Raw genomic sequence first — 57,671 nt, 5'->3', positions numbered from 1 at the left:
ATCAATATTGTGTATGTGTCATTTTTTACGATCAGGATGATCCTGACGCTGAAAGGGCAGCGATATCTTGCTGCTGGGCTTAGTACGATTGAAGTCGTTATTTATGTGGTCGGGCTTGGATTGGTCCTCGAAAATTTGAATGAGATACAGAATCTGATTGCATATGCTGTGGGGTATGGAATCGGGGTCATTGTCGGTATGAAGATTGAAGAAAAGCTTGCGCTTGGTTATATTACGATCAATGTGATTACGAAAGAGTATGACTCGGACCTGCCAAAGGCTTTGCGTGAAAAGGGATACGGTGTGACCGATTGGGCTGCGCATGGCCTTGAGGGTGACCGGATGGCGATGCAGATCCTGACGCCAAGGAAGTATGAGCTGAAGCTGTATGAGACGATTAAGGAACTGGATCCGAAGGCCTTTATTATTGCATATGAACCAAAAGCAATTCACGGTGGTTTCTGGGTTAAAACGGTACGAAAAGGAAGGTTGTTTTCATGAGCAAGGATAGTAAAAAGAAACGGATGTATGAAGTCGGTGAAAATGAATCGATTGATGATTGCCTCAATAGAATGAAGAAGGAAGGCTATGCACCTGTCCGCAGGATGGAAAAGCCAATCTTCAAGGAAGTCGAGAAAAACGGAGCAGTAGAATACGAGCCAGCTGGAAGGCAGATTTTGTTTGAAGCAAAACCAGTTGAGTAAGTTAGTGGTTGGATTGGTTTAGTAGAGTGACGCATTAACGCACCGGGGGTCTGACCCCCGGTGCGTTAATGTGTTAAAGCCGAACGATATGTGTTTTTAATCTTTAAATGTTCGATTATTAATTGACAAGAATCTGAAATGCTTGTTAATATGGAGTTGTTGATAGCGAATAGTTTTTCCCTCGTATAATAATGGGGATATGGCCCATGAGTCTCTACCCGGCTGCCGTAAATTGCCGGACTATGAGGGGAAGTAGTTTTTGAAGTGAAGGGATAGGGATCTTATTCTAATGAGTAGGGATTTCTTTGCGCATGCACCCGGACGGACTACTTTCTCTTCTGTATGTAGAGAGAGTAATCTATCCGGGTTTTTTGTTTTGATACTCCACACAGGGAGGTTAGACTTATGAGTGCATCTGTTGCGGTCATTATGGGGAGCAAATCGGATTGGGAAACGATGAAGCATGCTTGTGACATTCTTGATCAATTAGAGATTTCATACATAAAGAAAGTTGTTTCGGCCCATCGTACGCCAGACTTGATGTTTGAGTTTGCGGAGGGTGCAAGGAATGCAGGGATTAAGGTGATTATCGCAGGAGCAGGCGGGGCAGCGCATCTGCCTGGGATGGTTGCGGCAAAGACGACATTGCCGGTTATCGGTGTGCCGGTACAGTCGAGGGCGCTGAATGGCCTTGACTCACTGCTGTCGATCGTCCAGATGCCGGGCGGTGTTCCGGTGGCTACTGTTGCTATTGGAAAAGCAGGGGCGACGAATGCCGGGCTTCTGGCGGCCCAGATGCTTGGCGCTTATGATCATCAGGTTGCTGAAAGGCTTGAGAGATTAAGGGAAGAAACCAAAATGTCAGTGATGGAAAGCAGTGATGAGCTTGTCTAAATTAATTTTACCAGGACAGACGATCGGCATTATCGGCGGGGGCCAGCTTGGCAAGATGATGGCCCTTTCGGCAAAAGCGATGGGCTTCCGGGTGGCTGTGCTTGATCCTACAGAGGATTGCCCGTGCGGCCAGGTAGTAGATCAGCAGATTGTCGGCGGCTACGATGATCTTGAAAAAATCGAACAGCTATCGAAAGTCAGTGATGTCATCACCTATGAGTTTGAAAATATCGACGCAGATGCGCTCGGATGGCTTGATAAAAATGCCTATGTACCTCAGGGAACTGAATTGCTGAGGATTACTCAGGACAGGATAGAAGAGAAGCAGCATATCCAGGAAGCTGGTGTACGGGTGGCACCGTATGCGGTCGTGACCGAAACGGAGGACGTAGCTGATGGAATCAAAAAGCTTGGCATGCCGGCAGTCCTTAAAACAGCTCGCGGCGGCTATGACGGCAAGGGGCAGCTTGTCATAAGAGCGGCAGAGGACATCGCGATTGCTGAGACGCTGGTCAGCCAGGGCCGATGTGTGCTTGAACAATGGATCGAGTTTGAAAAAGAAATTTCGGTAATCATCACACGCAGCACGACAGGAGAGACCGTTGTTTTTCCGGTGGCAGAAAATGTTCATCAGGACAATATCCTTCACCAGACGATCGTGCCAGCGCGCATCAGTCAGCATGCTGAGGAAAAAGCGATTGTGGCTGCAAAACAAATTGCATCCTCGCTTAATTTAGTTGGAACACTAGCCGTTGAGATGTTCTTAACAAAAGATGATGAAATTTATATAAATGAACTGGCACCGAGGCCGCATAATTCAGGCCATTACAGTATTGAAGCGTGTGAAACTTCTCAGTTCGAGCAGCATGTAAGGGCAGTGTGCGGATGGCCGCTGGGCAGCACAGAACTATTGAAGCCTGCGGTTATGGTCAATATCCTTGGCGAGCACCAGCAGCCATTGCTTGAAAGGATTTCCGATTTGAAGGATTGGAAAATTCATTTATACGGCAAAAAGGAAGCAAAATACAAACGCAAAATGGGGCATGTGACCCTTTTACGGGAAACAGTTGAGAAAGCGCTGGAAGAAGCGGAGCAAAGCGGAATCTGGGAAGGCGCGGCAGAAATGATCGGAGGACATAGAAAATGATAGATCGTTATACAAGACCGGAAATGGGAGCAATTTGGACGGAGGAGAATCGCTTTAAGGCGTGGCTTGAGGTTGAGATCCTTGCTTGTGAAGCATGGGCTGAGCTTGGCGAGATTCCTAAGGAGGATGTGCAAAAGCTCCGTGAAAATGCCTCTTTCGATATTGACCGGATTAAAGAGATTGAGGAAGAGACACGCCATGATGTCGTTGCTTTTACAAGAGCGGTGTCTGAGACATTGGGCGAAGAGCGTAAATGGGTTCACTACGGCCTGACTTCTACAGATGTTGTCGATACAGCCTTGTCCTATGTGTTGAAGCAAGCGAATCAGATCATTCAAAAGGATCTTGAGAATTTCATTGAGATTTTAGCAAATAAAGCGAAGGAACATAAATACACCGTCATGATGGGACGCACGCACGGTGTCCATGCTGAGCCGACGACGTTTGGCCTGAAGCTGGCGCTTTGGCTGGAGGAAATGCGACGCAACCTGGAGCGCTTCAAAATGGCTGCTCGTGATGTTGAGTTCGGCAAGATTTCCGGCGCGGTTGGAACATATGCCAATATCGACCCATTCGTTGAAGCCTATGTTTGTGAAAAGCTGGGGCTTCAGCCTGCACCGATTTCAACGCAGACGCTGCAGCGTGACCGCCATGCTTTTTACATGTCGTCACTTGCATTGATTGCGACTTCGATTGAAAAATTCGCGGTTGAGATTCGCGGACTGCAGAAGAGTGAAACGCGTGAAGTTGAGGAGTTTTTTGCGAAGGGGCAGAAGGGTTCATCAGCAATGCCTCACAAGCGCAACCCGATTGGTTCTGAAAATATGACGGGGATGGCAAGGGTCATCCGCGGCTATATGGCAACAGCGTACGAAAACGTGCCGCTATGGCATGAGCGCGATATTTCGCATTCTTCGGCGGAGAGAATCATTCTTCCGGATGCGACGATTGCCTTGAATTATATGCTGAACCGCTTTGGCAACATCGTGAAGAACTTGACGGTGTATCCAGAAAATATGAAGCGCAACATGGACCGCACACTTGGGTTGATTTATTCCCAGCGCGTGCTTCTTGCTCTGATCGATAAGGGCATGTCACGCGAGGAAGCGTATGACACTGTCCAGCCTCGTGCGATGGAAGCATGGGAAAAACAAGTGCAGTTCCGCAACCTGATTGAAAATGATGAGAAAATCGCCGGGCTGTTAAATGAAGCGGAAATCGATGATTGCTTTGATTATAACTACCATATCAAGCATGTGGATATGATTTTTGAAAGACTTGGGCTTTAATACGGACGGGCAAGAGATTCTTGCCCTTCTTTTAAATGTTAAGAAAAGTGTAGAAGTTTAACTTCGAGAATTGTCCAGTTCCAGCGCCTAGCCCCTCGAGTACCTTCGGTCCTTCCGATGAAGTCAAAGAACGACTTCTTCGTTCGGCCGTCCGACGGACAGGAAGTCCTAGTGCCGACGTTGCCACAGGAAGTGGCGAATTTAGTCGGCCAGCGCTTGTCGGGGCTGACCAAGGCGCTTACACTTTTCGAAGTGACTGAAGATTGCTAATTATCTCAATCGGAGGCGTTGAAATGGTAGAGCAGGCATTGTTGTATGAGGGGAAAGCGAAGCGGATTTATGCGACTGAAGATGCTGGAGTAGTAAGAGTACAGTATAAGGATTCCGCAACAGCTTTCAATGGCGGGAAGAAGGCTGAGATTGTCGGCAAGGGCCGGCTGAATAATGAGATTACGAGTCTAATATTCTCGAAGCTTAGTGAAGCGGGGATTCCATCTCATTTTATAAAAAAAATCTCAGAGAACGAGCAGCTTGTGAAGCGAGTGACGATCATTCCGCTTGAAGTCGTGGTAAGGAATTTCGCTGCAGGCAGCTTTTCGAAGCGGCTTGGGGTGGAGGAAGGCAAAAAGCTTTCAAGGCCGATTGTTGAGTTTTATCTGAAGGATGATTCGCTTGGAGATCCTTTGATTACGGATGAGCATGTGGATGTGCTGGAGCTGGCTTCAGATAAGGAAGTTTCACAGCTAAAGGACGCTGCCTTGAAAATCAATGAGGTGCTGGGGAGATTTTTCACAGAAATTGGTGTGACGCTGATTGACTTTAAGCTTGAGTTCGGCAAGGATGCTGACGGTAATATCCTGCTGGCAGATGAGATTTCACCTGACACATGCAGGCTTTGGGATATGGAAACGCAGCAAAAGCTTGACAAAGATGTATTCCGCCGCGATTTAGGGAATTTGACAGATGCTTATGAAACCATTTTAACGAGATTGGGAGGACAACTGCATGTATAAAGTAAAGGTGTTTGTGACGTTAAGGGAAAGTGTTTTGGATCCACAGGGGACGGCTGTTAAAAATGCACTGGCGACACATGGTTACGAAGGCATACAGGATGTCCGCATCGGCAAGTATATGGAGCTTACTCTGGATGAGAGCGTGAAGGATGTTGACGCAGCGGTGAAGGAAATGTGCGAGCGCCTGCTGGCAAATACGGTGATCGAGGATTACAGGTATGAGGTCGAGGAGGTCGTTGCACAGTGAAATTTGCGGTGATCGTATTTCCGGGTTCGAACTGTGACATCGACATGTACCATGCGGCAAAGGATGAGCTTGGAGAAGAGGCAGAGTATGTATGGCATGACGCGGAAAGTCTGGAAGGCTATGATGCAGTGCTTTTGCCTGGCGGCTTTTCTTACGGAGATTACTTAAGATCTGGCGCGATTGCGCAATTCAGCAATGTCATGAAAGAGGTCGTGAAGGCAGCTGAAGCTGGAAAGCCTGTGCTTGGCGTCTGCAACGGATTTCAGATTTTGCTGGAGGCAGGGCTTCTTCCAGGGGCGATGCGCCGCAACGACAGCCTTAAATTCATCTGCAAACAGGTCGAGCTTAAGGTCGAAAACAATGAAACAATGTTCTCGACAGGCTATGAAAAAGGCGAGGTCATCACGATTCCGGTTGCGCACGGTGAAGGCAACTACTATTGCGATGAAAAAACACTGGCCGATTTGAAGGCAAACAATCAAATCGTGTTCACATACCATGGCGAAAATCCGAATGGAAGCCTTGGAAATATTGCAGGTATCATCAACGAGCAGGGAAATGTCCTCGGGATGATGCCGCATCCGGAGCGCGCAGTCGATGAGCTGCTTGGCGGCGCGGACGGCTTGAAGCTTTTCAAATCGATCGTCAAACAATGGAGGGAAGCAAATGCGGTTAATGCTTGAACCAAGTCCACAGCAAATTAAAGACGAAAAAATCTATCAGCAAATGGGGCTTTCAGACAGCGAGTTTGCTTCTGTTGAAAAAATTCTTGGGCGCCTGCCTAACTACACAGAGACCGGCTTGTTCTCGGTTATGTGGTCAGAGCATTGCAGCTACAAGAACTCTAAGCCTGTCCTGAAAAAGTTCCCTGTCACGGGTGAGCGTGTTTTACAAGGACCGGGCGAGGGAGCTGGGATTGTTGATATCGGCGATGGCCAGGCGGTCGTTTTTAAAATCGAAAGCCATAACCATCCTTCAGCGATCGAGCCTTACCAGGGTGCGGCTACAGGTGTCGGCGGAATCATCCGCGACGTTTTTTCAATGGGAGCAAGGCCAATTGCATTGCTGAATTCTCTCCGCTTTGGCGAGCTTGAATCGCCGCGCGTGAAATATTTGTTTGAACAGGTGGTTGCTGGGATTGCCGGCTACGGAAACTGCATCGGCATTCCGACTGTTGGCGGCGAGGTCCAATTTGACGGTGCTTATGAAGGAAATCCGCTTGTGAACGCGATGTGCGTCGGGCTGATCAATCATGAGGATATCAAGAAGGGCCAGGCGCATGGGGTCGGCAATACAGTGATGTATGTCGGCGCGAAGACTGGCCGTGACGGGATTCATGGTGCGACCTTCGCTTCTGAGGAACTGAATGAGTCGTCTGAAGAGAAGCGTCCAGCTGTCCAGGTCGGCGATCCGTTCATGGAAAAATTGCTGCTTGAAGCTTGTCTTGAGCTTGTGAAAAATGATGCGCTTGTCGGCATCCAGGACATGGGTGCGGCTGGTTTGACCAGCTCATCTGCTGAAATGGCGAGCAAGGCTGGCTCGGGAATTGAGATGAATCTTGACCTTGTGCCGCAGCGTGAAACAGGGATGACTGCTTATGAAATGATGCTGTCTGAATCTCAGGAGCGCATGCTGATTGTCGTTGAAAAAGGGCGTGAGCAGGAAATCATCGATCTTTTTTCAAAATATGAGCTTGAAGCAGTCGCGATTGGCCGGGTGACGGACGACAAGATGCTCCGCCTTTTACATAAAGGTGAAGTGGTGGCGGATGTTCCTGCCGATGCGCTTGCTGAAGAAGCTCCTGTTTATTACAAGCCTTCAAGTGAACCAACTTATTTCCGTGAGTTCCAGTCGATGAAAAATGAGATTCCTAACGTTGAAGACTATGAAGCTACTTTGCTGGATTTGCTTCAGCAGCCGACGATTGCAAGCAAAGAGTGGGTCTACGACCAGTATGATCATATGGTGCGCACGAGCACAGTTGTTTCACCAGGTTCGGATGCGGCTGTCGTGAGAATCCGCGGAACCGAAAAGGGACTGGCGATGACGACGGACTGCAACTCCCGCTATATCTATCTTGATCCGGAGACAGGCGGTAAGATCGCTGTCGCTGAAGCCGCCCGTAATATCGTTTGTTCAGGCGGTGAACCCCTTGCGATCACGGATTGCCTGAACTTCGGGAACCCTGAGAAGCCGGAAATCTTCTGGCAGTTTGAAAAAGCGGTCGATGGCATGAGTGACGCGTGCCGGAAGCTTGGAACGCCTGTCATTGGCGGGAATGTCAGCCTTTATAACGAAACAAATGGAACAGCTGTCTACCCGACGCCGGTTGTCGGCATGGTCGGTCTGGTTGAAAATTTGAAGCATGTAACGACGCAGCATTTTAAAAATGCTGGCGATTTGATTTATCTATTGGGTGAAACGAAGGATGAGTTTGGCGGCAGCGAGCTGCAGAAGCTTGTCCATGGCCAAATTTTCGGCAAGGCGCCTGAGCTTGATTTAGAAGTAGAAGCGAGCTATCAGGGACAAATTTTAGCGGCGATCAAAAATGGTCTTGTCGCATCAGCGCATGATGTCGCTGAAGGCGGCGTGGCGGTTGCGCTGGCTGAATCCGTGATCGGCAGCAAAGGCTTGGGAGCTGAGGTTGAGCTTGAGGGTGCTGTTGTATCGGCATTGTTCAGCGAATCGCAATCCAGGTTTATTTTATCAGTAAAACCAGAGAACCAAATCGAGTTTGAAAGCTTAACAGATGCAGTTCTGATTGGAAAAGTCGTTGAAATGCCAGTTTTAAAGATTGATGTAAACGGAGAGAACGTCATCAATCATGATGCAGTTGGGCTGAAGAAGGCCTGGAAAGGAGCCATCCCATGCTTGCTGAACTAAAAGGCTTGAATGAGGAATGCGGCATTTTTGGAATTTGGGGACATCCCGAGGCAGCGCAAATCACGTATTACGGACTTCACAGCCTGCAGCACCGCGGCCAGGAAGGTACGGGGATTGTGGTTACGGATGGCCAGCAGCTGAAGGGGAAAAAAGGCGAAGGTCTTGTAACCGAGATTTTTACTGCAGACGCGATGGAGGAGCTCCAGGGCGTTGGCGCGATCGGCCATGTCCGTTATGCGACAGCGGGAGGCGGCGGCTATGAGAATGTCCAGCCGCTCCTGTTCCAATCGCAAAGCGGCGGGCTGGCACTTGCCCACAATGGCAATCTGGTAAATGCCGATGCTCTGCGCAATCAGCTTGAGGCACAGGGCAGCATTTTTCAGACGACCTCTGATACAGAGGTGCTTGCCCATTTAATCAAGCGCGGCGGCTTCAGCCAGATCAAGGACCGAGTCATGAATGCACTGCCGATGCTGAAGGGCGCCTATGCGTTTTTGATCATGACCGAAACGGAATTGATGGTCGCGCTCGATCCGCATGGCCTTCGTCCGCTTTCTTTAGGGAAGCTTGGCGATGCGTATGTCGTAGCTTCAGAGACTTGTGCATTTGATATTGTCGGTGCTGAGTTTGTCAGGGACGTTTTGCCTGGGGAACTGCTGATCATCAATGAAGACGGCATCCATTCAGAGATTTACTCGATGAATTCAACGACTGCCATCTGTACGATGGAATATATTTATTTTTCCCGCCCGGACAGCAACATCCATGGAATCAACGTCCATACTGCCAGGAAAAATCTTGGCAAGCAGCTGGCGCTTGAAGTGCCAATTGAAGCGGATGTTGTTACAGGTGTTCCGGATTCAAGTATCTCAGCGGCAATTGGGTATGCAGAAGAATCAGGCATTCCGTATGAAATGGGCTTGATCAAGAACCGTTATGTCGGACGTACATTTATCCAGCCATCCCAGTCACTGAGGGAGCAGGGGGTAAAAATGAAGCTGTCACCGGTTCGCGGCGTTGTCGAAGGAAAGCGTGTCATCATGGTCGACGATTCGATCGTGCGCGGGACGACAAGCCGCAGGATTGTCAACATGCTAAAAGAAGCGGGCGCCACCGAAGTCCATGTCGTCATCAGTTCGCCGCCGATTCAGAATCCATGCTTTTATGGAATCGATACTTCGACGCGTGAGGAATTGATTGCGGCTGAGAATTCAGTTGAGGAAATCCGGGAGTTGATAGGCGCAGACTCGCTTACTTTTTTAAGTGTCGGGGGTATGCTTGAGGCAATCGGCCGCAATGAACCAGGCGAAACGCGCGGGCAGTGTCTGGCTTGTTTTACAGGGAAGTATCCGACGGAGATTTATCCTGCGGCGACACCTGCCGGGCAGAAGTGCTGATATTTTTCCAAATATAGGATGACGGCGTGATCATGCGGGAGTTTTGGGAGAATACCACCCCTTTTCGGGAGATTATGAAGTAGTTTCGGGCAATTAAGACTGTACTTCGGGAGATTATGAACAAAGATTGGGAGATTGCACCCGCGGATGGTACTAATACATTCATCATGAGTGGAAGTACACTGTGAGAAGGTGTGAATCAACCCAATCAGAGTGTAATTACACTCAGTGAAGATGCGAAATAGGCTAATTGGTTAACTATAGTGCACGAATAAGGAAGTTTTATATGAAAAAACAGCCAAATCGGAGGTAGTGAACATGGCAAACGCGTATAAGCAGGCTGGTGTGGATATTGAGGCCGGGTATGAGGCGGTTGAGCGGATCAAAAAGCATGTGAAGCGGACAGTAAGGCCGGGCGTGATGGGGGCGCTGGGCGGTTTCGGCGGGATGTTCGACCTTTCCAGCCACGGGCTGAAGGAGCCGGTGCTGATTTCAGGTACGGACGGCGTGGGCACGAAGCTTATGCTCGCCTTTATGATGGACCGGCATGATACAATTGGCATCGATGCGGTCGCAATGTGTGTGAACGACATCGTCGTCCAGGGGGCGGAGCCTTTATATTTCCTTGACTACATCGCATGCGGCAAGGCAGTGCCTGAAAAAATCGAGGCGATTGTCAAAGGGATTGCAGATGGCTGCGAGCAGGCCGGGTGCGCGCTCGTCGGCGGAGAAACAGCGGAAATGCCAGGCATGTACTCCCCAGAAGAATACGATTTGGCTGGTTTTGCGGTTGGTGCCTGTGAGAAGTCCGAAATCATTACCGGTTCCGGGATTAAAGCTGGTGATGTTCTGATTGGCCTGGCGTCGAGCGGGATTCACAGCAATGGCTACTCGCTTGTTCGCAAGATTTTCCTTGAGCAGGCAGGCATGGAGCTTGACCACTTTATTGAAGTGTTTGGCTGCACACTTGGCGAAGAGCTTTTGAAGCCAACCCGGATTTATGTAAAATCAGTGCTGGCTGCGATGAAGCAATTTGAAATCAAGGGGCTGGCGCACATCACCGGAGGCGGTTTTATCGAAAACATTCCGAGGATGCTTCCTGAAGGCCTGGGTGCCGATATTGAGGAAGGCAGCTGGGAGATTCCGCAGGTGTTTACTATGCTCGAATCCTTAGGAGACCTTAAGCGCGAGGATATGTACAATATTTTTAACATGGGCATTGGCATGGTCGCTGCTGTTGCACCAGAGATTGCTCCTGATGTTCTGCGCTTGTTCAATGAGAACGGGGAAAAGGCAGTTATGATTGGCACTGTTACGGATCAGGAAGGCATCAGGGTTCGGATGCCTGGTGAATTGGCATGATGCACGTGCCAGATAAGTGCTTTTTTACAGGAGGACGGCTATGAAAAAAATCGCAGTGTTTGCATCGGGGAGCGGAAGCAATTTTCAGGCGATTGCCGTGGCTGTCCAGAATGGCACTCTGAATGCAGAAATCAGCTTGCTAGTATGCGATAAGCCAGGGGCGTTCGTGGTTGACCGTGCTGAAATGATCGGGATTCCGTCGCTTGTCCTCAGCCCAAAGGAATTCCCTTCAAAGGAAGCATATGAGGCGAAGATTTTACAAAAACTAACCAGTCTTGATGTGGAGCTTGTCGTGTTGGCAGGCTACATGAGGCTGATTGGATCGACTTTGCTCCAAGCTTTTGAAGGCAGGATCGTGAACATCCATCCTTCGTTATTGCCAGCGTTTCCTGGCAAGGACGCGATCGGCCAGGCGCTGGCAGCGGGAGTGGAAGAAACGGGTGTGACGATTCACTTTGTCGATGAGGGAATGGACACAGGTCCGATCATTGCGAGTGACGCTGTAACGATTGCGGCCGATGAAACAAGAGAATCACTTCAGAAGAAAATACAGCGGATTGAACACAGCCTGTATCCAGAGGTCCTGGAAAGGCTGCTGAACGGAAAAGAGGAGGCATTACAATGGGAAAAAAGCGTGCACTGATCAGTGTTTCAGATAAAAATGGGATTGTTGGGCTAGCGAGGGAGCTTGTTGAGCTGGGGTTTGAGATTGTCTCAACCGGCGGCACGAAAAAAGCGCTGCAGGACGGCGGAGTACCTGTAATCGGAATCAGCGATGTTACAGGTTTTCCAGAAATTCTCGAAGGCCGCGTGAAGACGCTGCACCCTAAAATCCATGGCGGTTTGCTTGCGAAGTACAGCGACCCTTCTCATCAGGAACAGCTTTCTGAAAATGAAATCGAGAAAATCGAGCTTGTGTGCATAAACCTTTATCCTTTTAAAGAAACGATTTCAAAGACTGGCGTGACGCCTGAGGACGCGATTGAAAATATCGATATCGGCGGACCGGCGATGCTGCGGGCTTCGGCTAAAAACCATCAATACATAACCGTTCTTGTCGATCCTGCGGATTATCAGCAGGTAATCGAGGAATACAAGAGCAGCAACCAAACGACGCTTGAAACGCGCCGCAGACTGGCGGCAAAGGTTTTTCGCCACACAGCTGCCTATGATGCGCTGATTGCGGAATACATGACGGATCTGGCAGGCGAGGAACAGCCGGAAAAACTGACGGTCACATACGAACTGAAGCAAAATCTTCGCTATGGAGAGAATCCGCACCAGAAGGCGGCATTTTACCAGAAGCCGCTTGGCTCGGCATTTTCAGTTGCGGCTGCTGAGCAGCTCCACGGCAAAGAGCTTTCCTATAACAATATCAATGATGCAAATGCGGCATTGCAGATCGTGAAGGAGTTTTCCGAGCCGGCAGCAGTTGCGGTCAAGCATATGAATCCATGCGGAGTCGGAACTGGCAAGGACATTTTTGATGCGTTCGGCAAAGCATTCGAAGCGGATCCAGTTTCGATTTTTGGCGGAATCATCGCTTTGAATCGCGAGGTCGATGGCGAAACAGCGCGCAAGCTGTATGAGATTTTCCTTGAAATCATCATCGCTCCTTCTTTTAGCGAGGAAGCTTTGGAGATTTTAACGGCAAAGAAGAATCTTCGATTGTTAAAAGTGCCATTTGGCGGCGAGCAGAACAAGGAGAATGCGCTGACTTCAATCGAGGGCGGATTGCTTGTTCAGGAGCAGGATGCGTTCGGATTTGAAGATGCGGAAATCTCTGTGCCGACAAAGCGTGAGCCGACAGAAGCTGAGTGGGAAGCGTTGAAGCTGGGCTGGAAGGTCGTCAAGCATGTGAAATCAAATGCGATTGTCGTATGCGGCAAGGATTCTACTTTAGGGATTGGCGCCGGCCAGATGAATCGTGTAGGTGCGGCTAAAATTGCTCTTGAGCAGGCTGGCGGGAAAGCCGAGGGTGCAGCACTGGCATCAGATGCATTCTTCCCGATGGACGATACCGTTGAAGCAGCGGCAAAAGCAGGCATTACCGCGATTATCCAGCCAGGCGGATCTGTACGTGATGCGGATTCGATCAAAAAGGCAGATGAATACGGAATTGCGATGGTGTTCACTGGGGTAAGGCATTTTAGGCATTAAGGTTAGTGGTTCGGAAAATAGCTGGTGGACACTGTCAAAAAGGCCTACTGGTGAAATATCCGAAGTTACTGGTGAAAAAATGAATGTTACTGGTGAAATAAATGCACTTACTGGTGAAAAAATGACTTCTACTGGTGAAAAATGAATTCACCTCATAAAAAGGCTATCTGGATTGCTGCTAAAACATAACAAACAGCTTCAATTTAGATAAAAGGACCATATAAAGTTCAATTTCAATCCGAAAAATCAGAATAAGGTATCTTAAAACGGAGGTGCGGGGAATGAAGGTTCTTGTGGTTGGCAGAGGCGGCCGGGAGCATGCGATTTGCCGGAAGGTCAGCGAGAGTCCGCTGGTGACGGAGGTGTTTGCAGCGCCAGGAAATCCTGGGATGGAGGACTGCGCATCACTTGTGGACATCAATGAAAATCAGCTGGATGAGCTTGTTGTTTTTGCAAAGCAGAACGAAATCGGCCTGACGATCATCGGGCCTGAGGTTCCGCTGCTGGCAGGGCTCGCAGACCGTTTTGAAGATGAAGGCCTTAAGGTTTTTGGCCCGAAGAAAGCAGCAGCTATTATTGAGGGCAGCAAGTCGTTCGCAAAGGATCTGATGAAAAAATACGGCATCCCGACTGCGGAATATGAAACTTTCACGGACTATGCTGATGCAAAAGCCTATCTTGACAGAATTGGCGCACCGATCGTCATCAAAGCGGACGGACTTGCGGCGGGCAAAGGTGTGGTCGTTGCCATGACCCAGCAGGAGGCGGAAGCTGCCCTGCAGGATATGCTGCTGAACAGCAAGTTTGGCGAGGCTTCAGCCAGCGTGGTCATGGAGCAATTTTTGACAGGGGAAGAGTTTTCGCTGATGGCATTTGTGAACGGGGAAAATGTGATTCCACTTGAGATCGTGCAGGACCATAAGCGCGCCTTTGATGGTGACAAGGGTCCGAACACTGGCGGCATGGGGGCTTATTCCCCTGTACCGCATATTCGCAGCAAGACCGTTGCTGAAGCGGTGGAAAAAGTGCTGAAGCCGGCAGCGGCCGCGATGACTGCGGAGGGACGCAGTTTTACAGGTATCCTTTATGCCGGTATGATTGAAACACAGGAAGGTCCTAAGGTAATTGAGTTTAACGCGCGTTTTGGTGATCCTGAGACGCAAGTGATTTTACCGAGGATGAAGTCTGATTTGGTGCAGGTCATGCTTGAGGTACTGGAAGGCCAATTTCCAGATATCGAGTGGCATGAGGAAGCGGTACTGGGCGTGGTTGTGGCGGCTAAAGGCTATCCTGAAGAGTACGTGAAAGGGGCAGTGCTGAAAGGGCTTGATAACCTTGAACAGGTTTTCCATGCAGGCACAGCGAAGAACGAGCAGGGTGAGTTTGTGACAAACGGGGGCCGAGTGCTTCTCGTAGGTGCAAAAGCGGCATCATTAAAAGAAGCACAGCAAAAGGTTTATGCTGAGCTTGAAAAGCTGGAATGCCCCGAGACCTTTTACCGCAAGGACATCGGCAGCAGAGCGATTGGGCATGTGTCTGTTTAGCGTCAATATGCTATAAAAAAGAAAGCCGAATCAGCGTGCGCGTCTTTTATTTGTATAAACAAGCAGCAGGGCAATGATGCTGCCTACAAGGGCAATCCATACGAAGCTGACATCCAGCAGGTATTCCCAGAACATAGTATCATCTCCTTTTTGAGAGAGCCCCCAGCACAAGTTGGGGGCTCCTTGTATTTAGTAGTCCTCACGATATCAGCTTGGGTTATAAGGAATCCAGCCCTCGCTGTCACCGTTAGCGGCGTTCTTTTCTTCCATCATATCCTGGCCTTTTTCATAAGCCGCAGTAAGCGGGCAGTAGCGGACAATACCCTCTCCGACCTTCATCGCGCCAAGCATGGCCATGAAGATGTATGAATCCTTCCACGGACGCTTGACCATTTTGGAGGTTGACCATGCAAGAACCGTCAATCCAATTGTGATCCTGACAAGTGCGTTAATGATTCCAATATTCGGGCGGACATTCATTTACAAATCGCTCCTTTACGAAGAATTTACAGTTAATTTGTAATTCTTTAGTGCGTTAAACGACGAAATATGTTACCATTAGAACCAATAATGTAAGGGCTTTCTTTTGCTGAAAAGCAAGTTTACTTTTAAATCTTAACAACTGACTTTTATATAGAAAGAAAAGGGGAACATGGTATGGAACAACGTTATCGATGGAAAAACAGACAATTGCGCAACCATGCTGCTGTTGTGGACGGCACCCTTTCACCGACGATCTTGCTGACGAATGCAACTTATTTGAACCAGACGTTCCGTAAATGGATGACGGCGAATATCTGGATCTACAAGGACCGGATTGTTTATGTTGGTGATAATCTGCCTGAAAATACAAAGCAGTGTGAAATAGTGGATTGCACCGGGCTTAAGCTGGTGCCGGGCTATATTGAACCTCATGCCCATCCGTTTCAACTTTATAATCCCCATTCTTTTGCTGCCTATGCATCACAGACGGGGACGACGACGATGATCAGCGACAATATGGTGCTGGCTTTACAATTAGGTAAAAAGAAAGCGTTTTCTTTTATAAATGAACTGAATGATAACCCGGTGACGATGTACTGGTGGTGCCGGTTTGATGCTCAGACGGAAATCCAGCATGAGGAGGATGTTTTCTCCAATGGAAATGTCAGGTCATGGCTGGAGCATGAGAATGTCGTGCAGGGCGGGGAGCTGACATGCTGGCCGAAGCTGATGAACGGGGACGATATGATCCTTCACTGGATGCAGGAGACGAAGCGCCTTCATAAGAAAATAGAAGGACATTTCCCAGGCGCTTCTGAAAAAACGCTCGCAAAGATGATGCTGTTTGGCGCGGATTGCGACCATGAGGCAATGACCGGTGAGGAAGTCAGGAGAAGGCTGCTGCAGGGATATATGGTCAGCTTGAGGCATTCGTCAATCAGGCCGGACCTGCCGAAGCTGCTGGATGAAATCCATGAGCTTGATATCGCGGTATATGACCGCTTCATGATGACCACCGATGGGGCATCGACGGCGTTTTATGAAAAAGGCGTAATCGATGAGCTGATCAGGATCGCTCTGGAAAAAGGAGTGCCGGTAATCGATGCGTACAATATGGCGACCATCAATGTTGCCCGCTATTATAATTTCGAGCATCTTCACGGAAATATTGTGACAGGCCGGGTTGCGAACATCAATTTCCTACAGGATGAGCGTGAGCCAACGCCGGTTTCCGTACTGGCAAAAGGACAGTGGGTCAAGCGCGATGGCAATGCAATCGATGCTGCCGCGGAAATCGACTGGAACCAGATGGGCTTCGATCCGTTGAAGATTGACTGGGAGCTGACAATGGATGACCTGCAGTTCTCCATGCCATTCGGAATAAAGATGGAGAATGCGGTGATTACAAAGCCATACTCGATTTCAATCGATGTGTCAGGCGATCAGCTGCCGGCGAATCATGATGAGTGCTTTTTCATGCTGATTGACCGGAATGGTGAGTGGCGGATCAATACCCTGCTAAAGGGCTTTGCCACGGATTTGCAGGGGCTTGCAAGCTCCTTCTCGAATACTGGGGACATCATCCTGATCGGGAAAAGCAAGCAGGATATGATGGCCGCTTTTAACAGGATGAAGGAGATCGGCGGGGGCATCGTTGCCTGTGAGGATGGTGCTGTTGTCGGTGAGATTCCGCTAAGGCTGCAAGGGATTATGTCGAGCCATCCAGTCGGGGAATTGATGGCCGAGGAAAAACAGCTGCTTGAATATTTACGGGAAAAAGGATATAAGTTTGCAGACCCGATTTATTCGCTGCTTTTCTTCTCGTCAACGCATTTGCCATACATCCGGATTACGCAGCAGGGCATCTATGACGTCATGAAAAAAACGATACTCTTTCCAACGATAATGCGTTAAAATATAAAAGTGCATCTAGACATAAACAGCCATGAGGAACTGGGAGTTCACAGGGGTGGCGAGAATGATAAAAAAGTGGATCGTTGCAACGGCAGCCGTAATGATCCTGGCAGCCGGGTGCAGCAGTAAAGAGACAGAGACAAAGAAGGATGCAGCCAAACCACAGAAAGAGAAAGAAGTGGAAGAGGTTGTAAAAGAGGCTGAAGAGCTTCCATACCAATTCCCGCTGACGGGGATTGGAACGAAAGACGAACCTGCGGGCAGAGCGATTGCCGTGGTCGTAAATAACCATCCGAAAGCAAGGCCGCAGTCGGGTCTGAATGAAGCCGATCTTATCTATGAAGTTTTGGCTGAAGGGGAAGTAACCAGGCTGATCGCGATTTACCAGAGTGAAAAGCCTGAAAAGGTGGGGCCAATCCGAAGCGCCCGGGATTATTTCATCAATTTGGCATCAGGGTATGACAGCTTTTTTGTCGCCCATGGGTACAGTCCTGACGCAAAGGAAATGCTCGACCGCGGGGACATCGACAACATCAATGGCATTCAATATGACGGCTCCTTGTTTAAAAGGGCAAGCTTCCGCAAGGCTCCGCACAATTCATATATTACCTATGATAATATGCTGAAGGGTGCAGAGAAGCGAGGATATGAGATGGATCAGGCGCCGGAGTCAGCAGCTTTTTTAAGCAAAGAGGAATTCGATGCTTTGGATGGTATGGCTGCTGAGGATATAATGGTATCCTATGGAACGCCGTCGTTTGATTTAATCTATGAATACGATGGAGAAGCAGGAAAATACCATCGCTTTTCCGGCAAGGAAGAAACAGCTGACCTTGATACTAAGGAACCTGTGCTGATCGACAATCTGCTTGTGGTGCAGATGGATCATGCCATCATTGATTCGGCAGGCCGCAGGGCAGTCAATCTTACCTCCGGTGGCAAGGGGTTTCTTTTTCAAAGAGGCAAAGTCAATGAGATACAATGGAAAAATGAAGCTGGCAGAATCATCCCTTATAAGGATGGGGTAAAAGCTGGTTTCGTTCCCGGGAAGACATGGATCAACATTGTCCCAGCAATCAGCGATGTCTCATTCGACTCACAGCAATAAGGCGAAAAAATTTGAGGATATAAGGGGTAGAATATATGCAACTTGATAAATTAAGAGGTAAAGAATTAGATCAGCTTTTCAAAGCGATTTTGTCGCTGAAGGATTTAGATGAAGCATATCGCTTTTTCGACGACCTTGCGACAGTGAACGAAATCCAATCGCTGGCACAGCGCCTTGAGGTTGCACGCATGCTGCGCGAAGGCAAGACATACCATAAAATCGAAACGGAAACAGGTGCGAGCACTGCGACGATTTCGAGGGTTAAGCGCTGCCTGAATTACGGCAACGACGCTTATGAATTGGCTTTGGACCGGCTGAAGGAAATGGAAGAGCAGGAAGCGAAGGAAGAAGTATAAGCTAGAAGAGTGAAGGATGAGGGCCGTTAAAAGGTTCTCGTCCTTTTTAATTTGAACTGGGTGACTGTGATTTTAGGGACTGCAATCTGAATAAATTTTTCCGGGTAAGAAGAAACTAAAGGTAAATTTAGGATAAGGGGTATAGCATGTCATCTCTAAAACCAATCCATTTTGATTCATCCAAAATGAATCCCACCGAAAAATTTACTTCTGTCGAAATGGCAAAGCTATGGGCGACGTACATGGGAAACAGCATGTCTTCCACGATCCTGAGGTATTTCCTCCGGAATGTAAAAGATGAAGATATAAAAACATTGCTTGAAAATGCCCTGCATCTGACAGAGGATTTCATGGCAACCATTAAAGTGTTTTTAGAGGGAGAAAATTTCCCGATTCCTCATGGCTTCAATGAGAAGGACGTGAACCTCAGCGCTCCAAGACTGTTTGAAGATGAATTTTACGTGCATTATTTGAAATATGCCGCCAAGGCCGGGATGAGCATTTATGCAATTGCGATTCCGCTCGTGATGAGACTGGATGTCAGGGAGTTTTTTGTGAAATGCCTAACGGCAACTGAGGAGCTTTTGGCGCAAATCAATGGGCTTCTGATGGACAAAGGGTTTATCATCAAACCACCGGTGCTGCCAGTTCCTGAAAAGGTTGACTTCGTTGAGCGGAAGTCTTACTTCAATGGAATTGGAGGGAAACTCCGCCCGCTCCATGCCCTGGAAGTCACTCATCTTTATGACAATATCGAAAACAATGTTACCAGCAAGGCGTTGCTGATGGGCTTCAGCCAGGTAGTCAAATCGGAGCAAATCCGTGAGTTTTTTATCAGGGGAGTCGAGATGACGGATAAAATGGTGGATCAGCTAAAGGAGAAACTTCATCAGCAAAATTTGCCTTCACCTGCTTTGTTGGATCATTTGGTGACCAGTTCCACGACAGCGCCATTTTCGGATAAAATCATGCTTGTCCATAAAGCTGATATGTTCTCGATGAAGGTCAGGTCATTCGGGAACTCAATGGCTGTTAATGGACGGAAGGATATCGGTCTTTTATATGGAAAAGTGTTGATGAAAGTGGGGCTGTACGCGGAAGATGCTGCCGACCTGCTTATCGAGAACGGCTGGCTTGAACAGCCTCCGCAGGCAGCAAACCGGAGAGAGCTGACTTCGGAATAGCGGTGGGGTTCAAGCGGGATGTTATGCCGGAAGCCGCCTTGAAAATGAACCATATTTATTTTAACTTGGAGCTTGCCTTTTGCAAGCTCTTTTTGTGCTTTCTTTGGCTGGGAAGCGATCGTGCCCGCTGATTCCGCAGGGTGGATTGTAAGGCGAAAACAGCTCATGATCAATCAAGCTGGAAATTGTCCTTTTAACCTGATGTTTCCTTTTTGTCTGGGATGAACAAATGCTATAATGGTGGAATGGAAATATAGAATGGGGGCAATTCAAGGATGTACGATGTTCGCGAGTGGAAACATGTGTTTAAACTCGACCCTAATAAAGAGATTACTGATGAAGAACTTGATAGAATCTGCGAGTCTGGAACCGACGCGATCATGGTAGGAGGGACGGATGGAGTCACTCTTGAAGGAGTCCTTGATTTAATGTCCCGAGTCCGCCGTTATACGGTTCCTTGCATTCTTGAGGTTTCTACTATAGATTCGATTACACCAGGCTTCGATTTTTACTATATTCCGACTGTGCTGAACAGCGGCAATCCGCAATGGATCACCGGCCTGCACCATGATGCGGTGAAGGAGTACGGCGATCTGATGGATTGGGACGAGGTCAAGATGGAGGGCTATTGCATCCTGAATCCCGAATGCAAGGCTGCCCAGCTGACAGAAGCGAAGACAGACCTTGATATTGAAGATGTCAGGGCCTATGCGATGATGGCAGAGAAGATGTTCAGCCTGCCAATTTTCTATTTAGAATATAGCGGCACCTACGGTGATCCCGAGGTCGTCAAAGCGGCAAAAAGTGTCCTCGATCAAACCGTGCTCTTCTACGGCGGAGGAATTGAGACCGCAGACCAGGCAGCCGAAATGGCCAAGCTTGCCGATGTCATTGTAGTCGGAAACGTCGTCTACAGCAACCTCGAAGAAGCAATAAAAACAGTAGCCGCCGCCACCGCTTCATCACATTAAAGCGGTGGGGGTCAGACCCCCGGTACGGTGATGCGGTGAAGTGGTGGGGGTCAGACCCCCGGCGCGGTGGCGCGTTAATTTGTGTGATTGTATACGTTGTGTATTTAGGATAAAATAATAAGAACAAATGTTTGTATGGTGGTGAGGAGTTTATGCAATTTTTAACGGATAAGTTATTGAATGGTTTGAATCCCGAGCAGCAGAAGGCTGTCAAGACATTGGACGGCCCGCTGCTATTGATGGCTGGTGCGGGCAGCGGCAAGACAAGAGTATTGACGCACAGGATTGCATATTTAATGGTGGAAAAGGGGATAAACCCTTATAACATCCTGGCGATCACGTTCACGAATAAAGCAGCGCGGGAGATGCGCGAGAGGATCCAGAAGATGATGGGCGGTGCAGCCGACGACATCTGGATTTCGACTTTCCACTCCATGTGTGTGCGCATTCTGCGCAGAGACATTGACCGCCTCGGCTTTAACCGCAATTTCACGATTCTTGATTCGACTGACCAGCAATCTGTCATTAAATCAATCCTTAAGGACAAGAATATGGATCCTAAGAAATTCGATCCGCGTGCGATCCTCGGGACAATCAGCTCGGCTAAAAACGAACTGATCACACCGGAGGAGTATGCGAAAACAGCTGGCGACTATTTCTCGCAGAAGGTCAGCGATGTGTATGAGGAGTACCAGCGCAGACTGCGCAAAAACAATGCGCTTGATTTCGATGACTTGATCATGACAACGATCAACTTGTTCATCCGTGTGCCTGAGGTGCTTGAATACTATCAGCGCAAATTCCAGTATATCCATGTCGATGAGTATCAGGATACGAACAGAGCACAGTATATGCTTGTAAAATTGCTGGCGCAGCGCTTCCAGAACCTTTGCGTCGTCGGTGATTCCGACCAGTCGATCTATCGCTGGCGCGGAGCTGACATCGCAAACATCCTTTCATTTGAAAAGGATTATCCAAAAGCGAATGTCATTTTGCTTGAGCAAAACTATCGCTCAACAAAGAAGATTCTATTAGCGGCGAACATGGTCATCCAGAACAACATGAACCGAAAGCCGAAAAATCTCTGGACAGAAAATTCCGAGGGCAATAAAATCATGTATTACCGCGCTGACAGCGAGCAGGGTGAAGCACAGTTCGTCATCGGTAAAATCCAGGAGCTCATCAGGAACGGCCGCAAGCTGTCCGATATCGCGATCCTTTACCGTACGAACGCTCAGTCCCGTGTAATCGAGGAATCGTTCCTGAAGTCCAACATCGAATACTCAATTGTCGGCGGCATCAAGTTCTATGACAGGAAGGAAATCAAGGATATCCTTGCTTACCTCCGCCTGATTTCGAATCCGGATGATGACATCAGCTTGACGAGGGTCATCAACGTACCGAAGCGCGCGATTGGTTCTACTTCAATTGATAAAATCGCCAACTTCGCCACTATGCATGATATGTCCATGTTCCAGGCGCTTGAAGCAATCGAGATGATTGGACTCAGCCCGAAAGCCGAAAAGGCAGCAATCGAGTTCCGCAACCTGATCCGCAACTACACTCAGCAGCAGGAATACTTGTCTGTAACTGAGCTTGTAGAGGAAGTCCTTGATAAAACTGGCTACCGAGACATGCTAAAGGCGGAAAAATCGATTGAATCACAGAGCCGGCTTGAGAACTTGGATGAATTTTTAACCGTAACAAACAGCTTTGAAGAAAGCAGTGAAGATAAATCTCTGGTCGCATTCCTGACAGACCTTGCGCTTGTAGCGGACATCGACCGCCTTGATGATGATGGCCAGAAGAAAACTGATTTTGTCACACTGATGACACTTCACTCAGCTAAGGGCCTTGAGTTCCCTGTTGTCTTCCTGATCGGTATGGAAGAGGGAGTATTCCCGCACAGCCGTTCATTAATGGAAGAAGCTGAGATGGAGGAGGAGCGCCGGCTGGCGTACGTGGGAATCACGCGTGCCGAGGAAGAGCTCTTCATCACGAATGCACAAATGCGTACCTTATTTGGGCGCACGAATATGAACCCTGAATCAAGGTTCATCAAGGAAATTCCGGCTGAATTGGTCGAGGATGCCGCTCCGAAACCGAAGAGAACTTCACCAGTAAGCAGCGCCAGACCAGCGGCAAGACCGATGATGCCACAGCGCGGTGCAGTTACGCGGCCTGTTGCGGCCTCAAGCGGAGGAGAAGACATCAGCTGGAAGGTTGGCGACAAAGCCCAGCATGGCAAGTGGGGAACAGGCACAGTCGTCAGCGTAAAAGGCGCCGGCGAAGGTTTGGAGCTTGACATCGCGTTCCCAAGCCCGACAGGCATCAAGCGCCTGCTGGCAAAATTCGCGCCGATTCAGAAGGTGTAATAATATCATTTTTACAAATTAAATTACTGTCTAGCTCCAGCGCCTAGCCCCTCGAGTCGCTTGTCTAGTTTCGCCTCCTAGAAACTCCGAAACTTCAACTCGGCCCGCAGAAGCAAAAAGCGCTTCTTTGTCGGAGTCTCCAGTTTCTGCGTTTCTGGGCAGTCGGCTATACATTTCGATTTCGGTCCTGCCAATGAAGTCAAAGAACGACTTCAATGTCAGGCCCTCCGACGGACACGATGTCCTAGTGCCGACGTTGCCACAGGACGTGGCGGTTTTAGTCGGCCAGCGACTTTCGGGGTTGACCAAGGCGCCCTGAGCTTTTCGGTTAGAAAGGGCTGGATTTATGGATTTTCAGAGCGCTGAGAAAAAAGCCAAGGATTTGCAAAATCTGCTTAATCAATATGGATACGAATATTATGTTCTTGACCAGCCATCGGTTCCTGATGCGGAATACGACCGCCTGTTAAGGGAACTGATTGAAATCGAGGAGCAATATCCGGAATTGCAGACTCCTGATTCGCCAACGCTTCGTGTCGGCGGCGAGATTTTGACGATGTTCAATAAGGTGCAGCATGCCACGCCGATGCTGAGCCTTGGCAATGCCTTTGATGATCAGGATCTGCGTGATTTTGACCGCAGGGTGCGCCAGGGTGTTGGTGACAATGTTGCTTATGTGTGCGAGCTGAAAATCGATGGACTGGCTGTTTCGCTCATTTATGAAGATGGCATGTTTGTCCGCGGTGCTACCCGCGGGGATGGAACGACAGGTGAGGATATTACGTCTAATTTAAGGACGATCCGCTCACTGCCGATCCGCCTGAAGGATCCTGTCTCGCTTGAGGTCCGCGGTGAAGCGTTCATGCCGAAGAAGTCCTTTGAAAAGCTGAACAAGGCCAGGCTGGAAAAAGAAGAAGAGCCATTCGCAAATCCACGCAATGCGGCAGCAGGCTCCCTTCGCCAGCTTGATCCAAAAATCGCGGCATCGCGAAGTCTTGATGTGTTCCTTTATGGAATTGCCGATGTAGGCAATACCGGGATTGAATCCCATAGTGAGGGCCTCGATTATCTTGAGAAACTTGGCTTCAAGACGAATAAAGAACGCAGAAAAGTGGCCGATATCGAGGGTGTCATCGAATATGTGAACAGCTGGGTTGAAAAACGCCCAAATCTTCCTTATGACATCGACGGCATCGTCATCAAGGTTGATTCTTTTGATCAGCAGGCCGAACTTGGCACTACAGCAAAGAGCCCGCGCTGGGCAATTGCCTACAAGTTCCCGGCTGAAGAAGTCGTCACAACCTTGAAGGATATCGAATTAAGTGTCGGACGGACAGGTGTCGTTACGCCAACTGCCATCCTGGAACCTGTTCAGGTTGCCGGTACAACGGTTGGAAGAGCGTCTCTCCACAATGAAGACCTCATTCGTGAAAAAGATATTAAAATCGGTGATAAAGTCGTCGTGAAAAAAGCCGGTGACATTATTCCGGAAGTCGTCAACGTACTTGTAGAGCAAAGGACAGGCGAGGAAGTCGAATTCCATATGCCGACCCATTGCCCAGAGTGCGAAAGCGAGCTGGTCAGGATTGAAGGGGAAGTAGCTCTTCGCTGCATCAACCCTAAGTGTCCGGCTCAAATCAGGGAGGGCCTGATCCATTTCGTTTCCCGCGATGCGATGAACATTGACGGCCTTGGCGAACGAGTGGTAAGCCAGCTTTTTGCTGAACAGCTGATCAAGGATGTGGCTGATATTTACAAGCTGACTCGCGAGCAGCTGCTGGCGCTGGAGCGTATGGGTGAAAAATCCGTCAATAACCTGCTGTCAGCGATCGAAGCTTCCAAATCCAATTCGCTTGAGAAGCTGTTGTTTGGCCTTGGCATCCGCCTTGTTGGTGCGAAAGCGGCCAAGACGCTAGCCCAGGAATTCGAAACAATGGACCAGCTTATGCAGGCAGCGCGAGATGAATTGACGGCGATCAATGAGATCGGCGACAAGATGGCAGATTCAGTCGTGACCTATTTTGACAGCGATGAAGTGAAGGATTTGGTTGCCGAGCTTAAGGCTGCAGGCGTCAATATGGAATATAAAGGACCAAGAAAGGTATCGGCTGAAGACTCAGATTCAATTTTTGCCGGTAAAACGATCGTGCTCACCGGAAAGCTCGAGCAAATGTCCCGGAATGAAGCGAAGGAAAAAATTGAGGCGCTTGGCGGCAACGTAGCCGGAAGCGTCAGCAAGAAAACCGACCTCGTCATTGCAGGCGAAGACGCAGGGTCGAAGCTGGCAAAAGCAGAAAGCCTCGGCATTGAAGTCTGGAACGAAGAGAGAATGCTTGAGGAATTGAATAAGTAGGTTCTTTTGGAGGCCCTAAGCTCTCTAAGTTAGGTTGTGTAATACAAAACTATTTTCTGCGGACTGCGAAGCGCTGGAATGGAAATCACCAGACTAGATAAACAGAACTATTTGTTACAAATCCATGCGAAAAAAGCAAAACAGAGAGGTGTAAACCATGAGGAAGCTCTCAATGGTCGCTCTATCTGTTGTCCTTTTGCTGACGGCCTGTGCTCCTAATTTTCAAAAGCAGGAAGAGGTTGTCCAGAAGAAGGATGATGACACAAAAGAAAAAGCGATTATCCCGAAATACAAGATTTCGGACAAATATTACCGGACAATCATGCCGTTTGAGCCAGGGGAAGCCCGCGGCATGGTCGTCAGTAACCTGAATACGCGCTATGACATCACCGAGTTCGAAACCGGCCTGATGCGGATTGCGCAAAATTCCTTCCCTACAGACAAGTATGTTTTCAAGGAAGGGCAGTATCTTGACAGCAAAACGGTTAGCTTATGGCTGAACCGCCAGTTCACGGATGCACAGCTGAAGAAAGAGGGCTTGAAGAAAAGCCAAAATATCGGTTTGAACCCTCTTGATTCGGGAGCAGGCGATGTCCATGAACGGAATAAAAAGAATCCGATCTATCTGGCGCATATTCTTGAGCACAATTACCTCGTCCAGGTTGGCGGGGAAAAGGGTACGTATCAGCTTGGCGGTGTGGCAATCGGGCTCGCAATGAATTCCGTCCACTACTATACGAAGGAAAAGTATGGTGCCGTCTATGAAAAGAATATTCCTCGCGACGTCCTTGAAAGGGAAGGCAAGAAAATGGCCCAGGAGGTCGTCAGCAGGCTGAGAGGAATAAAGGAACTCAACAACGTCCCGATTACCATCGGTTTGTTTGAGCAGGAGAGCCGTTCTTCTGTCGTTCCGGGGAGCTTTTTCACTTATGCAGAGGTTTCCCAGGGCAGCAATAGCATCGGCAGCTGGAAGGATGTCGACGAAGAATACATCCTGTTCCCATCTGACACAGCTAAGACGGAGCACAGGGATGATCTGACTTTCTTCGAAAACTTCAAGCAGGATGTCGAAACGTATTTCCCTAACTTCAACGGCGTCATCGGAAAAGGTTTTTACCTTGATGGCCAGCTGCAGGAGCTGAATATCAACATCCCAATCCAGTTCTATGGAAAAGCAGAAGCGATTGGGTTCACCCAGTATGTGACAGGACTTGTGATGGAGCACTTCCCGAACTATGTCTCCGTGCAGGTCAACATCTCATCCGTCATGGGGCCGGAAGCACTCATCGTCAAGAAACCTGATCAGGATGAACCGTTCGTTCATATCTACCAGTAAAAAGCAAAGGGCTTAGGCTCTTTGCTTTTTTTTTCGCAGAAGACATTGTATCTGATAAAGAATTGTATCTAACTCACAGGGTGTATCGTCTAAATATGAAATGGTATTTTTCTGAGGGGTGGGCTTGTATTGAGGTTTCGATTTTGGAGAGGAATGATTCTGCTGTTATTTTTGGCTGGCTGTTCACAGCCGTCAGCCATTACGATTACAGAAGAAAATCATCTGGTGATTGTAAAGTATCTGCGTCAGGAAGTGATGGAACCCAATTTCGGAGGGGAAAACATCAGTGCTTTTGAAGTCCTGGGATCAACCGTGAAAAAGGTGAATTATACATATGGGCATACATTCAGGAGTACTACAAAAAAGGTGGAGGCATTGAAGAAGGAAGCGGGATGTCTGTGCCGATGGTTTTGAAGCTGGTCCAGAGCGGAAAGCCCTTCAATGTACGAAGCCATACAATGCCGAGGGACGGCAGTTTTTACGCAGATGATATTAAAGACTTATTTCCAAAGCTGGCTGAGAAAAAAGCACTGAATTATCCTTCCGGAGATATTAACAAGCTGATAAAGGAAGCAGAGGACGAGGCAAAGGAGAAAATGAACTGAAGCATGGAAAGCAAAGGGGTCTTTGCCTTCTAAGTATAGTAAATTACACCTGGCACAAAAGAAAGCACCCCAGTTGGATGCTTTCTTTTGGTTTATCTCCTTCTGCTCCGTTTACGAAGGAAGGCTGGAACATCTTGGTCTTCTTGTATTTGTGTTTGTGGCTGCCGATCACGCTGTAAAGGCTCTTCATATCTTCTTTGTTCAGGATATTCAACGTACTCCTCGTATTCTTCTTCTATAGGTTCCGCATAGTTTACAGGGGTCTCGTAATGAGAAGGTTCATTGTAAGCACCATACCCATGCTGTGCCGCCTGTACTTGCCGTTTAGGCTGGCGTGTTCCTATTCCCTCTGTAAAAGAGCGTTGGGAAGTGTTTTGTGCTGGTTCATCATCATGGTTGAAGCCAGTAGCAATCACTGTGATCATGATATTTTTATCAAGCTGCTCGTTAATGACAGATCCAAAAATCATATTTAATTCCTGGCCGGTTGCTTCTGCTACTATATCTGCAGCCTCTTGAACTTCATACAGGCTTAAATTTTTGCCGCCAGTAATATTCAATAATACACCCTTGGCTCCATCGATGGAGGTCTCAAGCAATGGGCTGGAGATGGCTTTCTTCGCAGCTGCGACGGCACGCCCTTCACCTGAGGCTACACCAATCCCCATTAATGCAGTTCCCGGAAACGACATGATTGTTTTTACATCAGCAAAATCAAGGTTAATTAAACCAGGAACGGCAATTAAATCAGAAATACCCTGGACACCCTGCCTGAGGACATTGTCCGCTTCACGGAAGGCCTCGAGCATTGGCGTTCTTTTGTCGACTACCTCTAATAATCGTTCGTTTGGTATGATGATTAACGTGTTAACCGCTTTTTTCATCTCTTTTATTCCAGCTGCCGCATTTTGGGCACGCTTGTTTCCTTCAAATTTAAATGGACGTGTCACCACACCAATTGTCAGAGCACCAACATCACGCGCGATTTGAGCGATCGCAGGTGCAGCCCCGGTTCCAGTGCCGCCGCCCATTCCAGCTGTCACAAAAACCATATCAGCTCCTTTTAATACTTCCTGGAGCTCTTGCCTGCTTTCTTCTGCTGCCTTTCTGCCAATTTCGGGGTTGGCGCCTGCGCCCAGCCCTCTTGTCAGCGTATTGCCAATCTGCATCCTGATTTCCGCTTTTGACATATTAAGAGCCTGGGCATCTGTATTAACAGCAATAAACTCTACACCCTGTACGCCATCCTCAATCATCCGATTAACGGCATTATTTCCGCCGCCGCCCACTCCAATTACTTTTACAGTAGCAAATTTATCTATATATGGTTCGAAATCTAACATTCTCAGTCCTCCCAATTGAATTCTAGTTGTCCCTAAACAATTATTCTCGTTATCCTCTATCAATATAAGATTCGTTCAGGTGAGTATTTTCCTGAAGGTTGTTAAGGAATTGTAACTTCATAGTAATAAAAGAGATAAGCTGTGGGCTCTTTGGTGACGCCCGTTAATTTTTTAAAAAAGGAACATTGTCTACTAAATTAAGTGAGACTAGTGAACGACCCATTCCAAACAACTCAAAAAAATTAAAGTCTATTGAATTATGTCTTCTTATGTAGTTCCTGTCCGAAAGGCGGTCTCATTTGGACAGAAATAAGGGGAATGAACCAAAAACTGTCCGAAAGGCGGTCTCATTCGGACAGAAATAAGGGGAATGAGCCAAAAACTGTCCGAAAGGCGGTCTCATTCAGACAGGATTAAAAGGTAATGCCCGAAAATATAATTTAGTACATAAATTTGTGGACGGACCTGATTCACCTTTATCATTTTTCCAAGAAGATGACAACAGATCACGCCTGAAATCCCCCAGCAGCCTGTCCACCGCAAAAAAGTACAGATGATGTTAAAAGAGTGCTAGTGATAGCGCTTTCAGAGGCTTTTTCCATAGATATAATGGACTTGTAAGCAAATAAATACAAGTTCTGAAAGGGGAATGGGAATGAAGAAAGCTTGGAAAATGATTTCTCTTATGCTGGCTGTGCTGATGTTCACAGTGCTGGCTGCTGGATGTAACAATGGCGGAGGCGAGGTCAACGTTGGTATCGTGCTTCCGACGAAGGATGAGCCGCGCTGGGTACAGGATGAGCAGCGTTTCAAGGACGCATTAGCTGACACAAAATACTCCACTGAAATTCTTTTCAGCCAGGGATCTTCTGCTAAAGAAAAGGAAAACGTGGAGACATTGATCAACAAAGGGATCAAGGTCCTGATTATCAGTCCACAGGATGGCGATGCCGCCGCTGCTGCGGTTGAAGCTGCTAAAAAGGAAGATATTACGGTTATCGCTTATGACCGTCTGATCACAAATACAGATGCGGTAGATTACTATGTTACATTCGACAGCCTGGCTGTAGGTGCTGCGCAGGCTCAATATTTGATTGACAATGTGAAGGGCTCTGGAGTGCCGCTGTATCTATATGCTGGTGCTGCTTCTGATAATAACGCATTCTTGTTCTTCGAGGGTGCATGGAAGGTGCTTCAGCCAAAGATTGCTGATGGTACATTCAAAATCGCTAACTCAAGCGAAGCTGAGTCTCTGAAGGACACTGCTGAATTGACTCGTGACCAGCTAAGCAAGATTCTTGGCCAGGTTACAACAAACTGGGATCCAAACGAAGCGAAAAATAAAGCACAGACACATCTGACTGCCGTAGGCTCCGATATGAAGGGTAATGTGGCAATCCTTGCTCCAAACGATGGAACTGCACGGTCAATCGCTGACGTTTTCGCAACAGATGGCGATGTATCCAGCTTTGTCGTAACAGGCCAGGATGCTGAAAAAGCATCAATTCAGTACATCATCGACGGCAAGCAATCCATGACAGTATTCAAGGATGTTCGTACCCTTGTAAAGGATGCAATCGATATGGCCGTTACAGTACTTGATGGCAAATCGCCTGAAACAACAGGTACGTATGACAATGGCAAGGTCGATGTAAAAGCAAAACAAACAGATGTAATCGTAGTCGATAAGGAAAACGTGAAAAAAGAACTGATTGATTCTGAGTACTATAAAGCGGATGATTTCACAGGCTTAGAATAAAATGTGAGCGGCATAGCAGCAGGTCAATCTGCAGCTATGCCGCAAATGCAACAGTTGTTTGGTTAAGGGAGGGATCAGGATGAGCGGATATATTTTGGAGATGAACCAGATATCCAAGGAGTTCACAGGAGTCAAAGCGCTCTCCGATGTAAATTTTAAAGTGAAAAAAGGTGAGATTCACTGTCTGATAGGGGAGAACGGGGCCGGGAAGTCGACCCTCATGAAGGTGCTCAGCGGCGTGTATCCCTATGGCACATACGAGGGGGACATCGTTTTTGAAGGAGCAGTTCAGCAGTTTAATAGAATCAGTGACAGCGTAAATGCCGGCATCGCGATTATTTACCAGGAGTTAGCCTTGTTCCCTGATCTCACGGTTTATGAAAATATTTTCGCAGGCAATGAAGTGAAGCGCGGCTCGATCGTCGACTGGAACCAGACGATCGTGAAGGCGAAGGAGATGCTGAAAAAGGTGAAGCTGGATGTGAATCCGGAAACGCTGGTGAAGGATCTCAGCGTTGGGAAGCAGCAGCTCGTCGAAATCGCCAAGGCGCTAAGCAAGAACGTAAAACTGCTCATTCTTGACGAACCAACTGCTGCTCTCAATGAGGATGACAGTGAAAACCTGCTCGAGCTATTGGGTGATCTGAAAAAGCAGGGTATCACAAGCATTATGATCTCGCACAAGCTGAAGGAAGTCATTTCGATCGCCGACCAGGCGACAGTTCTCCGGGATGGCCGGACAATCTGCACGCTGGATGGATCGAAAGGGGAAGTTTCCGAAGGCGTCATCATCAAAAATATGGTTGGGCGCGAAATCGCTGATATTTATCCGAAGAGACCAGAAAAAACCTTTGGTGAAACCATCCTTGAATTGAAGAAGTGGTCGGCATATGATGTCCAGCTGGGCCGGCAGGTTGTAAAGGACGTCAATCTCCATGTGAAAAAAGGCGAAATCATTGGGATAGCCGGATTGATGGGGTCAGGCAGGACGGAGCTTGCACTGAGCATTTTTGGAAACCCTCGCTCCTACAAGCTGCAAGGAGAGCTTCTTCTGAACGGGACATCAAGGAAGCTGAAGCATACGCGAGACGCCATCAAAGCCGGAATTGCCTATGTTACAGAAGATCGCAAGGGTGATGGATTATTTTTGCTCCAGGATATTAAAAGCAATGTATCCGCCGCGCATCTGCAGGGTGTGTCAACAAATGGCGTCATTAACGATAACGAAGAAATAAAGGTTGCGACTGACTACAAAAAATCTTTGAATATTAAATCATCCTCACTCGAGCAATTGGTTGGGAATTTAAGCGGCGGCAACCAGCAAAAGGTGTCCCTCGGCAAGTGGCTCTTTGTTGGTCCGAAGCTTTTGATCCTGGATGAACCGACACGCGGTATTGATGTCGGGGCCAAATTTGAAATTTACTCAATCATGAACAAGCTGATCAGCGAAGGCATGAGCATTATCATGATTTCCTCTGAGCTTGGCGAGGTCCTCGGGATGAGCGACCGGGTGTACGTCATGGCGGAAGGGCAAATCAAGGGTGAGTTGTCCATCAATGAGGCAAATCAAGAAAATATCATGCAGCTTGCTACGCAATAGGAGGTTATCCCTTTGAACTTTTTCACAGAACTGAAGTCGCTGGTCAAGGTAAATATCCGCGACTACGGCATGTATATCGCATTGTTTGTCATCATGCTCACATTCTCAATTATGACGGAAGGACTGTTCATGTCCTCCCGCAATATCAGCAACCTGCTCGATTCCGCTGGCTACATCGCTGTTCTTGCAGTCGGGATGACACTGGTCATCGTCATCCGCCATATCGACCTGTCTGTTGGCTTTTTGGCAGGCTTCCTTGGAGCAATTGCTGCAATTCTTCTTACCCAGATGGGCGTGCCCGTGTACTTAACTATTCCGATCATCCTGGTGCTTGGGATCATTATCGGGATGTTCAATGGTCTGCTTATCGCCCAAATCGGCATTCCTTCCTTTGTAGCGACGCTGGCAGGAATGCTCATTTTCCGCGGCGCTTTGCTGCAGGTGACGGAAAAATCAGGAACAATCATCGTCAAGGACGATCACTTCAATGCAATCGGAAATGGCTTTATCCCTTCCATCGTTGAAGTGAATGGACTTCATCTGCTTTCATTGATCGTAGGAATCATCGGTATTTTAATCTATATTTACAGTGAAATCACTACCAGGAAAAATAAGCGGAAGTACCAGTTCGAAGTTGTTTCCAATGGTATTTTCACTCTCAAACTAGTATTTGTTTCAGCGATCATTGCCTATATTACCTGGATTCTCGCAGGCTATAACGGCTTCTCCTGGACAGTAGTCATCATGCTGCTTGTTGTGCTTGTCTATCACTTCCTGACGACAAAAACAGTATTAGGCAGACATATTTACGCAGTCGGAAGCAATCCGGAGGCAGCTCATCTCAGCGGAATCAACGTCAAGAAGATCACTTATATCGTTTTTGGTTCGATGGGGATGCTTGCTGCGCTGTCAGGGATTTTATTTACTTCCCGCCTTCAATCGGCAACGACAACGGCTGGAACATTATTCGAGCTTGACGCGATTGCGGCAGCTTATGTCGGCGGCGTTTCATCTGCCGGCGGTGTCGGTAAAGTAACAGGCGCGATCATCGGTGCTATCGTAATGGCTTCATTATCAAACGGGATGAACCTGCTTGGAGTCGGCATCTCCTATCAGTACATCATCCGCGGCGGCGTGCTGGCTGCAGCTGTTATTTTTGACGTCATGACCAGACGGAAAAAGGCCTGACCCATACCTTAAATAGAAGAGGCTGTGTGAGACGAATTCACATGGCCTTTACTCTATTAAAAACCAATTGAACATTCTCCGTCAGATGGTATGATGAAACTAATTTACTAGTAGAAAAGGAGACTCTTCTTTTGCGAAAAATAGGCATATCCCTGCTAACTGCATTAACAATTATTCTTTGTTATTTTACACTTGTTTCGGCGGGAAAAGTGTTTCGCTCAGATGTGGAGGTTCCCGAGAAGGCTGTCTCACAGGAAACTCCATACCGTCTGGTGCTGATTACGCAGGAGCTTGATACCCCTTTTTGGGATAAGGTGGGGGCCGGTGCAAAAAAGCAAGCGAAGGACGAGGGAGCGAGCCTTGAGGTATGGGGCAGCTATGGGAAGAACCAGGAGGATTTCCTGAAAAAAGTCGAGATTGCCATCCATTCAAAGGTGGATGGAATCATCGTGCAGGGGTTGGATGCGGAACAGTTCAAGAATTTGACCAAGGTGAAAGCCGCGTTCTATGGTATCCCGATCATTACAGTTGCTAATGATGTGCCTATGACCGAAAGCCTGAGAAGGACATATGTTGGATCCGACCAGTACATGGCCGGAAGGATGATTGCTACTCAGATGATTAAAGATATGGATAAAACTGGAAAAATTATCCTGATGTCGGACAGCCGCCATGAATATTATCAGCAGCAGCGGCTGACTGGGATGCAGGATGTTTTCAAGGATTATCCAGGCATCCAGACGATTAATGCGGAAACAACCGAAGCGAGGGAGCAGGTCATCGCCACGACACGGGATATGCTGAACAAGATGCCGGATGCCGACGGTTTTATCGCCGTAAACGCCAATATTACCGGGTCGATGATCCAGGAAATCAGCAGGCGATCCCGGGTCGAACCTTTCCATATCTACACGTTTGACGATGCACCGGATTCCCTTTCACTGCTGTTGCGTGGGAAAGTGGATGGAGTGATCGAACAATCACCTGAGGAAATGGGCAAGGCAAGTGTCAGTCTGATCATGAAATGGCTGAGGAATGAGACTGTTCCTCTCGATAAAAATGGCTACCTTACAGATATACGGATGCTGAAAGCGATGGACGGAAAATGAACAGGATACAGAAGAAAATATGGATGCTCGCCATGGTCGTTCTGTTTTTCATGTCGGCAATTTGGATAGCGCTTACATACTACAACCATAAAACCCAAAGCCAATATAATAATATTTTGCAAAGATACCTGAGCTTTAACGAGGTATCTATTGCAAGCCAGCAGCTGGTCACAGATTTGAATAATTATCTGCTGCTTCCTTCGCCTGCGAATTTAGAAAATATCAGCACCAGCAAGGAAAAAATCTCAAAGGCGAAATACGAGGTCTATAAGCTGAAAAATGCGGAAAATGATTTTGCGTTAACGAATTATATAAATCTGATTGATAGTTTGATGGAAACGGCGGACAGGGCGATGCTGTTCCAGTCGGAGAAGGAAACCGAGGATTCGGCGAATGAGTTTTCTGAAGCAACGAGGATATCGATGTACATTTCCGAGACGTCGCTTACCCTGCTTGATAAGGAATTGAAGACATACGAGCTCATGTACCGCGGCATCATTGCGCAATCAAAGGCATTGAATGAGCTGGGTGTCTGGCTGCTGCTGCTGATTACGAGCTTGAGCCTGCTATTAACCTATTGGATTTCCCGAAGTATTACGAGACCGGTAGAAAAGCTGACAGAGGCGGCAAATGAGTTGTCAAAGGGCCGATTCGATTTGCAGATCAAAGTCGATTCCAACGATGAAATAGCTTTCCTGGCAAAAACCTTCGACCATATGCGGGTCAATATTAATAACCTGATTTCAGAGATACAAGAGAAGGCACAGCTTGAGCATGAGCTTCAGCAAAATAAGCTCCTGCTCCAGGAGAGCCAGCTGATCAGCCTGCAAAGCCAGATCAACCCACATTTTCTGTTCAACACACTGAATACACTATCTAAGAAGGCTTATCTTGAAGGGTCCGAAGAAACGAGCGATATGATTGTGAATGTTGCCGGATTATTGCGCTACAGCCTCAAGCGGCTTGACAGGTCGGTTTCCTTGCATGAGGAAGTTGCGGTGTTAAAGCAATACATTGATATCCAGAAGGCGAGGTTCACGGAAAGGCTGAAGCTTCATATGGAGGTTGATGATTCCTGCCTTGGGGTTCAGATTCCCGGGCTGACTTTACAGCCGATCATTGAAAATGCGGTCATCCATGCGGTCGAGCCGGAAGAAGATGGCGGTGTTATATGGTTCCGGATTTTGGATAAGGAAGACAGGGTCCGGATTGAGATTGAGGATGACGGACCGGGCATGCCTGAGGAAAAAATAAATCAAATACTTGAGGGGCAGCAGATCACCCAGTCCGGCGGGCACTCAACCGGTATCGGACTAACGAACGTTGTAAAGCGGCTGCGTTTATTTTACCAGAATGAAGATGTTTTCGAGATTCATAGCGAAATGGGACAGGGAACAAAGGTAGTCTTAAATATACCGAAAACGGGGAGGGCCATTGTTGATGTTAAAACTCCTGATCGTGGATGACGAACAAATTGAACGGGAAGGCATGCAAGCGATTCTGTTGAGAGCCTATCCTGGCCTGATCATTGAACAAGCGAAGAACGGGAAGATCGCTGTAGAAATGGCGGAGAATTTCGGGCCTGACTTGATTATGATGGATATCATGATGCCGGGTATGAACGGCCTGGAGGCAATTGAGCAGATCAGGGCCTCTCGACCAGAGGTGAAGTTCGTGATGGTGACAGCCTATGATATGTTCGACTATGCCCGTACCGCATTGAAGCTCGGTGTGAAGGATTATTTGTTGAAGCCAAGTAAACCAAGTGAAATCGTCGATACCGTCGGGAAGCTGCTGAAGGAAATTGAAGCAGAGAAGCATGATGTTGCAGTGAATAAGCTGCAGCAGGAGGCGCTGGAAAAAGCTATGCGCGTTGTTGAAACCGACGTAGTGACACAGCTGCTGTACGACCATGTACATGAGGTCCATATCGATCTGCTTATGGAAATGCTCGATACAAAAACCTCTAGTGAAAGCTTTGTTATCGTTCTCCTGCTTCCCGCTGGCTCCGTACACCTCTATCAGACAATTAAGGAGAAGGTGCGGAGAAATGGCAGAGGGTGGGTAGGGGCTTTATCAGGCTGTCAGCTGCCGATCATTGTATTTCGTGAACAAGACAATTCGTTCCGGGCCCAGGCTGTTTCTATGGCAAGGGACATTCTCACAGCGGTAAAATCAGAATCTGGTTCACGCTTGTTCGCAGGGATAGGGAATCCGTATGGTTCGTTGGATCAGATCAGACAATCCTACCAGGAGGCATTGAACGCCACAATGGATACATCAATCCCAGTTAAGTATCGGTTTTACGCTGATATGCTTGTACTGGGAGCAGTCAGTGACGGGCAATTGGGCAGGCAAAGAGAGAAGCAGTTATTCGATCAGGTAAGGCTCGGGCAATGGGACTTAGTGACAGACACTATTTTTGAAGTCATCCAGAGCTATGCAAGCATCAGCACGAATTTATTGCAGACACAGCAGCGGATTCTCGAGCTATTGTGGATGGCCGCCCGGGTGATGAGTGAACTGGGAATTGAAATCGACACACCTACTTATTCATTCCAGGCCCAGGATTACCGCCAGCTCCGAAATGAAACAAGCCATTTGCTTGGAGAGATGAGAAAGATTCATGAGGAGTCCTATGAACGGCTTGAGGCGGATAAAATCCAGAAGATCAAACAATACATTGTCGAGCACTCCCATGAGGATATTTCACTTGATGCCCTGGCCAATAGGGTGGGATTAAGCCCGATTTACATCAGTAAAATGTTCAAGGAAAAGCTCGGCGTCAACTATATCGATTTTTTGACAGAATGCCGGATTGAAAAAGCGAAGACTTTGCTTGCGGATTCCGAAAAAAGCCTGAAGGAAATCACCTTCGAAATCGGGTACCATGAACCGAATTATTTTAGCAAGGTATTCAAAAAAATGTGCGGTATATCGCCGACGGAATATAGGAAAACGCTTTTAAGCAAACAGTGCTGACACAAGTGGAGATGTGAATGGGGAGAGGAATCATGAAAAGAATCCTGATAAAAGCTGCAGCACTCATAATGCTCCTGTCTCTTATGGCCGTACTGTCTGCCTGCGAAGCGGAAAAGGAACCTGCTGCTGTTCCTCCGAAGCCATCGCCAGCTGGCTCAAAATCTGTTGTGGAAGAAAAGATAAAAGTCGGTTTTACAATGGATACTCTTGTAGAGGAACGCTGGCTGAGAGACCGGGAACTGTTCAGGGATGCGGTGCGGGCGCAGGGGGCAGATGTGGAGATTCTAGCTGCTAATGGAGATGACGTGCTGCAGATTGCCCAGGCTGAGTCGTTGATCAGTCAGGGAGTGGATGTGCTTGTAGTTGTACCGCATAATGCGGAAGCCACCGCGACCATCGTCAGAAAGGCGCATATGGCAGGCATCAAGGTCATGGCCTATGACCGGCTTGTGAAAAATGCGGATATTGATATGTACGTGTCTTTTGATAATGAACAGGTTGGCGAGCTGCAGGCCGAAGCAATCACCCTGAGAGTGCCTAAGGGCAGATATGTATATATAGGAGGAGCCATCACGGATAACAACGCCCATCTATTCAAAAAAGGTGTCTTTAACGTGCTTCAGCCATACATCGACCGGGGAGATATCACCGTCGTTTTCGATCAGTGGACGAAGGACTGGACTCCGGCGAATGCCAAGGAAAATATGGTGGCAGCACTGAAGGCGAACAATAATCAGATCGATGCGGTCATCTGTGCAAATGACGCAACTGCCGGCGGCGTAATCGAGGCGCTCGCCGAGCAGGGACTGGCAGGCAAAATCCCGGTCTCCGGCCAGGACGCAGAGCTGGCGGGAGCCCAGCGAATTGTCGAGGGCACTCAAACAATGACAGTCTACAAGCCGCTCCAGGCACTGACACAAAAAGCAGCCGAAATCGCCGTGCAGATGGCGAAAGGCGAGACTGTCGCAATCAACAGGAAAGTCAACAATGGAAAAATAGAAGTCCCATCCGTTTTGCTGCCGCCGATTGCAGTGGACAAGTTGAATATGGATGAGACGATTATTGCCGATGGTTTTCATTCTCGGGAAGAAGTGTATCGGAACGAAAATTGATAGTTTTAAAGACAATTAAGAGTATTTGCTGAGTGGCGTGTCCATTTTGAACTGTAAATTCCCCATTTGTATCCTATCTTTCAGTGGCGCAGGAGCAGATTTGCTGTGTCATTCAGGATATCGACGAATTGAGACAACATATCGGCGAAATTTTTATTATATCGACGAAAAAAAAGAGATATCGACGAAAATCGGTTACATATCGACGAACTGGAAATTATGCAGCGGAATTTCCAATTTTGATAGAGGTGCATCGAGAGGTCTCAGCAATAAAATTTAAACCTTTCCACTATAAAAAGTAAGAAAATTCTCAATCCATTACTTGCTAGTGCCTGGGCATTGAACACTGCGAGACTCTCATGATAGAATGGGTAAGGATGTAAACGTTTTAATACATAGGAGGGGATAGGAATGGTTCAGCCATACAAACACGAGCCTTTCACGAATTTTAAAGAAGAGGCAAACCGTGAAGGATACCTTACAGGATTAAAGACAGTAGAAGGCTATCTTGGCCAGGATTACGACTTGGTGATTGGCGGAGAGAGAATCTCGACTGAAGACAAGATTGTATCTTACAACCCATCCAATAAAGAAGAGGTTATTGGACGCGTTTCTAAAGCAAACCGCGACCTGGCTGAAAAAGCAATGCAGGCTGCTGTTGAAGCGTTCAAGACTTGGAAGAAAGTGAAGCCTGAAACACGTGCAGATGTATTATTCAAGGCTGCTGCCATCATTCGCCGCCGCAAGCATGAGTTCTCAGCGCTTTTAACTAAAGAAGCAGGCAAGCCATGGAACGAGGCGGATGCTGATACAGCTGAAGCGATTGACTTCCTTGAGTACTATGCTCGCCAAATGATTAAAATCAAAGACGGCATGCCAGTAAACAGCCGTCCAAATGAATATAACCGTTATGATTACATTCCTCTGGGAGTGGGAATCATCATTTCTCCATGGAACTTCCCATTGGCGATCATGGCTGGTACAACTGTAGCAGCAATCGTTACGGGTAACACAGTTCTATTGAAGCCAGCTTCTACAACTCCAGTTGTTGCGGCTAAATTCGTAGAAGTTATGGAAGAAGCAGGCCTTCCTGCAGGCGTTCTTAACTTCGTGCCAGGAAGCGGCGCTGAAGTGGGCGACTACCTTGTTGACCACAAAGATACTCGCTTCGTAAGCTTCACAGGTTCACGTGACGTGGGTCTTCGCATTTATGAGCGCGCGTCAAAATTGAACGAAGGCCAGATCTGGCTTAAGCGCGTAATCGCTGAAATGGGCGGAAAAGACACAATGGTTGTCGACAAAGATGCTGATCTTGAATTAGCTGCTCAAGCGATCACTGCTTCAGCTTTCGGCTTCTCAGGCCAGAAGTGTTCTGCATGTTCACGTGCTGTTATCGTTGAAGATGTTTATGACCAGGTTCTTAACCGCGTTGTTGAGCTTACTAACGAACTTAAGCTTGACGATCCAACAGATCAAAGCACATTCATGGGTCCTGTTAACGACCAGGGCGCATTCGACAAGATCATGAGCTACATCGAAATCGGCAAGGAAGAAGGCCGTTTGATGACTGGCGGCGAAGGAGACAGCTCAAAAGGCTACTTCATCAAGCCAACAATCTTTGCTGACCTTGATCCAAATGCAAGAATCATGCAGGAAGAAATCTTCGGACCAGTTGTTGCTTTTGCAAAAGCGAAGGATTTCGATCACGCGCTTGAAATCGCGAACAATACTGAATACGGCCTCACTGGAGCAGTTATCACTCGCAACCGTGAAAACATCCAGAAGGCACGTGAAGATTTCCACGTCGGAAACCTTTACTTCAACCGCGGCTGCACAGGCGCAATCGTAGGTTACCAGCCATTCGGCGGCTTCAACATGTCAGGAACAGATTCAAAAGCTGGCGGACCAGACTATCTGCTTCTGCACATGCAAGCGAAGACAACTTCAGAGATGTACTAATACAGATTGGAATCCCCTTCTCGGAATGAGAGGGGGATTTTTTGTGTTGGGGGAAAGGTGGCCAAATGAAGCCCTCTTGGTGACCAAAAAAGACAGAAGGTGGTGGAAAAAAAGGTCAGCAATGTTCTCTTGCAAGGTGACTTTCAAAATATGAATCACCTTAAAATAGGGCATTTTCACCATTTTTAAAAATTTTTCAGAAAAATTCACCAAATCAATTGCATTTTATAAACTCTGTTATATAATACATATTAGAGTTATTGATACTGTACTATAACAAAAAGAAAGTTTAGCAGTTTAGCAGTTTACTAAAAAACCATTAGGAGGAACGGAAAATGACTCAAGATCGTGTTAAGCAATTGCAGGAAAGCTGGGAATTGGATAGCCGCTGGGCAGGAGTGGAAAGGACATATACAGCAGAGGATGTAATCAAGCTTCGGGGTTCGATCGATATTGAGTACACTCTTGCGCGCCGCGGGGCGGAAAAGCTGTGGAAGCTTGTAAATGAAGAGGATTATGTGAATGCTCTGGGTGCGTTAACTGGAAACCAGGCAGTCCAGCAGGTAAAAGCAGGCTTGAAGGCGATCTACCTGAGTGGCTGGCAGGTTGCGGCAGACGCGAACCTTTCCGGAAATATGTATCCAGATCAAAGCTTGTATCCTGCAAACAGTGTGCCTGCGGTTGTTAAACGGATCAATCAGGCGCTGCAAAGGGCAGACCAAATCACTCATTCTGAAGGCGACAATTCAATTGACTGGTTTGCGCCGATTGTGGCTGATGCAGAAGCTGGATTTGGCGGACAGCTGAACGTATTCGAACTGATGAAGGGCATGATTGAAGCGGGTGCTGCCGGCGTCCACTTTGAAGATCAGCTTTCCTCTGAAAAGAAATGCGGACACCTGGGCGGCAAGGTGCTTTTGCCAACACAGACTGCTGTGCGCAACCTGATTGCGGCGCGCCTTGCGGCTGACGTCATGGGCACACCAACCTTGATTGTTGCCCGTACAGATGCGAATGCAGCAGATTTGATCACGAGCGATGTTGATCCATATGATGCTCCATTCATCACAGGCGAAAGGACGCCGGAAGGCTTTTTCCGCACAAATGCTGGCCTTGACCAGGCGATTTCCCGCGGTCTTGCCTATGCACCATATGCTGATCTAGTCTGGTGTGAAACTTCCGAGCCTAATCTTGATGAGGCGCGCCGTTTTGCAGAAGCGATCCATGCCAGGTTCCCAGGAAAGCTGCTTGCGTACAACTGCTCACCATCATTCAACTGGAAGAAGAAGCTGGATGACGAAACAATCGCGAAGTTCCAGGTTGAGCTTGGCAAGATGGGCTACAAGTTCCAATTCGTTACTTTAGCTGGCTTCCATGCGTTGAATCACAGTATGTTTGAGCTGGCGCGCGGCTATAAGGAGCGAGGCATGGCTGCCTACTCCGAACTGCAGCAGGCGGAATTTTCAAGCGAGCAGCATGGCTACACGGCAACACGCCACCAGCGTGAGGTTGGAACTGGATACTTTGATGAGGTTTCAATGGTCATTTCCGGCGGAACTTCCTCAACCACTGCGCTAAAAGGCTCTACCGAAGCGGAGCAGTTTACTGCCTCCTAATAAAGGGTTTTCCTCCGCCGCGTCCGGCTGGGCGTACTGCCGGCACGGCTGGAGTTTTGCCATAATGATTTTTTCACCTTGCATTCTCCTATTTGCTTGCCTTCTCTTCCAAAGCCGAAGAGAAGGTTTTTTTTGGCTAATAATAAAGGGGGAATTCTTCGGGAATTTCCCCTTTATTAACTAATGCATAAGGGCAGCTACGCCTCTGTCACCGCCCTTAATGGCTTGCCAATCGGCGAGTTTTCTTTAGCTAAAAAGGGTAAGCTTAAACTGGCACAGTCTTTTAGGCAAATACATACAAAATAGTATTGAGACGGAGGTGATTGGATGGGCAACAGCAAATTGGATGACTATTTGCAGCAGGGCATCCATGGGGCGAAGCAGACGAAGCCTGATGAAAGAAGGCGGTATCTTACAACGCTCCGCGAAAGAGTTGTCATTGCGCTGACGCAGTCGGAGGTGCTGGGTAAAGGAGTCGAGCCGGAGGTCCTGAAGCTGATGGATGAAAACCTGCAGGCTCACCTCTATTTGAACGGCCACATCTCATATAGCTATTTATCGAAATACATCAAGGAAGCTGAAAAAAGGGACATCGAATTCACGATTGTCACCAACAAGGATTATGATTCGGAGCTGGGACTTGTCCTGGCGCATCACCATGCGATCGATAAAGAGGAAATCTACCTTTCGAAGAAGCCGGTTGTGACACCAGTACAGACGGGTGAGAAGAAAGGGTTCTTTTCGGGACTTGGGAAATGGTTTAAGAAAGGGTAAGGAGCTGCCAGCGTTGCAGCTCCTGTTTCATTTAGCGTGCTTATTTAAAAAGCGTATAAATTTTTGCTGTGCTTTTTCACTGGAGATCATCTTTTTCACCCGGAGCGTACTTTGCAAATAGGCTCTGACATGCCGGTTAACAAAAAATAATCGGCGGTATTTCTCATCTTCATAGATATCCCGGAACCATAGATGCTCTCTCAGCGTATCGATATTCTTATCAATTTTTCTGGTGTTCAAAGTAGTGGATAGGCCAGTGGATAAAGAAACATTTCCGATTAACTCTAATAGGAAATTTAATATCATCGAAATAGCTCCTCGCTAACGGGCAGTCAGGGATTGTATAAGCTTGTTCAATTCTTTTGAAACCTTGTAACAAGAGTTTTCGTTACATAGCACCTGTTGAACCGGGTTATAGCTTAGTTTTTCAGAAGTTTGCTCTTTGCTGTACTCCTTCATACTGTCAGATGTTTTTAGGGTGATACTGATGGCTTGATTGTCTTCTGCACCAGGTACCTTTTTAGTGTCTGTTATATATGATAATAATTCTTTAGGGCTGATGACAGTGAGGTTCTTATCGCCGGAATTTATATAGACCTGATCCACGATTCCGAATTCCGTACCGAACAATTCATTTATTTTAACTTCAATATCAGATTTCAATGGAGATGGATCGCTGCAGGCTGACAGGAAAAGAAAGGTGATAGCAAAAAAGAATTTTTTCATCATTTACCTCATTTTCTTATTATATTTTCCCTGCATAGTTATTTCTCTATATATGGCATTCTTTCCTGCGATCCTCCCCGACTCATGTTAAAATAGTACAAATGGCAAGGCTTGTATTGCTTTAAAGTGCGGAACTTTGCTATGATCAATATTATTGTTTTTTCAGAAAAAGGGGTTAAAATCCCCGCTGATGGACGTTTCAGTTACTTATGGAGGTGCTTTTATGTCAAGGATTTCTGTCGATCAGGTGAAGCATGTGGCGCACCTGGCGAGATTGGCGATCACGGAGGAGGAAGCCAATACATTTACGAAGCAGCTGGACAGCATCATTTCGTTCGCTGAGCAGCTGAATGAGCTTGATACAACGAATGTGGAGCCAACTGCACATGTGCTTGAAATAAAGAATGTCATGCGCGAGGACCGTTCACAGCAAGGTCTGCCGCGCGAGGAAGTTTTAAAGAATGCGCCTGAACATCAGGATGGGCAGATCAAAGTACCGGGAATCATGGAGTAGGAGGATGGACGATGAGCTTGTTTGAACATAAGATTTCGGAGCTTCACGAGCTTTTACATAAAAGAGACCTCAGCGTTTCCGACCTGGTTGACCAGTCGTATAAACGAATCGGCGAGGTTGAAGGCAAGGTTCAGGCTTTTTTAACACTGGATGAAGAAAATGCAAGAGCTGCAGCTAAGGCGCTGGATGATAAAGCGATCCAAAACGCACCGGCCGGCAAACTGTATGGCATGCCGATTGGCATCAAAGACAATATCGTTACGAAGGGCTTGCGCACGACCTGTGCGAGCAAGATTCTTGAAAACTTCGATCCAATTTACGATGCGACAGTGATTCAGAAGCTGAAGCAGGCGGAAACGGTCACAATCGGAAAGCTGAACATGGACGAGTTTGCGATGGGTTCTTCGAATGAGAACTCTGGTTTCCAGAAGACATTCAACCCGTGGAACCTTGAGACGGTACCAGGCGGGTCTTCAGGCGGTTCGGCTGCATCTGTTGCGGCTGGAGAAGTGCTATTTTCACTTGGCTCTGACACAGGCGGATCCATCCGTCAGCCGGCTTCCTTCTGCGGCGTTGTCGGCATGAAGCCTACCTATGGCCTAGTATCCCGTTTTGGACTTGTTGCATTTGCGTCATCTCTTGACCAAATTGGTCCGATCACGCGCAATGTTGAGGACAATGCCTTCTTGCTAAAAGCAATCGCAGGGCACGATGAAATGGATTCTACTTCTGCAAAAGTGGACATCCCCGACTATGTAAGCTCTTTGACTGGTGATGTAAAAGGCTTGCGTATCGCTGTGCCGAAGGAGTATATCGGTGAGGGTGTAAGTGAAGAGGTTCGCAAATCGGTGCTCGATGCACTTGCTGTACTTGAGAAACAGGGCGCTACATGGGAAGAAGTATCCCTACCGCATTCGAAATATGCATTGGCTACATATTATCTGCTTTCTTCATCTGAAGCATCTGCCAACCTGGCTCGCTTCGATGGCGTCCGTTATGGCTACAGGACCCCGAATGCCGAGAACTTGATTGATATGTACAAAAAGACTCGTGCGGAAGGCTTTGGCGATGAAGTGAAGCGCCGTATCATGCTTGGGACGTTTGCGCTTAGCTCAGGCTACTACGATGCTTATTATAAAAAAGCACAGAAGGTCCGCACGCTGATCAAGCAGGACTTTGAGAATGTTTTTGAAAAATACGATGTGATCGTTGGACCGACAACACCAACTCCAGCGTTCAAAATAGGCGAGAACATCGCTGATCCATTGACAATGTATGCAAATGATATTTTAACAATCCCGGTTAACCTTGCAGGTGTACCAGCGATTTCCGTTCCATGCGGATTTGCACAGGGACTGCCGCTAGGACTGCAGATCATTGGCCGTCATTTTGATGAAAGCACAGTATACAAGGTTGCCCATGCATTCGAGCAGGCAACAGAATTCCATAAACAACAACCTGAGCTGTAAAGGGGTGAAAAACGATGAAGTTTGAAACGGTAATTGGCCTTGAGGTCCATGTTGAATTAAAAACAGATTCGAAAATCTTTTCGGCGAGCCCGAACCATTTTGGTGCTGAGCCGAATACAAATACAACCGTAATCGACCTTGGCTATCCAGGCGTACTGCCGGTCGTGAACAAGAAGGCAGTCGAATACGCTATGAAAGCCGCTATGGCATTGAACTGCGAAGTCGCTGAGCATACAAAGTTTGACCGCAAGAACTACTTTTATCCGGATAACCCGAAGGCTTACCAGATTTCCCAGTTTGATAAGCCAATCGGCGAACATGGCTGGATTGAGATCGAGGTAAACGGCTATAAGAAGAAAATCGGGATTACCCGGATCCATATGGAAGAGGATGCTGGCAAGCTGACGCATGGGAATGGCTACTCCCTCGTTGACTACAACCGCCAGGGAACACCACTTGTGGAGATCGTATCGGAGCCCGATATAAGCACGCCGGATGAGGCGTATGCCTACTTGGAAAAACTGAAGTCGATTATCCAGTATACAGGTGTATCGGACTGCAAGATGGAGGAGGGATCCCTCCGCTGTGACGCAAATATTTCCATCAGGCCTGTTGGCCAGAAGGAGCTTGGCACAAAAACGGAGCTTAAGAACCTGAACTCCTTTAACTTTGTCCGCAAAGGGCTGGAGTATGAAGAAAAGCGCCAGGAACAGGAAATCCTTGCGGGCCGTGAAATCCAGCAGGAAACGCGCCGCTTTGATGAAGCGACCAATACGACGCTGCTTATGCGTGTAAAAGAAGGTTCCGATGACTATCGTTATTTCCCGGAACCCGACCTGCCTGACCTTTATATCGATGAAGAGTGGAAGGCGAGAGTCCGTGCGGAAATCCCCGAGCTTCCAGACCAGCGCAAAAAGCGATACGTCGAGGAAATGGGATTGCCAGCATACGACGCGGAGGTATTAACTGTTTCTAAGGAAATGGCTGATTTCTTCGAAGCTGCTGTCATAGCGGCTGCCGATCCAAAGCAGGCATCCAACTGGCTGATGGGTGAATTCTCTGCTTATCTGAAGGCTGAATCAAAGGAACTTCACGAAACAGCGCTGACACCTGAGGCGCTGGCCGGGATGATCAAGCTGATTGAAAATGGAACGATCTCCTCTAAGATCGCGAAGCAGGTCTTCAAGGAATTAGTCGAGAACGGCGGAAACCCTGAGCAAATCGTCAAGGAAAAAGGACTTGTCCAGATTTCCGACGAAGGCGCGCTGCTTAAGATTATTTCCGAAATCCTTGATGCGAACCCGCAATCTGTGGACGATTTTAAAGGCGGTAAGGATAAGGCGAAGGGCTTCCTAGTGGGTCAGATCATGAAAGCGACGAAAGGCCAGGCGAACCCGCCATTAGTAAACAAATTGCTTGTTGAAGAGTTGAATAAAAGATAATAGTTGAAGCAAAGGGCTGACGGATTCATCCGTCAGCCTTTTTTGTGCCTCAGCTAGAAATAAGCAATATGTCGACATAAATTTTCGACATGATATTTCCCGGGAAAGATAAAGTATAGAATTTTCAGTTATTTAACCATTCGACAAATTCTCTTGAGGAAGCATCTTTCGATAAAATTCTTAACTAGATGGTTTTATATTCTCTAAGGTTTATATTCTCATTTTAAAAATATCCGCAAACGTTTGCATAAAATATGAAAGCGTGTTATTTTAATATAACAATCAAAATATAAATCAGAAATTGATAGAGAAGGCTGTTTTGAAATCTACAGAAAATGTATTTTGGATTCAAATGAAAGCCTATACATCAAGGGAGTGGACACTATGAAGAAGTTTTTATCTTTCGATTTCTGGCAGAAGTTCGGTAAAGCGCTGCTTGTTGTCGTAGCGGTTATGCCAGCTGCCGGAATCATGATTTCACTTGGGAAATTGGTCGGAATGACCGCTTCTGACATCGTTTTTCTGCAAACGATTGCACGAATCTTAGAAGACATAGGCTGGGCAATCATCACGAACCTGCATATCCTGTTTGCGGTAGCCATCGGGGGATCATGGGCTAAGGAGCGTGCTGGCGGTGCCTTCGCAGCGCTGATTGCTTTTATCCTGATTAACCGGATTACCGGAGCTATTTTTGGTGTAAGCGGTGATATGCTTGCAAATCCGGAAGCAACTGTTAAGTCCCTGTTTGGGCAAGAGTTAATTGTAAAGGATTATTTTACCTCAATCCTTGGGGCTCCTGCACTGAATATGGGTGTGTTCGTCGGGATCATCGCTGGTTTCCTTGGGGCTAATCTGTTCAACAAGTTCTATAATTATGATAAGCTTCCAAACTCACTTTCTTTCTTTAACGGTAAGCGTTTTGTACCATTCGTTGTAATTGGCGGTTCAGTTGTTGTTGCGCTGATTCTGTCACTTGTATGGCCATTCATCCAGGGTCTGTTGAATGACTTTGGCCAGTGGATTGCAACTTCACGCAACACGGCGCCAATTATCGCGCCATTCATTTTCGGTGCCTTAGAACGTTTGCTATTGCCATTCGGTCTGCACCATATGCTGACAGTTCCAATCAACTATACGGAGCTTGGCGGCACGTATAAAATCCTGACTGGTTCAGGCGCTGGCTCAATCGTTGCCGGACAGGATCCGCTATGGCTTGCGTGGATTGCTGACTTGAACAACTTCCTTGCAGCCGGCGATACTGCCAGCTACGAGAAGCTATTGAATGATGTGACACCAGCCCGCTTTAAAGTAGGGCAAATGATTCTTTCTACTGCTGCGTTGATTGGTATCGCGCTTGCGATGTACCGCAATGTTGACCCTGATAAGCGCACAAAATATAAATCGATGTTCCTTTCTGCTGGTCTGGCTGTATTTTTAACAGGTGTAACTGAACCAATCGAATTCATGTTCATGTTCGCAGCACCAGTATTGTATGTCGTCTACGCGGTGATGACAGGTCTTGCATTTGCTATTGTTGACCTCATTCACATTCGTGTACACTCTTTCGGTTTTATCGAATTGATTACTAGAACACCGATGATCATCAAAGCTGGCCTATGGTTGGACCTTGTGAACTTTGCGATCGCATGTTTAGTGTTCTTCGGCTTAAACTATGGGGTAGCGAACTTCATGATCAAGAAATTCAACTTCCCGACTCCAGGCCGCAATGGCAACTATATCGAGGATGAAGCAGGTTCTGCTGCTGCCGGCTCTGCAGTGAAGAAGGATTCAATCGCTCCTGCGCTGATTGAACTTTTAGGCGGAAGCGGGAATATTGAAGACGTTGATGCATGTATGACCCGTCTGCGTGTAACGGTAAAAGACCCTTCGGCTGTTGCTAGTGAGCAGGAGTGGAAGAGCAATGGAGCACTTGGACTGATTGTGAAGGATAAAGGAGTCCAGGCAATTTACGGACCAAAAGCTGACGTATTGAAGTCAGACATCCAAGACCTTTTAGGAGCGTAAAAAATGAAGCTACTGACGTTGAATTGCCATTCATGGCAGGAAGACAACCAGCTTGAAAAAATAAAAATCCTCGCTGAGACAATTGCAGCAGAAGGCTATGATGTCATTGCCCTGCAGGAAGTCAGCCAGCGGGTTGATTCACCGCTTGTAAACGGAGCGATCCGCGAAGATAACTTTGCCCTCGTTCTTGTCGAAGAGCTTCGCAAGCTGGGTGCTGCGGATTATTCCTTTACATGGGATTTTGCCCATATCGGCTATGAAGTGTATGAAGAAGGCCTGGCGATTTTGACGAAGCATAGAATTGAAGAAGAGTATTCTTTCTTCGTATCTCGTGGACAAGACCAGAGCTATTGGAAGACACGAAAGATTATCGGATCGAAAATTGATGTTGAAGGGCAGCTGGTGTCCTTTTACTCCTGTCATCTCGGGTGGTGGCAGGATGAAGAGGAGCCGTTCAAGGAACAGGCCGACGCACTTCTGGAGCAGATTAATAGGGATGGAGCATACTTTTTAATGGGTGACTTCAATAACGCGGTCTCCGTTCGCGGCGAAGGCTATGATTACATCATTGATAAAGGGCTGCATGATACCTATGAACTTGCTGAGGAAAAGGATTCTGGTGTGACGATTGCCGGAAGTATCGCTGGCTGGGATGACAATAATCATGATTTGAGGATTGACTTGATTCTTGCTGGCCACCCTGTGATGCCGAAGTACTCAAGGGTTATTTTTAACGGTAAAAATAAACCGGTTGTCTCGGACCATTTCGGGGTGGAAGTGGAGATTTAGGCTGGCTGGCTGAGGTGGAGCTGGAAATTTACTCGTGAAATTTCCAATTCGTCGATATCCTGCTGGTTTTCGTCGATATAATTGAAATTTCGTCGATATAATATTTTTTCGTCGATATATTTAAAAATTCGTCGATATATTGTAGATTTTCGTCGATATAGCACGGAGTGGCCAGAAATAGCTGGTGACTTGAAAGCTTGATTCTTGCTTTAAACAAAAAAGACCCTTTAGCGGGGTCTTTTTTGCATATTATAAGCCTTTGATGTCATACTTTTCTGAATCTCCACGTGGAACAATAGCAATCTAGGGCCGGAACTGAAATTTTTATTGATTATGATCCTCCAGTGCTTTTATCAAAAGTTCCTTGTCTTCGAAGGTTTGGATCAAGCTTGTGCTGCTGAGAAGGTAATAGACTGGCGCTGTGGCGGCGGTGATCTCTGGGTATTGTTTCTTAATATCCTCGAGTCCTATGTAGAAATGGTAGGAATCGAGTGTGTTTATTAGATCGCTTGGAAGGTCGTATTCTAGTTCGCCCCCTCTAGGTACGATTGCCAATACGGATCGTTTGCCAGCCTGCTTTGATAAAAAGTCTATAAATGGGATTCGTTTGTCCTCTACGTGAAGCTTTAAATAATAAGTGCTGTAGTTTTTACCCCATTCGGCGTTGATTTTATAATAAAACGCCTGGTTTGGGTGTGTGGAATAGCTTGTAGGGATGGTGAAGGTGTTCCCAGTCTCACTCTTTTTTTCTAAACCAGGAATCGTATTCCATTGGCTGATTGTGATTTTCTTAGGCTGCTCTCCGCCAGGAAAGGAAACGTTGAGCTGCTGTAATGATTCCACCTTGGCCCCGGGGATATCCAGCATTAATTTAACAGGCTCCTCAGCTTTTACCTTTGTGCCGTTCCATTTATACGTGCCGGTGACAGCTTCGATCTGCTTGCCATCAACAGTGACTGCTGGAATCGGCGGTTTTTCTTCGGTATACAATTTATACACATCGATGATGAAAAGGATTAGCATGAGCAGGAATGCAACCGTTCCGTAGGTTATGATTTTCTTTTTAATAATCGGTGGCCCCCTAAAATTTCTTTTTACTAAATATTCCATAGGATATGTCGAAACTCCTGTAAAAATAACAAAAATACAGTGCCCGCCGGGATGGTGGGCACTGCTGTAAGTTTATGAATTCAAGTTTTTAATACTTAAGTCAAATTCTCTATCAATCTCAGCGTTTGGTCTGTAGGTAAACAAGCTGACAATGTAGGAAACGATCAGGTTAATGATGAAGCCTGGAACGATTTCGTACATGACGTCGCTAAGGCCCAGTTTGCTCCAGATGATAACGGTCAGAGTACCGGCAACCATACCCCAGATTGCGCCCCAGTTGGTCATTTTTCTCCAGTAGAGACTCAACAGGATGACTGGCCCGAACGCTGCACCGAAGCCTGCCCAAGCATATGCAACAAGTCCAAGAATCGTATCGTTCTGCACCCATGCGAGAGCAGCGGCGATGACTGCAACGGCAAGCACTGCCATGCGCCCGAAAAATACATATTGCTTGTCGGTTCCATCTTTCTTTAAAAGAACCTTATACAAGTCCTCGGTCAAAGCACTGGATGTAACGATCAGCTGCGAGGAAATCGTGCTCATGATTGCCGCTAATACGGCTGCAAGCATAAAGCCGGCGAACAGAGGATGGAAGAAAATTTGTCCTAGTTCAATGAAAACAGCTTCGGGATTTCCAAGTTTAATTTCCGGATTCTGCGCAAAGAATGCAAGACCGATCAGCGCTGTGAAAATCGTTCCGATCAGGGAGAAAATCATCCAGCTCATCCCGATTCGTCTGGCGCTCTTTGTTTCTTTTACCGTCGTGATCGCCATAAAGCGGACGATGATGTGCGGCTGCCCGAAGTAGCCAAGTCCCCATGCGGCAGCGGAGATGATGCCCAGGAAAGTCGTGCCTTTAAATAAATCGAGCAAGGCAGGGTCGATGGCACGGATTGTGTCAAACGTTTCTGCAGGGCCGCCTGTTTTCCCAAATCCCAAGATTGGAACGAGCAGGAGGGCGAGCAGCATCATAAGCCCCTGGATAAAGTCAGTGTAGCTTACTGCCAGGAAGCCGCCGAACAATGTGTATGCTACAACTACAGCTGACACTAGCAGAAGGCCAGTATGGTAATCAAGGTCAAAGGAGCTTTGGAAGAAAACTGCCCCGGCTACCATTCCGGATGATACGTAAAATGTGAAGAATAATAAAATAACAATTCCTGATACAATACGAAGGAGCTTCGTGTTGTCTTTAAACCGGTTTTCAAGATAGCCTGGAATTGTGATCGAGTCATTGGCTACATGAGTGTAAGAACGCAAGCGAGGCGCAACGAGCAGCCAGTTTAGGTAAGCACCGACTGTAAGCCCGATTGCAATCCATGCATCAGCTAAACCGCTTACATAAATTCCCCCAGGAAGCCCCATCAGAAGCCATCCGCTCATGTCAGCGGCGCCGGCGCTCAAGGCTGTTACCGCAGGCCCCAGTGAACGGCCGCCCAGCATGTAATCCGTCAGATTGCTTGTCTTTTTGTAGGAATACCAGCCGATATACAGCATCGCGGCCATGTAAATCCCGATCGAAATTAACTGAAAAGCCTCATTCGACATAATTTCTCCCCCTTTGTTATAGCGAAAAATCAATTAAGAAAGTATTGCTAATACATATAATATTCTAACATTTCAAACGTAGGATGAACAATTACTTTTTAACTAAAAAATATTATCCTAATAATAGTAATTTGCTTTATTGAAATATTTAAAATAGGAAAAGCCAGAGACAAAAGTCCCTGGCAGTAAAACATAATTTAATAGACTCTTTTTGGCGGAATCCGATCCTTCTTGACCTTTTTGTCATTGATTTTAGGTTCCGTTCGATCCAAAAAACTTATTATGTTAGAACGATGCAGGAAAAACAATAATAAAATGAATAAGACAAATAAGATCGGTTCATATTTTTCCGCATGGAAGAATGAATATAAGAGCATGGTGAAACCAACTGAAATTGAACCCATGAACACATATTTTGTCACGAAAATGACGGTAAAGAAGGTCAGGTAGACGGCTAAAAACATGCCTAGATCGACGATGATCAGCGCGCCCGCCGTTGTCGCGATCGCTTTTCCGCCGCGGAAACCGGCAAAAATCGGGAAGCAATGGCCGATGACAGCAATCAATCCTGTGTAGAGCGGATTGACCGGTACCTCCAGGAGCAGTGGCAGTGACGCCGCAAGCATCCCTTTCGCGACATCGATCAGCAGGACGGTGATGGCCGCCCGCTTGCCCATTACCCTTAACGTGTTGGTGGCACCCGGATTTTTGCTGCCGTGGTCCCTTATATCGACATTGAAAAAGTACTTCCCGACCAGTAAAGCCGTCGGAATCGATCCGATCAAGTAGGAAGCGAATAGAATCAACCAGGTCATAGAATCACCCTTTTTTCTCGTTAATAGATTTTATTCAGAGATCACAGATGTAATTCAGTTAAAATCGGAAACCTTTTGTGAGGATTGAACGTCTAATTTCTTAGCAGACAAACCTGGAGGGGTTTCCAAATTATGTAATTAATCTCTCTGTGTTATTGTAAAAAAGAAATGGTGTGAATGGAAGCATTTTTAGAAAAATAGAATAGTTAGCAATATATATTCTTTAATATTAGGCCGTTTCCCTTTGGCAAAATGCGAGAAAGTGGTTTATGATATATCCGGTGAAGATATTCATCTGGATAATTGCCTGGCTGAAAGTTTTGGGCTATGATGTAAAATGATGGAATTTAAAACCATATTAAGTAGGATGATGGGTATGAAAAGAGCAAGAATAATTTATAATCCAACCTCAGGGCGTGAAATTTTCAAGAAGAGCCTTGCGGAAGTTTTGGAAAAGCTTGAGAAAGCTGGATATGAGACATCCTGCCATGCGACAACGGGGGAAGGCGACGCTACGAAGGCGGCACGGATTGCTGTTGAGCGCCGTTATGATCTTGTGATTGCTGCGGGCGGAGATGGCACGATTAATGAGGTAGTCAATGGAATTGCCGAGCAGGATTACCGTCCGAAGGTGGGAGTCATCCCTGTTGGAACCACGAATGACTTTGCTCGTGCGCTCCATATTCCGCGCGATATCGATGCGGCGGTTGACATCATTGTAAGAGGGGAAACGATTCCGGTGGATGTTGGCAGGATCAATGATAAATATTTTATAAATATCGCTGGCGGCGGCAGGCTGACGGAGCTGACCTATGAAGTTCCAAGCAAGCTGAAAACCGTCCTTGGCCAGCTCGCTTATTATTTAAAAGGAATGGAAATGCTTCCGTCCATCCGGGCTTCCGAAGTGAGCATCGAGTATGACGGAAAGCTGTTTGAAGGCGAAGCGATGATGTTCCTTGTCGGCCTGACGAATTCAGTCGGCGGCTTCGAGAAACTGGCTCCAAATTCTTCGATCAATGACGGTCTGTTCTCGCTGCTGATTCTGAAAAAGACAAACCTTGCCGATTTTATCAGGATTGCTTCACTCGCTGTCCGCGGTGAGCACATCCATGATCCAAACGTCATCTATACACAGGCGAACCGGATCAAGGTGCATGCAAAGGAACATGTCCAGCTGAACCTCGATGGAGAATATGGCGGAAACCTGCCAGCGGAATTCGAGAACCTGTTCAGGCACATCGAAGTCTTCGTGCCGCTGAATGAAATCAGGCCGGAAGACCGGCCGGAAAACCTTGAATTGAATTTTAAAGCAGAATAACGTGTTAAAGCCGCTCCGTTTTGGGGCGGTTTTTTTGATTAAAAAGTGAATAATTTTGACAGCCGGCATGGGATAAATTGTTTGAGGCGGAAATGGAGCAACTAATTTGGCTTCTAGTTGCCTGGCAGCAGTTGGAAAACGGTGGTAGAAGTAAACTAAAGGGCTTCTAGTTGCCTGGTAGCAGGTGGAAACCGGATGTGGAGGTAAACTAAAGGGCTACTGGATGCCTTGCAGCAGGTGGAAACCGGATGTGGAGGTAAACTAGAGGGCTTCTGGATGCCTTGCAGCACGTGGAAACCAGGTAGTGGAGGTAATCTATAGTTTTTCTAGTGCCTAGCTTCATGTGAAGACCAGAGGCGGAGGTAAATAAGGGGCAGATGCCACAGTAGCTGGTGCAAATCAGTGATGGAGGTAATTTAAAAGGCTTTAAAGGCCTGGCAGCAGGCACCCTCTGCCTAATAAAGCCTGAATTATCTTTAAGAAAGAATTTAGTCTGTCCACAATGGTTAAAAACATATTATTAATGTGTAAAATTTGCCTGCAAAACATAAATGGAAGAAAATAAGAGATATCAGGCAAGATAATATTATGAAGGGTGTGGATACATAATGGGGAAGGCGTTAATCAATATCGACTATACGTATGATTTTGTGGCGGATGACGGGGCGCTGACTTGCGGTGAGCCGGGACAGCAGATTGAAGAGAAGCTGGTTGGCATTACGCAGGACTTCATCAAGAATGGCGATTATGTGGTTTTTGCGATTGATGTCCATGATGAGGGTGATGAGTTCCACCCGGAAACGAAGCTGTACCCGCCTCATAATATCCGCGGCACAAAGGGAAGGGATTTGTACGGCAGCCTTCAGGCGGTATTTGAGGAAAATAAGCATCTGGATCATGTGAATTACATCGATAAAACGAGGTATTCAGCTTTTGCCGGTACGGACCTTGAAATAAAATTGCGTGAGCGTGGCATTAAGGAAGTGCATCTAGTCGGGGTTTGCACCGATATTTGCGTCCTGCACACTGCGGTGGATGCTTATAATAAAGGATTTAAGGTTATTGTGTATAAGGAGGCAGTTGCTTCATTTGACCCTGTCGGCCATGAATGGTCGCTTCGCCATTTCGAAAGCTCGATCGGCGCAGAGGTGAAGTAATCATGAACAGGAACGACAATGGCAGGAAACTTGGAGGTTTTTGGATGAGCACGAAATTTAATGATGACAGCTTGATGCTGCATACGGATTTATATCAAATCAATATGATGGAAACTTACTGGCGGGACGGCGTCCATAATCGCCGCGCGGTTTTTGATTTATTTTTCCGTAAGCTTCCCTTTGGCAATGGCTATGCGATTTTCGCTGGGCTGGAAAAAATCATCAGCTATATTGAGAATTTTGGTTTTACCGAGGACGACATTCAATATTTACGTGAGGAAGAGAAGTATGATGAGGAGTTCCTTGCGTTTTTGAAGGAGCTTCGTTTTACCGGAACGATCCGTGCGATGCAGGAGGGTGAGATTGTCTTTGCCAATCAGCCGCTGATTCGGGTCGATGCTCCGCTTGCAGAGGCGCAGCTGGTTGAGACTGCTCTTTTAAATATCGTGAACTACCAGACGCTCATTGCCACAAAGGCATCACGGATCAAGCAGGTTGTGAAGGATGAAATCGCGATGGAATTTGGATCTCGCCGGGCGCATGAAATGGATGCAGCGCTCTGGGGGACTCGGGCGGCATACATCGGAGGCTTTGATGCGACAAGCAATGTCCGTGCCGGCAAGCTGTTCGGCATTCCGATTTCAGGAACGCATGCACACTCGATGGTCCAAGCGTACAAGGATGATTATCTTGCTTTTAAAAAATACGCAGAGACGCACAAGGACTGTGTTTTCCTTGTTGATACGTATGATACCTTGAGGTCGGGGGTCCCAAATGCGATTCGCGTTGCTAAAGAGTTCGGCGATAAGATCAATTTTATCGGCATCCGCCTCGACAGCGGTGACCTTGCTTATCTATCCAAGGAAGCGCGCCGCATGCTGGATGAGGCAGGATTTAAGGATGCTAAAATTGTGGCATCGAGCGACCTTGACGAGTACACGATTATGAACCTGAAAGCCCAGGGTGCTAAAATCGATACCTGGGGAGTTGGCACGAAGCTGATCACAGCCTATGACCAGGCTGCGCTTGGTGCGGTATATAAGCTTGTTTCGATTGAGAGAGCAGACGGCACGATGGAGGATACAATCAAGATTTCTTCCAACCCGGAAAAGGTCACAACGCCTGGCATTAAAAGGGTTTACCGAATTATTAACAAAAGCAATAATCGCTCTGAAGGTGACTACATCACGCTTGAGGATGAAAACCCGCAGGCGGAAAAGCGCCTGAAGATGTTCCATCCGGTCCACACCTTCATCAGCAAATTCGTCACGAATTTCGATGCGAGGGAACTGCATCATGACATCTTTAAAGAAGGGAAGCTTGTGTATACTCAGCCGAGCCTGGATGAAATCAGATCCCATTCTAAATATTGTCTTGGGGTGCTGTGGGAGGAATATACACGCATGCTGAATCCCGAGGAATACCCGGTTGACCTCAGCCAGAAGTGCTGGGACAATAAAATGCGCAATATAGAAGAAGTAAAAGCGAAAGTCATGGAAATGACCGGCGAAAATAAATAAATATAAGGCTGCTTTCCAATGTTTTTTGGCAGGCAGCCTTTTATTTTTTTAGGAAAGATTTTTCCGAAAGTGTTTAATCTGTTTCGGCAAAGGGTAAAAGATATTGGTTTATGCTGTCTAAAAAACTTTTTGTTTATATAAATTCAATATTTTACAAAGAATATTTACATATCTGTTTTAAGTGAGTATGGGGGAAAGACTATGGAAGAGACTAAGTCTGTTCGAATAGGTGATATCGATATCCAGTGGGACCTGGACAAAGGCCAATTGCAATTTGATGGCGGGGATGTCGTCCTATTCTGGATTGGTACGGCGATGAAGGATTTTTTCGATACGATTGAAGAAATTTCGGGTGAAGAAGCGTCAAACGTTGTGTTTGAAGCGACCGGGTTTCGCCAGGGGATCGTGATTGGTGAATATTTTGAGGAAATGAAGCATGTCAAGGCAGAAGAAGCTGCTAAAATGCTCGCG

At 47.2% G+C, this 57,671-nt stretch carries 52 protein-coding genes and 1 riboswitch (2 of these 53 cut by a window edge); of the genes, 43 read left to right on the top strand and 9 right to left on the bottom strand.

Annotated features, from left to right (window positions below; translation table 11 throughout):
• The 14 genes from AC3EBE_RS12520 to purD form a co-directional block, all read left to right on the top strand.
• Positions 1-501, top strand: the 3' portion of a protein-coding gene (locus AC3EBE_RS12520) for a DUF2179 domain-containing protein (protein ID WP_488595369.1). 42 nt of this gene lie to the left of the window's left edge; the window shows 501 of its 543 coding nt (coding positions 43-543); its start codon lies off the left edge, out of view; its stop codon occupies positions 499-501.
• Positions 498-704 carry an NETI motif-containing protein gene (locus AC3EBE_RS12515; protein ID WP_488595368.1) on the top strand — a complete coding sequence of 69 codons (207 nt, stop codon included), beginning with the start codon at positions 498-500 and terminating at the stop codon, positions 702-704. Before AC3EBE_RS12520 ends, AC3EBE_RS12515 begins: the two co-directional genes overlap by 4 nt.
• Before the next feature lie 161 nt (positions 705-865).
• Positions 866-967: riboswitch (purine riboswitch) on the top strand.
• A gap of 142 nt (positions 968-1,109) precedes the next feature.
• Positions 1,110-1,598, top strand: a complete 489-nt coding sequence (gene purE, locus AC3EBE_RS12510; RefSeq protein WP_488595367.1) for a 5-(carboxyamino)imidazole ribonucleotide mutase — start codon at positions 1,110-1,112, stop codon at positions 1,596-1,598.
• The gene (gene purK, locus AC3EBE_RS12505; RefSeq protein ID WP_488595366.1) at positions 1,585-2,745 is read left to right on the top strand and encodes a 5-(carboxyamino)imidazole ribonucleotide synthase; all 1,161 of its coding nucleotides are present in this window, start codon (positions 1,585-1,587) and stop codon (positions 2,743-2,745) included. The genes purE and purK overlap by 14 nt, the downstream gene beginning before the upstream one ends.
• On the top strand, positions 2,742-4,034 hold the full coding sequence (gene purB, locus AC3EBE_RS12500) for an adenylosuccinate lyase (protein ID WP_488595365.1): 1,293 nt from the start codon (positions 2,742-2,744) through the stop codon (positions 4,032-4,034). Before purK ends, purB begins: the two co-directional genes overlap by 4 nt.
• 293 nt (positions 4,035-4,327) lie before the next feature.
• Positions 4,328-5,047 (top strand): phosphoribosylaminoimidazolesuccinocarboxamide synthase, encoded by a 720-nt coding sequence (purC, locus tag AC3EBE_RS12495; protein WP_488595364.1) that lies wholly within the window; start codon positions 4,328-4,330, stop codon positions 5,045-5,047.
• Positions 5,040-5,294: a phosphoribosylformylglycinamidine synthase subunit PurS gene (gene purS, locus AC3EBE_RS12490; protein WP_488595363.1), complete on the top strand. Its 255-nt coding sequence runs from the start codon at positions 5,040-5,042 to the stop codon at positions 5,292-5,294. Before purC ends, purS begins: the two co-directional genes overlap by 8 nt.
• Positions 5,291-5,977 (top strand): phosphoribosylformylglycinamidine synthase subunit PurQ, encoded by a 687-nt coding sequence (gene purQ / locus AC3EBE_RS12485; protein ID WP_488595362.1) that lies wholly within the window; start codon positions 5,291-5,293, stop codon positions 5,975-5,977. The genes purS and purQ overlap by 4 nt, the downstream gene beginning before the upstream one ends.
• Positions 5,961-8,177 carry a phosphoribosylformylglycinamidine synthase subunit PurL gene (gene purL, locus AC3EBE_RS12480; RefSeq protein WP_488595361.1) on the top strand — a complete coding sequence of 739 codons (2,217 nt, stop codon included), beginning with the start codon at positions 5,961-5,963 and terminating at the stop codon, positions 8,175-8,177. The genes purQ and purL overlap by 17 nt, the downstream gene beginning before the upstream one ends.
• On the top strand, positions 8,162-9,574 hold the full coding sequence (gene purF, locus AC3EBE_RS12475) for an amidophosphoribosyltransferase (RefSeq protein ID WP_488595360.1): 1,413 nt from the start codon (positions 8,162-8,164) through the stop codon (positions 9,572-9,574). Before purL ends, purF begins: the two co-directional genes overlap by 16 nt.
• A 318-nt stretch (positions 9,575-9,892) precedes the next feature.
• Entirely contained in the window at positions 9,893-10,936 is a 1,044-nt protein-coding gene (gene purM / locus AC3EBE_RS12470; protein WP_488595359.1) for a phosphoribosylformylglycinamidine cyclo-ligase, read from the top strand.
• Between the two features lie 40 nt (positions 10,937-10,976).
• Entirely contained in the window at positions 10,977-11,579 is a 603-nt protein-coding gene (gene purN, locus AC3EBE_RS12465; RefSeq protein ID WP_488595358.1) for a phosphoribosylglycinamide formyltransferase, read from the top strand.
• Entirely contained in the window at positions 11,558-13,096 is a 1,539-nt protein-coding gene (purH, locus tag AC3EBE_RS12460; RefSeq protein ID WP_488595357.1) for a bifunctional phosphoribosylaminoimidazolecarboxamide formyltransferase/IMP cyclohydrolase, read from the top strand. Before purN ends, purH begins: the two co-directional genes overlap by 22 nt.
• A 281-nt stretch (positions 13,097-13,377) precedes the next feature.
• The gene (purD, locus tag AC3EBE_RS12455; RefSeq protein WP_488595356.1) at positions 13,378-14,640 is read left to right on the top strand and encodes a phosphoribosylamine--glycine ligase; all 1,263 of its coding nucleotides are present in this window, start codon (positions 13,378-13,380) and stop codon (positions 14,638-14,640) included.
• A gap of 30 nt (positions 14,641-14,670) precedes the next feature.
• Here the strand turns inward: purD and AC3EBE_RS12450 are convergent, their stop codons facing one another.
• The gene (locus tag AC3EBE_RS12450; RefSeq protein ID WP_488595355.1) at positions 14,671-14,775 is read right to left on the bottom strand and encodes an EYxxD motif small membrane protein; all 105 of its coding nucleotides are present in this window, start codon (positions 14,773-14,775) and stop codon (positions 14,671-14,673) included.
• Positions 14,776-14,847: 72 nt separating this feature from the next.
• Positions 14,848-15,120, bottom strand: a complete 273-nt coding sequence (locus tag AC3EBE_RS12445) for a YgaP family membrane protein (protein WP_488595354.1) — start codon at positions 15,118-15,120, stop codon at positions 14,848-14,850.
• Between the two features lie 177 nt (positions 15,121-15,297).
• Between AC3EBE_RS12445 and AC3EBE_RS12440 the strand changes: the two genes are divergently transcribed.
• From AC3EBE_RS12440 to pcrA, 6 genes are all read left to right on the top strand, one after another.
• Entirely contained in the window at positions 15,298-17,037 is a 1,740-nt protein-coding gene (locus AC3EBE_RS12440) for an adenine deaminase C-terminal domain-containing protein (RefSeq protein WP_488595353.1), read from the top strand.
• A gap of 64 nt (positions 17,038-17,101) precedes the next feature.
• Positions 17,102-18,145 (top strand): DUF3048 domain-containing protein, encoded by a 1,044-nt coding sequence (locus AC3EBE_RS12435; RefSeq protein WP_488595352.1) that lies wholly within the window; start codon positions 17,102-17,104, stop codon positions 18,143-18,145.
• Positions 18,146-18,180: 35 nt separating this feature from the next.
• The gene (locus tag AC3EBE_RS12430) at positions 18,181-18,501 is read left to right on the top strand and encodes a YerC/YecD family TrpR-related protein (protein WP_488595351.1); all 321 of its coding nucleotides are present in this window, start codon (positions 18,181-18,183) and stop codon (positions 18,499-18,501) included.
• Positions 18,502-18,647: 146 nt separating this feature from the next.
• Positions 18,648-19,685 (top strand): DUF3231 family protein, encoded by a 1,038-nt coding sequence (locus AC3EBE_RS12425; protein WP_488595350.1) that lies wholly within the window; start codon positions 18,648-18,650, stop codon positions 19,683-19,685.
• 275 nt (positions 19,686-19,960) lie between these two features.
• Positions 19,961-20,656: a heptaprenylglyceryl phosphate synthase gene (pcrB, locus tag AC3EBE_RS12420; protein ID WP_488595349.1), complete on the top strand. Its 696-nt coding sequence runs from the start codon at positions 19,961-19,963 to the stop codon at positions 20,654-20,656.
• 152 nt (positions 20,657-20,808) lie between these two features.
• Positions 20,809-23,031 (top strand): DNA helicase PcrA, encoded by a 2,223-nt coding sequence (gene pcrA / locus AC3EBE_RS12415; RefSeq protein WP_488595348.1) that lies wholly within the window; start codon positions 20,809-20,811, stop codon positions 23,029-23,031.
• Positions 23,032-23,061: 30 nt separating this feature from the next.
• On the opposite strand, the gene AC3EBE_RS12410 is transcribed toward pcrA, so the two are convergent.
• On the bottom strand, positions 23,062-23,247 hold the full coding sequence (locus tag AC3EBE_RS12410) for a hypothetical protein (RefSeq protein WP_488595347.1): 186 nt from the start codon (positions 23,245-23,247) through the stop codon (positions 23,062-23,064).
• Between the two features lie 130 nt (positions 23,248-23,377).
• Between AC3EBE_RS12410 and ligA the strand changes: the two genes are divergently transcribed.
• The 4 genes from ligA to AC3EBE_RS12390 all read left to right on the top strand — a co-directional run bounded on the left by ligA (position 23,378) and on the right by AC3EBE_RS12390 (position 27,325).
• Entirely contained in the window at positions 23,378-25,384 is a 2,007-nt protein-coding gene (ligA, locus tag AC3EBE_RS12405) for an NAD-dependent DNA ligase LigA (protein WP_488595346.1), read from the top strand.
• Between the two features lie 157 nt (positions 25,385-25,541).
• Complete coding sequence (locus AC3EBE_RS12400; RefSeq protein ID WP_488595345.1) at positions 25,542-26,720, top strand: CamS family sex pheromone protein; 1,179 nt, start codon at positions 25,542-25,544, stop codon at positions 26,718-26,720.
• Positions 26,721-26,849: 129 nt separating this feature from the next.
• On the top strand, positions 26,850-27,134 hold the full coding sequence (locus tag AC3EBE_RS12395; protein ID WP_488595344.1) for a hypothetical protein: 285 nt from the start codon (positions 26,850-26,852) through the stop codon (positions 27,132-27,134).
• On the top strand, positions 27,113-27,325 hold the full coding sequence (locus AC3EBE_RS12390) for a hypothetical protein (RefSeq protein ID WP_488595343.1): 213 nt from the start codon (positions 27,113-27,115) through the stop codon (positions 27,323-27,325). Before AC3EBE_RS12395 ends, AC3EBE_RS12390 begins: the two co-directional genes overlap by 22 nt.
• Before the next feature lie 92 nt (positions 27,326-27,417).
• On the opposite strand, the gene ftsZ is transcribed toward AC3EBE_RS12390, so the two are convergent.
• Positions 27,418-28,668 carry a cell division protein FtsZ gene (gene ftsZ / locus AC3EBE_RS12385; protein WP_488595342.1) on the bottom strand — a complete coding sequence of 417 codons (1,251 nt, stop codon included), beginning with the start codon at positions 28,666-28,668 and terminating at the stop codon, positions 27,418-27,420.
• A gap of 655 nt (positions 28,669-29,323) precedes the next feature.
• Here ftsZ and AC3EBE_RS12380 point away from each other — a divergent pair.
• The 10 genes from AC3EBE_RS12380 to AC3EBE_RS12335 all read left to right on the top strand — a co-directional run bounded on the left by AC3EBE_RS12380 (position 29,324) and on the right by AC3EBE_RS12335 (position 42,767).
• Positions 29,324-30,427 carry a sugar ABC transporter substrate-binding protein gene (locus AC3EBE_RS12380; RefSeq protein ID WP_488595341.1) on the top strand — a complete coding sequence of 368 codons (1,104 nt, stop codon included), beginning with the start codon at positions 29,324-29,326 and terminating at the stop codon, positions 30,425-30,427.
• Between the two features lie 79 nt (positions 30,428-30,506).
• Complete coding sequence (locus AC3EBE_RS12375) at positions 30,507-32,027, top strand: ATP-binding cassette domain-containing protein (RefSeq protein ID WP_488595340.1); 1,521 nt, start codon at positions 30,507-30,509, stop codon at positions 32,025-32,027.
• A 12-nt stretch (positions 32,028-32,039) separates the two neighbouring features.
• Complete coding sequence (locus AC3EBE_RS12370; RefSeq protein ID WP_488595339.1) at positions 32,040-33,215, top strand: sugar ABC transporter permease; 1,176 nt, start codon at positions 32,040-32,042, stop codon at positions 33,213-33,215.
• A 131-nt stretch (positions 33,216-33,346) separates the two neighbouring features.
• Positions 33,347-34,324, top strand: coding sequence for a substrate-binding domain-containing protein (locus AC3EBE_RS12365; protein WP_488595338.1), 978 nt, complete (start codon positions 33,347-33,349; stop codon positions 34,322-34,324).
• The gene (locus AC3EBE_RS12360; RefSeq protein WP_488595337.1) at positions 34,321-35,790 is read left to right on the top strand and encodes a sensor histidine kinase; all 1,470 of its coding nucleotides are present in this window, start codon (positions 34,321-34,323) and stop codon (positions 35,788-35,790) included. Before AC3EBE_RS12365 ends, AC3EBE_RS12360 begins: the two co-directional genes overlap by 4 nt.
• Positions 35,765-37,306 (top strand): response regulator, encoded by a 1,542-nt coding sequence (locus tag AC3EBE_RS12355; protein WP_488595375.1) that lies wholly within the window; start codon positions 35,765-35,767, stop codon positions 37,304-37,306. Before AC3EBE_RS12360 ends, AC3EBE_RS12355 begins: the two co-directional genes overlap by 26 nt.
• A gap of 32 nt (positions 37,307-37,338) precedes the next feature.
• A complete protein-coding gene (xylF, locus tag AC3EBE_RS12350; protein WP_488595336.1) occupies positions 37,339-38,418 on the top strand; it encodes a D-xylose ABC transporter substrate-binding protein in 1,080 nt (359 codons plus the stop codon).
• A 411-nt stretch (positions 38,419-38,829) separates the two neighbouring features.
• Positions 38,830-40,377, top strand: coding sequence for an L-glutamate gamma-semialdehyde dehydrogenase (gene pruA, locus AC3EBE_RS12345; protein ID WP_488595335.1), 1,548 nt, complete (start codon positions 38,830-38,832; stop codon positions 40,375-40,377).
• A 335-nt stretch (positions 40,378-40,712) separates the two neighbouring features.
• A complete protein-coding gene (aceA, locus tag AC3EBE_RS12340; protein ID WP_488595334.1) occupies positions 40,713-41,993 on the top strand; it encodes an isocitrate lyase in 1,281 nt (426 codons plus the stop codon).
• 327 nt (positions 41,994-42,320) lie between these two features.
• A complete protein-coding gene (locus AC3EBE_RS12335) occupies positions 42,321-42,767 on the top strand; it encodes a YueI family protein (RefSeq protein WP_488595333.1) in 447 nt (148 codons plus the stop codon).
• Between the two features lie 27 nt (positions 42,768-42,794).
• Here the strand turns inward: AC3EBE_RS12335 and AC3EBE_RS12330 are convergent, their stop codons facing one another.
• The gene (locus tag AC3EBE_RS12330; RefSeq protein ID WP_488595332.1) at positions 42,795-43,073 is read right to left on the bottom strand and encodes a hypothetical protein; all 279 of its coding nucleotides are present in this window, start codon (positions 43,071-43,073) and stop codon (positions 42,795-42,797) included.
• A 15-nt stretch (positions 43,074-43,088) separates the two neighbouring features.
• Entirely contained in the window at positions 43,089-43,496 is a 408-nt protein-coding gene (locus tag AC3EBE_RS12325; RefSeq protein ID WP_488595331.1) for a hypothetical protein, read from the bottom strand.
• Between the two features lie 220 nt (positions 43,497-43,716).
• Here AC3EBE_RS12325 and gatC point away from each other — a divergent pair, with 220 nt between their 5' ends.
• From gatC to AC3EBE_RS12300, 5 genes are all read left to right on the top strand, one after another.
• Positions 43,717-44,007 carry an Asp-tRNA(Asn)/Glu-tRNA(Gln) amidotransferase subunit GatC gene (gene gatC, locus AC3EBE_RS12320; RefSeq protein ID WP_488595330.1) on the top strand — a complete coding sequence of 97 codons (291 nt, stop codon included), beginning with the start codon at positions 43,717-43,719 and terminating at the stop codon, positions 44,005-44,007.
• An 11-nt stretch (positions 44,008-44,018) separates the two neighbouring features.
• Positions 44,019-45,476, top strand: coding sequence for an Asp-tRNA(Asn)/Glu-tRNA(Gln) amidotransferase subunit GatA (gene gatA / locus AC3EBE_RS12315; protein WP_488595329.1), 1,458 nt, complete (start codon positions 44,019-44,021; stop codon positions 45,474-45,476).
• A gap of 14 nt (positions 45,477-45,490) precedes the next feature.
• Positions 45,491-46,918, top strand: coding sequence for an Asp-tRNA(Asn)/Glu-tRNA(Gln) amidotransferase subunit GatB (gatB, locus tag AC3EBE_RS12310; protein WP_488595328.1), 1,428 nt, complete (start codon positions 45,491-45,493; stop codon positions 46,916-46,918).
• A 384-nt stretch (positions 46,919-47,302) separates the two neighbouring features.
• Complete coding sequence (locus AC3EBE_RS12305; protein WP_488595327.1) at positions 47,303-48,943, top strand: PTS transporter subunit IIBC; 1,641 nt, start codon at positions 47,303-47,305, stop codon at positions 48,941-48,943.
• Between the two features lie 3 nt (positions 48,944-48,946).
• Positions 48,947-49,732, top strand: a complete 786-nt coding sequence (locus AC3EBE_RS12300) for an endonuclease/exonuclease/phosphatase family protein (protein WP_488595326.1) — start codon at positions 48,947-48,949, stop codon at positions 49,730-49,732.
• 324 nt (positions 49,733-50,056) lie between these two features.
• On the opposite strand, the gene AC3EBE_RS12295 is transcribed toward AC3EBE_RS12300, so the two are convergent.
• From AC3EBE_RS12295 to plsY, 3 genes are all read right to left on the bottom strand, one after another.
• Positions 50,057-50,842, bottom strand: a complete 786-nt coding sequence (locus AC3EBE_RS12295; RefSeq protein ID WP_488595325.1) for a hypothetical protein — start codon at positions 50,840-50,842, stop codon at positions 50,057-50,059.
• A gap of 72 nt (positions 50,843-50,914) precedes the next feature.
• The gene (putP, locus tag AC3EBE_RS12290) at positions 50,915-52,390 is read right to left on the bottom strand and encodes a sodium/proline symporter PutP (protein WP_488595324.1); all 1,476 of its coding nucleotides are present in this window, start codon (positions 52,388-52,390) and stop codon (positions 50,915-50,917) included.
• A gap of 197 nt (positions 52,391-52,587) precedes the next feature.
• Entirely contained in the window at positions 52,588-53,205 is a 618-nt protein-coding gene (gene plsY / locus AC3EBE_RS12285; protein WP_488595323.1) for a glycerol-3-phosphate 1-O-acyltransferase PlsY, read from the bottom strand.
• Between the two features lie 376 nt (positions 53,206-53,581).
• Here plsY and AC3EBE_RS12280 point away from each other — a divergent pair, with 376 nt between their 5' ends.
• The 4 genes from AC3EBE_RS12280 to AC3EBE_RS12265 form a co-directional block, all read left to right on the top strand.
• Complete coding sequence (locus tag AC3EBE_RS12280; RefSeq protein WP_488595322.1) at positions 53,582-54,523, top strand: diacylglycerol kinase; 942 nt, start codon at positions 53,582-53,584, stop codon at positions 54,521-54,523.
• 608 nt (positions 54,524-55,131) lie between these two features.
• Entirely contained in the window at positions 55,132-55,680 is a 549-nt protein-coding gene (locus AC3EBE_RS12275; protein ID WP_488595321.1) for a cysteine hydrolase family protein, read from the top strand.
• Positions 55,681-55,724: 44 nt separating this feature from the next.
• Positions 55,725-57,200: a nicotinate phosphoribosyltransferase gene (locus AC3EBE_RS12270; RefSeq protein WP_488595320.1), complete on the top strand. Its 1,476-nt coding sequence runs from the start codon at positions 55,725-55,727 to the stop codon at positions 57,198-57,200.
• A 201-nt stretch (positions 57,201-57,401) separates the two neighbouring features.
• Positions 57,402-57,671 carry the start of an STAS domain-containing protein gene (locus AC3EBE_RS12265; RefSeq protein ID WP_488595319.1) on the top strand. Its footprint extends 750 nt past the window's final position, so 270 of the gene's 1,020 nt are visible here — the first part of the coding sequence; it begins with the start codon at positions 57,402-57,404; the stop codon falls past the right edge of the window.

The organism is Mesobacillus sp., from assembly GCF_057785455.1.
This window is presented reverse-complemented; position numbering and strand designations above follow the sequence as displayed.

Bases quoted from the DNA above. Each gene is read 5' to 3' on its own strand.
- AC3EBE_RS12435 (WP_488595352.1), top strand. From the start codon at position 17,102: ATGATAAAAAAGTGGATCGTTGCAACGGCAGCCGTAATGATCCTGGCA.
- pcrB (WP_488595349.1), top strand. From the start codon at position 19,961: ATGTACGATGTTCGCGAGTGGAAACATGTGTTTAAACTCGACCCTAAT.
- AC3EBE_RS12275 (WP_488595321.1), top strand. From the start codon at position 55,132: ATGGGGAAGGCGTTAATCAATATCGACTATACGTATGATTTTGTGGCG.
- purH (WP_488595357.1), top strand. From the start codon at position 11,558: ATGGGAAAAAAGCGTGCACTGATCAGTGTTTCAGATAAAAATGGGATT.
- gatB (WP_488595328.1), top strand. From the start codon at position 45,491: ATGAAGTTTGAAACGGTAATTGGCCTTGAGGTCCATGTTGAATTAAAA.
- purD (WP_488595356.1), top strand. From the start codon at position 13,378: ATGAAGGTTCTTGTGGTTGGCAGAGGCGGCCGGGAGCATGCGATTTGC.
- AC3EBE_RS12355 (WP_488595375.1), top strand. From the start codon at position 35,765: ATGTTAAAACTCCTGATCGTGGATGACGAACAAATTGAACGGGAAGGC.
- purL (WP_488595361.1), top strand. From the start codon at position 5,961: ATGCGGTTAATGCTTGAACCAAGTCCACAGCAAATTAAAGACGAAAAA.
- purS (WP_488595363.1), top strand. From the start codon at position 5,040: ATGTATAAAGTAAAGGTGTTTGTGACGTTAAGGGAAAGTGTTTTGGAT.
- AC3EBE_RS12280 (WP_488595322.1), top strand. From the start codon at position 53,582: ATGAAAAGAGCAAGAATAATTTATAATCCAACCTCAGGGCGTGAAATT.
- AC3EBE_RS12295 (WP_488595325.1), bottom strand. From the start codon at position 50,842: ATGGAATATTTAGTAAAAAGAAATTTTAGGGGGCCACCGATTATTAAA.
- purF (WP_488595360.1), top strand. From the start codon at position 8,162: ATGCTTGCTGAACTAAAAGGCTTGAATGAGGAATGCGGCATTTTTGGA.
- purC (WP_488595364.1), top strand. From the start codon at position 4,328: ATGGTAGAGCAGGCATTGTTGTATGAGGGGAAAGCGAAGCGGATTTAT.
- ligA (WP_488595346.1), top strand. From the start codon at position 23,378: ATGGATTTTCAGAGCGCTGAGAAAAAAGCCAAGGATTTGCAAAATCTG.
- AC3EBE_RS12300 (WP_488595326.1), top strand. From the start codon at position 48,947: ATGAAGCTACTGACGTTGAATTGCCATTCATGGCAGGAAGACAACCAG.
- pcrA (WP_488595348.1), top strand. From the start codon at position 20,809: ATGCAATTTTTAACGGATAAGTTATTGAATGGTTTGAATCCCGAGCAG.
- AC3EBE_RS12375 (WP_488595340.1), top strand. From the start codon at position 30,507: ATGAGCGGATATATTTTGGAGATGAACCAGATATCCAAGGAGTTCACA.
- AC3EBE_RS12380 (WP_488595341.1), top strand. From the start codon at position 29,324: ATGAAGAAAGCTTGGAAAATGATTTCTCTTATGCTGGCTGTGCTGATG.
- AC3EBE_RS12515 (WP_488595368.1), top strand. From the start codon at position 498: ATGAGCAAGGATAGTAAAAAGAAACGGATGTATGAAGTCGGTGAAAAT.
- AC3EBE_RS12335 (WP_488595333.1), top strand. From the start codon at position 42,321: ATGGGCAACAGCAAATTGGATGACTATTTGCAGCAGGGCATCCATGGG.
- purM (WP_488595359.1), top strand. From the start codon at position 9,893: ATGGCAAACGCGTATAAGCAGGCTGGTGTGGATATTGAGGCCGGGTAT.
- AC3EBE_RS12325 (WP_488595331.1), bottom strand. From the start codon at position 43,496: ATGATGAAAAAATTCTTTTTTGCTATCACCTTTCTTTTCCTGTCAGCC.
- AC3EBE_RS12360 (WP_488595337.1), top strand. From the start codon at position 34,321: ATGAACAGGATACAGAAGAAAATATGGATGCTCGCCATGGTCGTTCTG.
- xylF (WP_488595336.1), top strand. From the start codon at position 37,339: ATGAAAAGAATCCTGATAAAAGCTGCAGCACTCATAATGCTCCTGTCT.
- AC3EBE_RS12330 (WP_488595332.1), bottom strand. From the start codon at position 43,073: ATGATATTAAATTTCCTATTAGAGTTAATCGGAAATGTTTCTTTATCC.
- putP (WP_488595324.1), bottom strand. From the start codon at position 52,390: ATGTCGAATGAGGCTTTTCAGTTAATTTCGATCGGGATTTACATGGCC.
- purE (WP_488595367.1), top strand. From the start codon at position 1,110: ATGAGTGCATCTGTTGCGGTCATTATGGGGAGCAAATCGGATTGGGAA.
- ftsZ (WP_488595342.1), bottom strand. From the start codon at position 28,668: ATGTTAGATTTCGAACCATATATAGATAAATTTGCTACTGTAAAAGTA.
- gatC (WP_488595330.1), top strand. From the start codon at position 43,717: ATGTCAAGGATTTCTGTCGATCAGGTGAAGCATGTGGCGCACCTGGCG.
- purK (WP_488595366.1), top strand. From the start codon at position 1,585: ATGAGCTTGTCTAAATTAATTTTACCAGGACAGACGATCGGCATTATC.
- purB (WP_488595365.1), top strand. From the start codon at position 2,742: ATGATAGATCGTTATACAAGACCGGAAATGGGAGCAATTTGGACGGAG.
- plsY (WP_488595323.1), bottom strand. From the start codon at position 53,205: ATGACCTGGTTGATTCTATTCGCTTCCTACTTGATCGGATCGATTCCG.
- gatA (WP_488595329.1), top strand. From the start codon at position 44,019: ATGAGCTTGTTTGAACATAAGATTTCGGAGCTTCACGAGCTTTTACAT.
- aceA (WP_488595334.1), top strand. From the start codon at position 40,713: ATGACTCAAGATCGTGTTAAGCAATTGCAGGAAAGCTGGGAATTGGAT.
- AC3EBE_RS12425 (WP_488595350.1), top strand. From the start codon at position 18,648: ATGTCATCTCTAAAACCAATCCATTTTGATTCATCCAAAATGAATCCC.
- AC3EBE_RS12445 (WP_488595354.1), bottom strand. From the start codon at position 15,120: ATGAATGTCCGCCCGAATATTGGAATCATTAACGCACTTGTCAGGATC.
- AC3EBE_RS12400 (WP_488595345.1), top strand. From the start codon at position 25,542: ATGAGGAAGCTCTCAATGGTCGCTCTATCTGTTGTCCTTTTGCTGACG.
- purN (WP_488595358.1), top strand. From the start codon at position 10,977: ATGAAAAAAATCGCAGTGTTTGCATCGGGGAGCGGAAGCAATTTTCAG.
- AC3EBE_RS12440 (WP_488595353.1), top strand. From the start codon at position 15,298: ATGGAACAACGTTATCGATGGAAAAACAGACAATTGCGCAACCATGCT.
- AC3EBE_RS12305 (WP_488595327.1), top strand. From the start codon at position 47,303: ATGAAGAAGTTTTTATCTTTCGATTTCTGGCAGAAGTTCGGTAAAGCG.
- AC3EBE_RS12390 (WP_488595343.1), top strand. From the start codon at position 27,113: ATGTCTGTGCCGATGGTTTTGAAGCTGGTCCAGAGCGGAAAGCCCTTC.
- AC3EBE_RS12430 (WP_488595351.1), top strand. From the start codon at position 18,181: ATGCAACTTGATAAATTAAGAGGTAAAGAATTAGATCAGCTTTTCAAA.
- AC3EBE_RS12450 (WP_488595355.1), bottom strand. From the start codon at position 14,775: ATGTTCTGGGAATACCTGCTGGATGTCAGCTTCGTATGGATTGCCCTT.
- AC3EBE_RS12270 (WP_488595320.1), top strand. From the start codon at position 55,725: ATGAGCACGAAATTTAATGATGACAGCTTGATGCTGCATACGGATTTA.
- pruA (WP_488595335.1), top strand. From the start codon at position 38,830: ATGGTTCAGCCATACAAACACGAGCCTTTCACGAATTTTAAAGAAGAG.